Source organism: Mesorhizobium sp. M8A.F.Ca.ET.208.01.1.1 (assembly GCF_004791315.1).
Classification (GTDB): Bacteria; Pseudomonadota; Alphaproteobacteria; order Rhizobiales; family Rhizobiaceae; genus Mesorhizobium.
In genome coordinates this window covers 630754-687084 of record NZ_SRUT01000001.1, presented here as the reverse complement: position 1 = coordinate 687084, position 56331 = coordinate 630754, and the positions used below count along the sequence as shown (strand labels likewise).

60 protein-coding genes and 2 pseudogenes (2 of these 62 cut by a window edge) are annotated in these 56331 nt (G+C 62.0%); 48 read left to right on the top strand and 14 right to left on the bottom strand.

Annotation, left to right across the window (positions count from 1 at the left end; translation table 11 throughout):
- Together EN851_RS03365 and EN851_RS03360 are read right to left on the bottom strand one after the other, a co-directional pair.
- Positions 1-366 carry the 5' portion of a hypothetical protein gene (locus EN851_RS03365; protein ID WP_135928565.1) on the bottom strand. Its footprint begins 204 nt before the window's first position, so the window shows 366 of its 570 coding nt (coding positions 1-366); its start codon is at positions 364-366; its stop codon lies beyond the left edge, outside the window.
- A 99-nt stretch (positions 367-465) separates the two neighbouring features.
- Complete coding sequence (locus EN851_RS03360; RefSeq protein ID WP_245520680.1) at positions 466-615, bottom strand: hypothetical protein; 150 nt, start codon at positions 613-615, stop codon at positions 466-468.
- Between the two features lie 183 nt (positions 616-798).
- Between EN851_RS03360 and EN851_RS03355 the strand changes: the two genes are divergently transcribed.
- From EN851_RS03355 to EN851_RS03275, 16 genes and pseudogenes are all read left to right on the top strand, one after another.
- Positions 799-1044, top strand: coding sequence for a hypothetical protein (locus EN851_RS03355; RefSeq protein ID WP_135928563.1), 246 nt, complete (start codon positions 799-801; stop codon positions 1042-1044).
- Positions 1045-1369: 325 nt separating this feature from the next.
- Entirely contained in the window at positions 1370-2587 is a 1218-nt protein-coding gene (locus EN851_RS03345; RefSeq protein ID WP_135928561.1) for a site-specific integrase, read from the top strand.
- Between the two features lie 80 nt (positions 2588-2667).
- Positions 2668-2865: pseudogene (locus tag EN851_RS03340) on the top strand (JAB domain-containing protein); the annotation flags it as partial.
- A gap of 156 nt (positions 2866-3021) precedes the next feature.
- Positions 3022-4263, top strand: a complete 1242-nt coding sequence (locus EN851_RS03335) for a site-specific integrase (RefSeq protein ID WP_135928560.1) — start codon at positions 3022-3024, stop codon at positions 4261-4263.
- An 85-nt stretch (positions 4264-4348) separates the two neighbouring features.
- Positions 4349-4768 (top strand): nuclease, encoded by a 420-nt coding sequence (locus EN851_RS03330; protein WP_135928559.1) that lies wholly within the window; start codon positions 4349-4351, stop codon positions 4766-4768.
- A gap of 41 nt (positions 4769-4809) precedes the next feature.
- Entirely contained in the window at positions 4810-5175 is a 366-nt protein-coding gene (locus EN851_RS03325) for a type II toxin-antitoxin system RelE/ParE family toxin (RefSeq protein WP_135928558.1), read from the top strand.
- A 4-nt stretch (positions 5176-5179) separates the two neighbouring features.
- Positions 5180-5557: an XRE family transcriptional regulator gene (locus EN851_RS03320; protein ID WP_135928557.1), complete on the top strand. Its 378-nt coding sequence runs from the start codon at positions 5180-5182 to the stop codon at positions 5555-5557.
- On the top strand, positions 5557-6405 hold the full coding sequence (locus EN851_RS03315) for a hypothetical protein (RefSeq protein WP_135928556.1): 849 nt from the start codon (positions 5557-5559) through the stop codon (positions 6403-6405). The genes EN851_RS03320 and EN851_RS03315 overlap by 1 nt, the downstream gene beginning before the upstream one ends.
- 105 nt (positions 6406-6510) lie before the next feature.
- A complete protein-coding gene (locus tag EN851_RS03310) occupies positions 6511-7356 on the top strand; it encodes a hypothetical protein (RefSeq protein WP_245520679.1) in 846 nt (281 codons plus the stop codon).
- A gap of 69 nt (positions 7357-7425) precedes the next feature.
- Positions 7426-8199, top strand: coding sequence for a hypothetical protein (locus EN851_RS03305; RefSeq protein ID WP_135928554.1), 774 nt, complete (start codon positions 7426-7428; stop codon positions 8197-8199).
- Positions 8200-8262: 63 nt separating this feature from the next.
- Entirely contained in the window at positions 8263-9402 is a 1140-nt protein-coding gene (locus tag EN851_RS03300; protein ID WP_135928553.1) for a hypothetical protein, read from the top strand.
- Positions 9403-9630: 228 nt separating this feature from the next.
- Positions 9631-9729: pseudogene (locus tag EN851_RS36985) on the top strand (VapC toxin family PIN domain ribonuclease); the annotation flags it as partial.
- Between the two features lie 36 nt (positions 9730-9765).
- Entirely contained in the window at positions 9766-10554 is a 789-nt protein-coding gene (locus EN851_RS03290; RefSeq protein WP_135928552.1) for a DUF5131 family protein, read from the top strand.
- Positions 10555-10584: 30 nt separating this feature from the next.
- A complete protein-coding gene (locus EN851_RS03285; RefSeq protein WP_135928551.1) occupies positions 10585-11850 on the top strand; it encodes a three-Cys-motif partner protein TcmP in 1266 nt (421 codons plus the stop codon).
- Positions 11847-12584 (top strand): restriction endonuclease, encoded by a 738-nt coding sequence (locus EN851_RS03280; protein WP_245520678.1) that lies wholly within the window; start codon positions 11847-11849, stop codon positions 12582-12584. Before EN851_RS03285 ends, EN851_RS03280 begins: the two co-directional genes overlap by 4 nt.
- Before the next feature lie 177 nt (positions 12585-12761).
- Entirely contained in the window at positions 12762-13436 is a 675-nt protein-coding gene (locus EN851_RS03275; RefSeq protein ID WP_210212167.1) for a hypothetical protein, read from the top strand.
- Positions 13437-13609: 173 nt separating this feature from the next.
- On the opposite strand, the gene EN851_RS03270 is transcribed toward EN851_RS03275, so the two are convergent.
- From EN851_RS03270 to EN851_RS03250, 5 genes are read right to left on the bottom strand one after another with little or no spacing between them, the layout of a single operon-like run.
- Positions 13610-14254 (bottom strand): hypothetical protein, encoded by a 645-nt coding sequence (locus EN851_RS03270; RefSeq protein WP_210234918.1) that lies wholly within the window; start codon positions 14252-14254, stop codon positions 13610-13612.
- Positions 14233-15135, bottom strand: a complete 903-nt coding sequence (locus EN851_RS03265) for a hypothetical protein (RefSeq protein WP_135928550.1) — start codon at positions 15133-15135, stop codon at positions 14233-14235. The genes EN851_RS03270 and EN851_RS03265 overlap by 22 nt, the downstream gene beginning before the upstream one ends.
- 41 nt (positions 15136-15176) lie before the next feature.
- Complete coding sequence (locus EN851_RS03260; RefSeq protein ID WP_135928549.1) at positions 15177-15809, bottom strand: hypothetical protein; 633 nt, start codon at positions 15807-15809, stop codon at positions 15177-15179.
- A gap of 19 nt (positions 15810-15828) precedes the next feature.
- Positions 15829-16752 carry an ImmA/IrrE family metallo-endopeptidase gene (locus EN851_RS03255; protein WP_135928548.1) on the bottom strand — a complete coding sequence of 308 codons (924 nt, stop codon included), beginning with the start codon at positions 16750-16752 and terminating at the stop codon, positions 15829-15831.
- Entirely contained in the window at positions 16749-17069 is a 321-nt protein-coding gene (locus EN851_RS03250) for a helix-turn-helix transcriptional regulator (protein WP_128222382.1), read from the bottom strand. The genes EN851_RS03255 and EN851_RS03250 overlap by 4 nt, the downstream gene beginning before the upstream one ends.
- 185 nt (positions 17070-17254) lie before the next feature.
- Between EN851_RS03250 and EN851_RS03245 the strand changes: the two genes are divergently transcribed.
- From EN851_RS03245 to EN851_RS03235, 3 genes are read left to right on the top strand one after another with little or no spacing between them, the layout of a single operon-like run.
- Positions 17255-18502, top strand: a complete 1248-nt coding sequence (locus EN851_RS03245) for a nucleotidyltransferase (protein WP_135928547.1) — start codon at positions 17255-17257, stop codon at positions 18500-18502.
- The gene (locus EN851_RS03240; protein ID WP_245458736.1) at positions 18502-18954 is read left to right on the top strand and encodes a hypothetical protein; all 453 of its coding nucleotides are present in this window, start codon (positions 18502-18504) and stop codon (positions 18952-18954) included. The genes EN851_RS03245 and EN851_RS03240 overlap by 1 nt, the downstream gene beginning before the upstream one ends.
- The gene (locus EN851_RS03235; protein WP_135928546.1) at positions 18951-19985 is read left to right on the top strand and encodes a CBASS cGAMP-activated phospholipase; all 1035 of its coding nucleotides are present in this window, start codon (positions 18951-18953) and stop codon (positions 19983-19985) included. The genes EN851_RS03240 and EN851_RS03235 overlap by 4 nt, the downstream gene beginning before the upstream one ends.
- A 22-nt stretch (positions 19986-20007) precedes the next feature.
- Here the strand turns inward: EN851_RS03235 and EN851_RS03230 are convergent, their stop codons facing one another.
- Both EN851_RS03230 and EN851_RS03225 read right to left on the bottom strand, forming a co-directional pair.
- Positions 20008-20445 carry a hypothetical protein gene (locus EN851_RS03230; protein ID WP_135928545.1) on the bottom strand — a complete coding sequence of 146 codons (438 nt, stop codon included), beginning with the start codon at positions 20443-20445 and terminating at the stop codon, positions 20008-20010.
- A gap of 40 nt (positions 20446-20485) precedes the next feature.
- Positions 20486-20794, bottom strand: a complete 309-nt coding sequence (locus tag EN851_RS03225; protein WP_135928544.1) for a hypothetical protein — start codon at positions 20792-20794, stop codon at positions 20486-20488.
- Positions 20795-20896: 102 nt separating this feature from the next.
- Between EN851_RS03225 and EN851_RS03220 the strand changes: the two genes are divergently transcribed.
- The gene (locus tag EN851_RS03220) at positions 20897-22906 is read left to right on the top strand and encodes an AAA family ATPase (RefSeq protein ID WP_135928543.1); all 2010 of its coding nucleotides are present in this window, start codon (positions 20897-20899) and stop codon (positions 22904-22906) included.
- The gene (locus EN851_RS03215) at positions 22903-24633 is read left to right on the top strand and encodes an ATP-dependent helicase (RefSeq protein ID WP_135928542.1); all 1731 of its coding nucleotides are present in this window, start codon (positions 22903-22905) and stop codon (positions 24631-24633) included. Before EN851_RS03220 ends, EN851_RS03215 begins: the two co-directional genes overlap by 4 nt.
- 14 nt (positions 24634-24647) lie before the next feature.
- On the opposite strand, the gene EN851_RS03210 is transcribed toward EN851_RS03215, so the two are convergent.
- Positions 24648-26237 (bottom strand): caspase family protein, encoded by a 1590-nt coding sequence (locus EN851_RS03210; protein WP_245458734.1) that lies wholly within the window; start codon positions 26235-26237, stop codon positions 24648-24650.
- Between the two features lie 537 nt (positions 26238-26774).
- Here EN851_RS03210 and EN851_RS03205 point away from each other — a divergent pair.
- From EN851_RS03205 to EN851_RS03195, 3 genes are read left to right on the top strand one after another with little or no spacing between them, the layout of a single operon-like run.
- Positions 26775-27527 carry an ImuA family protein gene (locus EN851_RS03205; protein WP_135928540.1) on the top strand — a complete coding sequence of 251 codons (753 nt, stop codon included), beginning with the start codon at positions 26775-26777 and terminating at the stop codon, positions 27525-27527.
- Positions 27442-28965 (top strand): DNA polymerase Y family protein, encoded by a 1524-nt coding sequence (locus EN851_RS03200; protein ID WP_135928539.1) that lies wholly within the window; start codon positions 27442-27444, stop codon positions 28963-28965. The genes EN851_RS03205 and EN851_RS03200 overlap by 86 nt, the downstream gene beginning before the upstream one ends.
- Positions 28962-32228, top strand: coding sequence for an error-prone DNA polymerase (locus EN851_RS03195; protein ID WP_135928538.1), 3267 nt, complete (start codon positions 28962-28964; stop codon positions 32226-32228). The genes EN851_RS03200 and EN851_RS03195 overlap by 4 nt, the downstream gene beginning before the upstream one ends.
- A 57-nt stretch (positions 32229-32285) precedes the next feature.
- On the opposite strand, the gene EN851_RS03190 is transcribed toward EN851_RS03195, so the two are convergent.
- From EN851_RS03190 to EN851_RS03180, 3 genes are read right to left on the bottom strand one after another with little or no spacing between them, the layout of a single operon-like run.
- Positions 32286-33344 (bottom strand): serine protease, encoded by a 1059-nt coding sequence (locus EN851_RS03190; protein WP_135928537.1) that lies wholly within the window; start codon positions 33342-33344, stop codon positions 32286-32288.
- Entirely contained in the window at positions 33344-34660 is a 1317-nt protein-coding gene (locus EN851_RS03185) for a HEPN/Toprim-associated domain-containing protein (RefSeq protein WP_135928536.1), read from the bottom strand. Before EN851_RS03185 ends, EN851_RS03190 begins: the two co-directional genes overlap by 1 nt.
- 56 nt (positions 34661-34716) lie before the next feature.
- Positions 34717-35307, bottom strand: a complete 591-nt coding sequence (locus tag EN851_RS03180) for an SOS response-associated peptidase (RefSeq protein ID WP_135928535.1) — start codon at positions 35305-35307, stop codon at positions 34717-34719.
- Positions 35308-35363: 56 nt separating this feature from the next.
- On the opposite strand from EN851_RS03180, the gene EN851_RS03175 reads away from it, so the two are divergent.
- The 9 genes from EN851_RS03175 to EN851_RS03135 all read left to right on the top strand — a co-directional run bounded on the left by EN851_RS03175 (position 35364) and on the right by EN851_RS03135 (position 48329).
- The gene (locus EN851_RS03175; RefSeq protein ID WP_189521808.1) at positions 35364-35873 is read left to right on the top strand and encodes an SOS response-associated peptidase; all 510 of its coding nucleotides are present in this window, start codon (positions 35364-35366) and stop codon (positions 35871-35873) included.
- Between the two features lie 200 nt (positions 35874-36073).
- Positions 36074-37015 (top strand): zincin-like metallopeptidase domain-containing protein, encoded by a 942-nt coding sequence (locus EN851_RS03170; protein WP_135928533.1) that lies wholly within the window; start codon positions 36074-36076, stop codon positions 37013-37015.
- 80 nt (positions 37016-37095) lie between these two features.
- Positions 37096-37689: a ComF family protein gene (locus tag EN851_RS03165; protein ID WP_210212165.1), complete on the top strand. Its 594-nt coding sequence runs from the start codon at positions 37096-37098 to the stop codon at positions 37687-37689.
- Complete coding sequence (locus tag EN851_RS03160; RefSeq protein WP_135928532.1) at positions 37686-38660, top strand: addiction module antidote protein; 975 nt, start codon at positions 37686-37688, stop codon at positions 38658-38660. The genes EN851_RS03165 and EN851_RS03160 overlap by 4 nt, the downstream gene beginning before the upstream one ends.
- Before the next feature lie 82 nt (positions 38661-38742).
- Positions 38743-40878, top strand: coding sequence for a ParB/RepB/Spo0J family partition protein (locus EN851_RS03155; protein WP_135928531.1), 2136 nt, complete (start codon positions 38743-38745; stop codon positions 40876-40878).
- Between the two features lie 137 nt (positions 40879-41015).
- Positions 41016-41573, top strand: coding sequence for a hypothetical protein (locus tag EN851_RS03150; protein WP_245458733.1), 558 nt, complete (start codon positions 41016-41018; stop codon positions 41571-41573).
- A 178-nt stretch (positions 41574-41751) separates the two neighbouring features.
- On the top strand, positions 41752-46074 hold the full coding sequence (locus EN851_RS03145; RefSeq protein ID WP_135928530.1) for a strawberry notch family protein: 4323 nt from the start codon (positions 41752-41754) through the stop codon (positions 46072-46074).
- Positions 46074-47111, top strand: coding sequence for a toprim domain-containing protein (locus EN851_RS03140; RefSeq protein WP_135928529.1), 1038 nt, complete (start codon positions 46074-46076; stop codon positions 47109-47111). Before EN851_RS03145 ends, EN851_RS03140 begins: the two co-directional genes overlap by 1 nt.
- 294 nt (positions 47112-47405) lie before the next feature.
- Positions 47406-48329: a DUF2493 domain-containing protein gene (locus EN851_RS03135; protein ID WP_135929144.1), complete on the top strand. Its 924-nt coding sequence runs from the start codon at positions 47406-47408 to the stop codon at positions 48327-48329.
- A 7-nt stretch (positions 48330-48336) separates the two neighbouring features.
- Here EN851_RS03135 and EN851_RS03130 read toward each other — a convergent pair whose 3' ends face one another.
- Entirely contained in the window at positions 48337-49092 is a 756-nt protein-coding gene (locus EN851_RS03130; RefSeq protein ID WP_245458731.1) for a hypothetical protein, read from the bottom strand.
- Positions 49093-49384: 292 nt separating this feature from the next.
- On the opposite strand from EN851_RS03130, the gene EN851_RS36150 reads away from it, so the two are divergent.
- The 15 genes from EN851_RS36150 to EN851_RS03060 all read left to right on the top strand — a co-directional run.
- On the top strand, positions 49385-49549 hold the full coding sequence (locus EN851_RS36150; protein WP_189521753.1) for a hypothetical protein: 165 nt from the start codon (positions 49385-49387) through the stop codon (positions 49547-49549).
- 137 nt (positions 49550-49686) lie between these two features.
- The gene (locus EN851_RS03125) at positions 49687-50127 is read left to right on the top strand and encodes a hypothetical protein (RefSeq protein ID WP_135928528.1); all 441 of its coding nucleotides are present in this window, start codon (positions 49687-49689) and stop codon (positions 50125-50127) included.
- A gap of 195 nt (positions 50128-50322) precedes the next feature.
- Positions 50323-50622, top strand: a complete 300-nt coding sequence (locus tag EN851_RS36145) for a hypothetical protein (protein ID WP_189521752.1) — start codon at positions 50323-50325, stop codon at positions 50620-50622.
- A gap of 102 nt (positions 50623-50724) precedes the next feature.
- Positions 50725-51054, top strand: a complete 330-nt coding sequence (locus tag EN851_RS03115; protein WP_135928527.1) for a DUF736 domain-containing protein — start codon at positions 50725-50727, stop codon at positions 51052-51054.
- 193 nt (positions 51055-51247) lie between these two features.
- Positions 51248-51493 (top strand): hypothetical protein, encoded by a 246-nt coding sequence (locus EN851_RS03110; protein ID WP_135928526.1) that lies wholly within the window; start codon positions 51248-51250, stop codon positions 51491-51493.
- 129 nt (positions 51494-51622) lie between these two features.
- Complete coding sequence (locus tag EN851_RS03105; protein WP_135928525.1) at positions 51623-51889, top strand: DUF2285 domain-containing protein; 267 nt, start codon at positions 51623-51625, stop codon at positions 51887-51889.
- A 119-nt stretch (positions 51890-52008) separates the two neighbouring features.
- Positions 52009-52314 (top strand): DUF6499 domain-containing protein, encoded by a 306-nt coding sequence (locus tag EN851_RS36980; protein ID WP_245458730.1) that lies wholly within the window; start codon positions 52009-52011, stop codon positions 52312-52314.
- A gap of 133 nt (positions 52315-52447) precedes the next feature.
- Entirely contained in the window at positions 52448-52783 is a 336-nt protein-coding gene (locus tag EN851_RS36975) for a DUF2285 domain-containing protein (protein ID WP_245458729.1), read from the top strand.
- Positions 52784-52924: 141 nt separating this feature from the next.
- Positions 52925-53206, top strand: coding sequence for a helix-turn-helix domain-containing protein (locus tag EN851_RS03090; RefSeq protein ID WP_135928523.1), 282 nt, complete (start codon positions 52925-52927; stop codon positions 53204-53206).
- Between the two features lie 20 nt (positions 53207-53226).
- A complete protein-coding gene (locus EN851_RS03085; protein ID WP_210234917.1) occupies positions 53227-54306 on the top strand; it encodes a replication initiator protein A in 1080 nt (359 codons plus the stop codon).
- The gene (parA, locus tag EN851_RS03080; RefSeq protein ID WP_135928522.1) at positions 54303-54941 is read left to right on the top strand and encodes a ParA family partition ATPase; all 639 of its coding nucleotides are present in this window, start codon (positions 54303-54305) and stop codon (positions 54939-54941) included. Before EN851_RS03085 ends, parA begins: the two co-directional genes overlap by 4 nt.
- Complete coding sequence (locus EN851_RS03075) at positions 54938-55192, top strand: hypothetical protein (protein WP_135928521.1); 255 nt, start codon at positions 54938-54940, stop codon at positions 55190-55192. The genes parA and EN851_RS03075 overlap by 4 nt, the downstream gene beginning before the upstream one ends.
- A complete protein-coding gene (locus EN851_RS03070; protein WP_135928520.1) occupies positions 55189-55707 on the top strand; it encodes a DUF2840 domain-containing protein in 519 nt (172 codons plus the stop codon). Before EN851_RS03075 ends, EN851_RS03070 begins: the two co-directional genes overlap by 4 nt.
- Positions 55704-56249: a S26 family signal peptidase gene (locus EN851_RS03065; RefSeq protein ID WP_135928519.1), complete on the top strand. Its 546-nt coding sequence runs from the start codon at positions 55704-55706 to the stop codon at positions 56247-56249. The genes EN851_RS03070 and EN851_RS03065 overlap by 4 nt, the downstream gene beginning before the upstream one ends.
- A gap of 47 nt (positions 56250-56296) precedes the next feature.
- A protein-coding gene (locus tag EN851_RS03060; protein WP_135928518.1) for a DUF736 domain-containing protein crosses the window boundary here: on the top strand, positions 56297-56331 show its 5' end (the start). It continues 301 nt past the right edge of the window; only the first 35 of its 336 coding nucleotides appear in the window; the start codon lies at positions 56297-56299; the stop codon falls past the right edge of the window.

Below are 56331 nucleotides of genomic sequence, written 5' to 3'. Positions count from 1 at the left end.
CGCCTGGCGCTTCTCTTCGAGTCGCTTCTCGCGAGTCTCAGCCTCTTGCGCTTTCCGAAACCGTCTGCGCTCGTCTTTCTTCGCTTGCTCTTTCCGAAGAAGGTCGCGGAAGAAGACGTCTGTCGAATAGGACGAAAGTGCACGGGCAGTGGCCAGCTTGCTCTCCGTAGCCGGCGCTCGCATGATTTGCCAGATGTCGACAAGGTCCTGCTCGGAAAACAGCACCGTTCGACCTCCGTGCACGGAGCAGCATCCGTACCGCTTGCCGAGTGTGATGACGCCTCTTTGCGTCATTTTAAGACGAGCCGCAGCCTCCTTCGCGGTGTAGATGGTGCCAAGGTGAGTTGGTGCGGGGATATCAGTCATAACGCATGAATTCCGCAAAAACGCTACGGAGTCAACATACTGTTTTTGCAGTATTTTTTACCGCTTTACCGGCTTAACGGCGAGATAGAAGCGGTAGCATTATCGTACCTGCAATTTAACGCCCGTTCCATTGATGAACTCGATGCCTGCGGCAGTGAGCGCCGCTTCAATCTTGGCGATGGTGGTTCCTGTGGCCGCTAGCAAAGGGCCATCCATCTTTTCCAGGCGTTTGATCGTTTCGACCGACACCGCAGCCTCACTAGCGAGGCGGATTTGATCCCAGCGGATTAAAGCTCGCGCGGCACGTATCTGTTCGGCGGATAGCAAATTGCACCTCAAGTGTAAAATTATGCACGTCAGATGTTGACACCTTGCGGGTCACGGATTACCCATAAAGTGTAATTCGATTCAACGCAACACGGAGTCGCCCAAATGCTTAATGTCCAACCCGGCCAGGTCGTGCAGTACGGAACGACCAAGGCGTTCGTAATCGCACCGGCACACTTCAGCGGTTTTTGGCAGGTCGAAAACGTATACGACGATGAGGGTGCGTTCGCCATTGTCGCCGAAAAGGATCTACAGCCAGCCGAACTGGACGAGGACGAGCGGTATATCTGCGGCATCACAGACAGCAGGGCCCGGCTCACAAGTTTACCCGTTTGTCAATCCACTCATTGACATTCCGATGGTAAAGCGGTCCTATTTGGTGCGCCTGCCGAATCCATCGGCGGGCGCTATGTGTTTCAGGAGGGGGAATGAAGGCGGATAACGACAACTCACCTCTCTACCTGTCAGAGGAGGCTATCGCGCAACGGGTGCTCGGGACGCGAGCCAAGGCGCGATGGACGGCGATTGCTGCCGTGTGGGAACGTGAGGGTCTTCCGCGAATAGACCCGGTAATAGGATATCGCTACTGGCCAGCGGTCAGGTCTTTCCTCGACCGCCGCCACGGCCTTCATCAAACCCACCTACCCTCAGCCGCTGACGGCTTGGAGAATTGGAATTGACCGATTTCCCAGGGCTCAAGCGCAAGCGCAACAAGGACGGCACAGTACGCGAGTATTGGGAAGCTCGCGGCGATTTAGCCGCACGGGGTTTCCGCCCCTCGTCCATCCGCCTGCATTATCCAAACTCCCCAGAGGGGCGCCAAGAGTTGTCCGCCCGCTGCAAGATTTTGCAGGCCGAAATGCTTGCTTGGGCGACGCGGGACGGAAACGCCGCGCCAACCTATGACGGAACGCTGAAAAGCCTGTCCCGCCTGTTCCAGACGAATGAGGATTCCCCTTATCTCTCGATGAAATGGAATAGCCGGGAGAACGTCACCAAGTGCTTGGCAATTATCGAGCACACTGTAGGCGCCCGCCAGATCAGCAAACTGCTCGGCCCCGACTTCAAAGGCTGGCACAGTAAATGGGGCGCACCGAAAGAGCCGACCGAGAAAGTACCGAATCCCCCTGCCCGTCCATGGCGCGCAAAGCACTGCATGGACGCCGTTCGCCAATTGATCGGCTATGGAGTGACGCTTGGTTACGATGACTGTTTTCGTGCCGATACCATCCTTTCCAAGATCCGCTTTAAGACGCCTCCGGCACGCAAATCGATCATGACAGCAGAGCACGTCGAGGCAGTTCGGAAGACGGCGCACGTACAAGGCTGGCCGTCCATTGCTCTGGCAACGGTTTTGCAGTTCGAACTCGCGATGCGTCAGAAGGACGTCATCGGCGAATGGGAGCCAACTGCAGGCGCCAAGGGCGGTATCATCCATCGAGAGACAAGGTGGGCGAACGGCATGGTGTGGTCGGATATCGATTCGAACATGGTCTTACGGAAGGTCCACACCAAGACCGGATTTGAGGTTGAGCACGATCTGAAACTGCATCCTATGGTGCTTGAAGAAATTGCTCTGGTGCCGCTGGAGAAACGTGTGGGTCCGATGATATTGGCCGAAACGACCGGCGAGCCGTACAAGCACCGGAAGTTCACGGAGCGGTGGCGAAAGATCGCCGACAAGGCTGGTGTACCCTCAAACGTGTGGAACATGGACGCGCGGGCCGGCGCCATCACAGAGGCTTACGACCTCGGTGCGACGGAAACCGACGTGATGAAATCTGCCGGTCACAAGAACCGACAGACGAGCGCCCGATACAACCGCGGCACGATCGAGCAGACGAGTCGCGTCGCACAACTTCGCATGGCGAAACGCAACACGAACAAACCATAAGGGACGCGCTGGGGACGTTTAAGGGACGTCTCCCGTAAGCGGTTGTAAATCCGATAAAAATTTGAGGAGGGAAACACATCCGCATCCTGTTCCTCGACAAGAAGAACGCGCTGATATCAGACGAAGTGCAGCAGACCGGCACGGTCGACCACACGCCCGTCTATCCCAGGGAAGTGGTCAAGCGCGCGCTCGAACTGTCCGCCACGGCGATCATCCTGGTGCACAACCACCCCACTACCCCCGTTTCGATCACGCTGGATCACGCTCGATACCACTGAATCATCAATAGCTTCGGCGGTTTTTTGCGGATTGCGTACTGGGGGCGGTTATGGCAAATTGGGCGCGGTTGAAGGGATAGAAAACGGCTTTCCGCTCCCAGAAAACGATCCCCGTTTCTCCTCGACCGATCCCAGTTGCGGAACAGGAAAAACGCAATGCCAAGCCTAACCGATACCGCGATCCGACATGCATTGAAGCGGGTCGAAGTGAGCCAGAAGCAAGAAAACCTCGCCGATGGCGAAGGCCGTGGCACGGGACGTCTCGTCCTTGTCCTCAAGCCCATGCCGAAGCGCGTGACGGCCGACTGGATGGCGCAGCAGTGGCGCGACGGAAAGCGCACCAAGAAGAAGCTCGGGGCCTATCCGTCAATGACGCTCGGCCAGGCCCGCGAAATCTTCAAGCGCGACTTCGCCGACGTCATCCAAAAAGGTCGCAGCATAAAGATCGCCACCGACACGCGCCCCGGCACCGTCGCCGATCTTTTCGAGGGTTACGTCGCATCGTTGAAGGCCGCGAACAAACCCTCCTGGAAGGAAACCGAGAAGGGTCTCAACAAGATTGCCGACACGCTCGGGCGCAACCGTCTCGCCCGCGAGATCGAGTCCGAGGAAATCATCGAACTGATCCGCCCGATCTATGACCGCGGCGCCAGGTCGATGGCCGATCACGTACGATCCTATATCCACGCCGCTTTTAGCTGGGGCATGAAGTCCGACAACGATTATCGGCAGCAATCCGCTCGGCGCTTCCGCATCCCGTTCAATCCAGCAGCAGGCATCCCGACCGAGCCCAAGGTCCAGGGCACGCGCTGGCTCGATGAGGACGAGTGGATCCAGCTCTATCGCTGGTTGGAGTGCCCCGATACGCCTGTCCATCCTCCCTATACGCGTGCGGTCCGAATCCTCATGCTGACCGGTCAGCGGGTCGAGGAGATCGCGAACCTTCACATCGAGCAATGGGACGCTAAGGAGAAGATTATCGACTGGTCCAAGACCAAGAACGACCAGCCCCATGCCGTTCCGGTGCCGGATCTGGCCGCAGAGCTAATCTCGTCAATCAACGTCAACGAGTACGGCTGGTTCTTCCCGTCGGCCAAGGATCCCTCCAAGCCCGTCAGCCATGGCACGCTCTATTCGTTCATGTGGCGCCAGCGTGATCGTGGCGTGATTCCCTACGTGACGAACCGCGATCTGCGTCGAACCTTCAAGACACTGGCCGGCAAAGCAGGTGTGCCGAAGGAGATCCGCGACCGCCTGCAGAACCACGCCTTGCAGGACGTCAGCTCAAAGCACTACGACCGCTGGAACTACATGGTGGAGAAGCGTGCCGGCATGGCGAAATGGGACAAATTCGTCCGCGCCATGCTTGCGAAGAAGCGCATGAAGGCGGCGGCATGAGCCAGCCCGACGCCGAATTTGCGCAACGGGTCGTTGCACAATTGCGCTCGGGCCATAGCGTCTGCAGCGCGTTGGAGGCTGCCGCGTGAGCCACCGCCCTCTCCTTCTTGCCTGCATGCTTGTTTTCCTCTGCCCGGTCATCCCCGCCTATGCAGATCCGTGCAAAGCACCGCTGCCAGCCCAAGCTGGCGTGCGGTTCTCTGGCACGGTTCGCTATGTCGGTGATGGCGACAGCCTTTGCGTAGGCAAGACGGCCGACCCCAACGCCTGGATCGAGGTCAGGCTTGCCGACTTCGACGCCCCCGAGCTCCACGAAGACCGCGGGGCTCAAGGAAAGGTCGTGCTCGAACGCATTGCGCTTCACCGTGAGGTGACGTGCACAACGGAGCGTGGCCGCAGCAGACGCGTGATCTCATTCGACCGCGTCATTGCCCGCTGCCGTGTCGGCTCTCAGCCCATTGGTGACATGCTGCGCCAAGCCGGAGCGCCCGAGGGCGGCAACTGATGCGGGCCTCCACCATTGACTTAACATAGCCTGGAAGCTATATGAATTGGGACGTCAGACTGCACGATGCCTTCGAGGCGGAGTTTCAGGCTTTCGCGAACGAGGTGCAGATCGAAATGCTCGCCCTCGCAAAGCTGCTGGCCGAATTCGGGCCGCAACTTGGTCGACCTTACGTCGATACGTTGAAGGGCTCGAAGCATGCCAACATGAAGGAAATGCGCTTTTCAGCGGCCGATGGCGAGTGGCGAACCGCCTTTGCCTTCGACCCGGAGCGAAACGCAATCCTGCTTGTAGCAGGTGACAAGTCGGGCGGAAGTCAGAAGCGCTTTTACAAGCAGCTTATCGCAAAGGCGGACAAGCGGTTTTCCGACCATCTGGAAAACCTGAAATCCGTAAAGAAGGGATAGCCCGATGGTACGCAGCATCACGGACGTCATCGCTTCGCTGCCCCGCGACCAGCAGGAGCAGGTCGAGGCCCGCTACAAGGAGCTTCGGCAGGAGGTCGAGGGTCTGCGCGAGCTGCGGCAGATCGCCGGGAAGGCACAGGAAGATGTCGCCGGTGCGTTGAACATTAAACAGCCCTCGGTCTCGAAGATCGAAAAGCAGGCGGATATGTATCTATCGACGTTGCGCAGCTACGTCGAGGCGATCGGCGGCAAGCTTGAACTCACCGTGAAGCTGCCGTCGCATCCGCCCCTCAAGCTTCACAGCCTGGGCGACGTGATTGCATCGAATACGCCCACGCGCGGCCCCGCCCGCGTGCGGAAGGCCGCCAGAGCCCGCTCTTGATGCTTCAGTTCGACGGCAATTGGCGGTTCGACAGTCCCGGCGCGATAGAGCCCGCCGTACAAGAGGGCTTTCGCGACCTTATCAACCGCATCAGCGGACAAGGGCAACGGAAGGCCATTTTCGAGCATTTCAAAGCGCGATTCTGTGCGGCTGCCAGCGCCGAGTATTGGCCGAGCTCCAACGAGCGGTTCGCCTCCGAAGATCTCGACCGAGACATGGAACGCGCCGGTGAGAACGCTCCGGTCTTCATCGAAGCGTTCTGGAACGCATGCCAGGAACTTTGGGCTCGCAATCCGGCGATGGTGATACCGGAAGCGGGAAGGATCAATCGCATCCTCGCCGACGCCAACGCCGGCTATCAGCTCAATCCTCCGATGCTGGTCGCCACCCGCGTCCACATTCCGATCACCGTTCCGGACGCGCCCCCGTCCCTCGATCTCCAGGCGCGAGCCCTCATCCACGAGTCCCTCGACGCGTCTCAGCGGTTCCTGAGCGAGGGCAACGGCCGTCAGGCGGTCCAGGAAGTACTCTGGCTGCTGGAAACCATCGCAACCGCCTTTCGGAGCCTCGACGTTGCCGAGGGAAGCATCCAGGGCCGCTACTTCAACAAGATCATCCTCGAATTGCGCCAGCGCGGCCGAGGGCACCAAGAGCAGATCCTGAACTGGATGATGACGCTGCATGGATACCTTTCGTCGCCCACGGGCGGCGGGGTGCGTCATGGCGTCGATCTTAAAGAGGGCCTCGCTCTCGGCATCGACGAGGCGCGTCTTTATTGCAACCTCATCCGCAGCTACCTGACGTTTCTGATCGCGGAGCACGAACGCGTCAGCCGAGGCGTAGTGTAAAACTCAAAAGAGACGACTGTGACCCGCATTTTCGACTTCGATGGACCAAACCTTGATCGTGGCTTCGTCAACCTCAGGACTGCTGACCATCCAGTCGAGAGGGAATTGCACGACCTCATCGAGCGAATGTGGGAGCGCTACGAGCCGTATGCCGATCCGGATTTCCGCCATGGCTTTGCGCGCGACGTCGACGGCCGTTTCTGGGAAATGTATCTTGGCTGCACCCTCCTCGACGCCGGCCGCAGTCTGCTGCCGGTTTCCGAACGCCTGCGCGAGGGCGGTCAACCCGACCTCTGCGTTCTGACCGACGAAGGCCGAATCTGGATCGAAGCCATCGCGCCGGACGAAGGCGACGCTGGCCCGGATCAGGTTATCCGGCCTGTGCCGATGAACCAGGGCGGCGGCCTCAGCGCCGCCCCAATCCGTCAGGCGCAACTTCGCACCACCAGCGCCTTCTGGACCAAATTCCAACGAGTTCAGGACTACCTGCGAGAAGGTGTCATCGGCGAGAATGACGTTCGCATCATTGCGATCAGCGCGAGCCGGTTTGGGGTTTATGTATCCGAGCGCCCACCGCTGATTATGACCTCCCTGTTCCCAATCGGCGACGCCTACATCACCATCGATCGCGAGACGGACGAAGTGGTGGATCAAGGTTTTCACGCCGCGCCGGAGATCGCGCGTCAGGGCGGGCCGATCCCGCGCACCGCCTTCCTCGATCCGGCTTTTGCCGATGTCTCCGGCGTTCTGTGGTCTCGCGTCAGCCTGGGCAATCTGTCCCGCGGAACCAGGCCGCTGACCTATGTCCACAATCCTCTCGCTACGCATCCGTTGCCGGTCCGCTGGGGTGTCTGGGACCGAGAATTCGTGACCGTCGTCGATGGCGAGGATTGGGAAGCCACCGACATCCTCGCACCGCAGCCTGAAACCGAACCATCGGCGGCCGAATGAGCACGACGCCGATTGACGTCCGGAATATCGGGACGGCCTTTCTCGCCGAAATCAGGGATTTGAGCGCCGATGGCTGATACACTCGACGAGGACGCCATCGAGCGCCACAAGGAGGCGCTGATCGAGCCGGCTGCCACCCTGTATGCCGTCCAGAAGGTTTTCGGAGATCAAGCCAAGGCCAAGTCGATGGCCACATACGGACGGCTAATCGACGCCCACATGCTGGTGACCGGCGTCCTCGCAAGCGGCATTTTGCGTATCAATGGCGCCGTCGTTGAGGGCGATCAGACCACCTTCGAGCGCGACGCGCTGTTCGCCGCCTTCATCATCGGCCTTGATCCCTGCGAGCGCGCCATCGCCGAGGCCCGCTACCTACAGGCCCACGCGCTGCTGCGCCAGGAGCTCGAGATCCTCGCCCAGCTCAAGGCGGTTGGTGCAAACCGGCGAAAGCCCAACGGCGCTCCCTACGTCGCAGCTCTCGAACAGTCGCTAGGCCGTCTCTATGGTGGGCTTTCCGCAGCCGCCCATGTGTCCAGGCACGACATCGTCCAAAGCGCGACCGCGTGGGACGGCAAACTGGACGGCCTGCCCGGCCCGACAAACATGACCCGCTATTTCCCGGAGACCGACGAAGGGCTCGCAAGACGATCCTACGCCCTCCACATTTACATGATCATCCGCCTCGTTGAGGAATTGAGCGTTGATCTTAGCGCTCGGCATAAATCAGCAGCGTTTACCGACGCAGAAAACGAGGCGCTGAATCTTGCAATAGACTTGATGGCGGCAGAAGGAATGCTTGAAATCGTCACTGGCGCCGATTCGAATAGCAATACTGATAATTAGTGGATTGCCGCGTCGTTCGATCGCTCGTCCGACGCATGACGATCAATACGCTTAGGGGAGCAAATGCCAGCAACTGCATTTTCCGTGAGGTTCGAGCGCGAACTCGACGTCGACCAACTCGCGATCCTGATGACCGGCACAAAGCCGACGCAGGACCGCGATGGGGCCGAACTTCTCAGCGTATACGGCGATGCGATCCGCGCAGACGTTCAATGCTCATCCTGCGGTAAATTCGGCGCTCACATCGTACGGCCCGCAAAGTCGCGAGCATCTAAGGCAGTCCTCCGGCAAGCCCACTTCAGATTTGTCGATCCGAACGGCGGCGACGCCCACCATCCATTTTGCGAATTCCACGGGAACGACGAAACTCGTTCGACCCAAGACAGCCTCCTCGACTTCGGATCGGAAAAAAGCGCTGAAACAAGAGCCATACGGCTCCTGGTATGCAAGGGCATCGAACAAAGCATATTTGACCAACGTCGTATCCGAGACATGCGGCAGTGGTTCTTCGATCTCAAATCCGCCTCCCGCTTAACCGTTTCGATGCCGTTGGAGGCTATCTCTTGGGCCTATGCACTTCAGCGCCATCCCCACCACCAGCGCTGGCAGTTCCACCCATCCCAGGCGGAGATGCCCGCCTTCGACTGGAAAGCCGCCGCAAAAAAGCAGTTCACCGAAGAGCATTTTCATCTGTTCGAACTGGTGAAGGGCCGATTGCTACCGTTCGAGGACGCGACGTGGCGACAAGCGAGCGAACTCGCCCAGAAAAATCATGGGCGCGAGGTGTTCGACGTCACCAAGCTCCAGCCGTACTACGAGGCCGCGATCTCGCTTTGCACCTTCGTCACCGCGAACGGCGGCATCGATTTCGGCAAGCGGCAGCCCGAAATTTATCGATGGAAAGGCGCGCCAACGGCATTGCTTGCCCTATGCGCGCTGATGTTGTTCGTCTCCGATTGGGACATGAACGCTGCGATCGCAGCCTTCGCCAAGCTGTTGTCCGCGCCGGAACCTAGCGACCTTGCGCTCGGCAACGTCATCGGACTCAATCCCTTTCACGAGTACGGCGCGTGGCGCCTCATTATCGCGTCAGCCGAAGTCGCCACCAAGAGCCCGAACGGACTGGATTACAGTGCCCGACTCGCCGCAATCGAGGCTGCACTGCGCGAGCAACACCGGCAGTGGAAGGAACACCAGACCTAAGATCGGCGCAGAAACATCGAAGCCGACGGAACCGCTCAGGCGGTTAGTTCTATCTCGCCAGCTTCAAAGCATCCCACTCGATTGTTTACTGCGGCCATAAGGCGTTGTTTTTCCGATGAATAATATTTTTCATTCTTCGATATACCGTCACGTAGACGGTCAAAAAACAGCGCTGTTGAAATCATTGGCTTTTTTTGACCATTTGTAAAAATCGTGCTTTTGCCATTTGCTGCTGTCGCCGGTGCAAACGACTGCGTGGTAGTAACTGACAATGAAAACGATTTTGTCGGAGTTGAGATCGTCAATCCTATGCGCGGAGCGATCTAATGCAGCGCCGGCTCAACGAATGCGTGGGGGGATCTAATGGCTGAAACTCAAATCGAGTGGACGGATTCCACCTGGAATCCCGTGGCAGGATGTTCAATCATCACCGCCGGCTGCACACACTGCTATGCGATGGAAATGGCCAAACGCCTTGAGGCCATGGGTATCGAAAAGTATGCAGGACTGACCCGAAAGACGGGCAACCGCACGGTGTGGAACGGCGTCGTGCGGGAGGATCATCAGGCCCTTTCCATTCCCTACAGCTGGAAGAAGCCGCGGAAGATTTTCGTCAACTCGATGAGCGATCTGTTCCACGAGGGTGTCAGCGACGAATTCATCCTCCGAGTTTGGAGGGTCATGCGCGAGACCCCGCGTCACAATTATCAAATCCTAACCAAGCGGCCCGAACGAATGGCGGCACTCGTCGCTTCCCGGATGGGTGACGTCCTTCCTAACGTCTGGCTCGGCACCAGCATTGAAAACGCAGATGTGGTGAGCCGTGCCGACAATCTCCGCCAAGCGCCTGCGGCCATCCGGTTCATCTCCTTCGAACCTCTGATTGGATCGGTTGGCACCGTCGACCTCCGCGATATCCATTGGGCGATCGTCGGCGGCGAAAGCGGCAAATCGGCTCGGCCGATCAAAGAAGAATGGATCGACGAGATCCACGGCCAATGCCTGACGGCGAGAACCGCCTTCTTCTTCAAACAGTGGGGGACATGGGGCAAGGACAACAAAAAACGCTCCAAGAAAGCCAACGGACGTGAGTATCGCGGCCGCACTTGGGACGAGATGCCAGTCGCCCCAGCGGAAGCGACTGTAATGTAAGAAACAATACTTGTTGGGTGGGGGCGCAAGGTGGTCGAGAAAAGATACGAATGGGCCGACGGCGCAAAGCTTGAGGAGCATTCACGCCGCAAACACAAAATTCTACGTGAGTATGTCTTCGACTATCTCACCGTCCGCTGCAGGCTCCCTCAGCAGGAGCGGTTTCGCCTCGCAATTGTCGATGGTTTTGCCGGCGGTGGACGATATCAATGTGGCTCGCCGGGATCGCCTCTGATTTTCATTGAAGAATTGAAGCGAGCCGTCGACGCCGTGAACACACAACGCGCCGTCCAAGGACTTGGCGCCGTCGAAGTCGAATGCCTCCTCATATTCAACGATGCCAGTCGCGATGCGATCGAGCTTCTGAAGACGCATGTCGCACCGATGCAAGCAAGGGCCAGCCAGAGCTGCCCAAAGCTGCATTTGCGGGTCGAATATCTGAACGAGTTCTTCGAAGCTGCTTATCCTGATATCAAGCGCCTATTAGGGCAAGGCCGCTATCGGAGCGTCATCTTCAACCTCGATCAATGTGGTCATAGCCATGTCGAGCGGAACACTATCCTCGACATCATGCACTCTTATCCCGCGGCTGAGATTTTCTACACCTTCGTCATCAGTTCACTGCTCGCATTCCTTCAAAAGGACCAGCCGGAGCGGCTTCGCGCCCAGCTCGATCATCTCGGACTGACGAGCAACGATATCCAGGCGCTCGATGCGCTAATGAGCCAAAAGGACTGGCTCGGCACAGCCGAGAAAATCGTCTTCGACGCTTTCCGATTGTGCGCCCCTTATGTCAGCCCGTTCTCGATCAATAATCCCGGCGGATGGCGGTACTGGCTGATCCACTTTGCGAATGCCTATCGGGCAAGGCAGGTCTACAATAACATTCTTCACGACAACGCCAGCTTACAGGCACACTTCGGTCGATCCGGCCTCAACATGCTCTCCTACGATCCAAAGCATGATGAAGGCATGCTCTACCTCTTCGATATCAGCGGCCGAGCGTCGGCGAAGAACCAGCTTCTCGGGGACATTCCGCGCCTGATCATGGAATCCGGTGATGCCATGCCTGTCATGGATTTCTACGAAAGCATATACAATATTACCCCTGCGCACGCCGACGATGTCCATGCAGCGATCATCGAAAACCCAGACCTTGAGGTAATAACCCCCACAGGCGGGGAGCGACGAAAGGCCAATACGATTGGCGTTGATGACGTCATCAAAATGAAGAAGCAGATCAGCTTCTTCCCTATGTTCCTGAATGCCGGGACAGGAGGCGGTCCAAAAGAATGACCTCGCACCGACGTCGGGATCCCGAATGGCGCGAATTCGAACGCCTGATTGCGCGGATCGAGGCCGACGCGGGCCCCCGAGGGCTGGTCGTCAAGTCACCGGATCGTCTGCGCTGCAAGGTCACAGGCCGGCTCAGGGAAGTGGATGCCAGCATTCGTGCCAAAGTCGGCACGACTGAAATGCTTGTCACGATCCAATGTCGATGCAGATCAAAGCTTCAGGACGTCACCTGGATCGAGCAGCTAGCCACGAAGAAGTCTTCGATTGGAGCAGATCGCACCATTGCCGTCAGTGCGTCCGGCTTCTCCGCCGCAGCTCAGATTGCAGCATCTCACGCAGGCATTTCGCTTCGCAACATCTCCGATCTAACGGTCGCGGACATTAATCCAATCCTCGGCCTCGACCTGGTTATGTTCTGGCATAAGGCATGTGCCATCGGCAGGGTCGGCATTCGCGCGTATCGAGCCGTGGACGATAAAGTTCCTGAGCCCGACGAGGTGGAGTACATACTTCCGCCTGATACAGACTTGTTTGCCCCGATCTTTCACGACACCGAAGACGGCTCGAGTTGGACGCTGAATGACGTTTGGCGGAAGGTCCAGGAAACCTTAAACCCGTATGCCGAAATTGCGAAGGGCCAACCCCCTATCACGCGGACAGCGCGTATTCCCAACCCGGAACGGTCTCCATCGACACTCCACATGGGCCGTGGACACTCGGCCATGTCTTCTTGAGCATGGCGATGTGGATCGAGCCGGAGATGGTCCCGATCGAGGAGGCGCTTAAGGTGTCGTACTCGGATCCCGATGGTAGTTCTGTTCATCGGGTAGAGTTTTCGTCTCAGCGGACGCAAGACTGGCGCATATCTTTGCAAGCACAATCAGACGCCCAAGGCGTCAATGAGATTCGAGTTGGCAGTAATTGGCCTCAAACCAAAGAAAAATAAGAATTACTGTGACGCTCCGAAAAGCAATATTGAACTCTCGTTTGGAAGGCCGATTGCCGTGGTTTGCTTTAGTCACTTTAGAACGCTCGATCCGGAGACAGCGGATCTTGCGCGCGAGCTCATTGACGCCTCCAACGTCCAACGATCCGCCTTCTCCTCTTTCGTAAACCTATGGATGGGCTTCAACGGGTGGATGGAATGTGTGACGGATGCCGCGACCGACGCGGAGATGATCACCGCACTGGCCAACCACCAGCGTCTCACGGAGGCTTATAACGAGCTGGTGAGGAATTCGCCTGACTTTCGCGAGAAGGTCGAGGATTTCGCGACGATGTGGCCGGTACTCAATGTCCGCGACGTGCGCCGAAAACTCCGGCGCGACGCATTCTGGCGATTTTCTCGTGGAGAGCTTATGTCCGAAGTCTTACGTCAGGGTGTCAAGCTTCAGCCAGTCGGTTGGACAGCCGGCGACACACCGACCTGGCCTCAGCTCCTTCGAACCGTTTATACCATCCGATGTAATCTCTTTCACGGTTCCAAATCGCCGGAGAATTTCCGCGATCATGAGCTTGTCGTAGCCAGCGATCACATCCTTCGGATGTTTATCGCGCGCAGCGCCTGCTTTGAATGGAATGACTGATTGTCGTGTTGAGACGGACGGACCTCAATCACTAGTGGAAGCCTTCACGCCGTCCGAAGGCTGAATGCGGCCGAGAAGGAGCAGTAGCTTGCTGTTCTTAAGGTTCCAGCTCCCAAGCTGATCATACAGTCTTCATCGATATGGTCGTCTTCTAAGCATTCGCCCCCGCACGTTCAAGACAGCCAGTATGGCGGATCGGTTACCGCCATCGGCAAAGGGTCCGCCCGGCCCCAGAACCTCGTCGTCGCCCTGATATAGCGGACGAGGTCGTTCCTTCTGATCCTGAGATTCTCGCTTGGCAGCCGGGGCCCGGGCATCAGGTCGACATAGTCGCTAGCGGTGTCGGACCACAGCGCCGGTGCCATCGCGCGAAGCCGCTCGCAGGACGCTCCTTCGCCATGGCGCACGACATTGGCTACCGTGAAAATCTCAGTCAGCTCAGTGCCGAGATCGCCGATCGCCAGATCGATACTCGCAAGGTTTGCACAGGCAAGCAAATGCTCCTGGAAGCCGCGGAGCTTTGCCAAGTCGACCAGTCCCATGGCCCTCGCCCAACTGCTGAGCTGCCGCTCGAAGACTGCGGCCAGCGTCAGCACGAAGGATTTGGCGGCCTCGTTTGACGTATAATTATCGACCTGGGCCCCTGCGCGGTCCAGAAATTCGTCCATCGATCTTGCCTCGCCGTCTTCGAGGATGGGATGGACCACCAGGCCATCCATCGCGGGCTCGATGATGCGCTCGTAGAGCCGGGCCAGGTTCGCCTGAAATATCCGAGGGAGTTGCTCACTTAAGACCATCATGGCGTTCCCCACCTGCACAGCGGAAACCAGAACCGTTTCCAGCAGAGTGCGGCGAGATCCATGACGGTGATTGAGCGGAGGGCGAACACACCCTGGGCATCGGTCGCGTGCTGTGCCCCGAAGATGGAATTCGAGACGAGCTTGCCCTGGTCGTCAGTGCAAAGCAGGTCGTATCCATAAGAATAATGCACCGCGCCGATGTCGAAATCCGCCCAATCGGCCATAAGCTTGCGCAATACCTTCAGGAAAGACGCTTGCGTCGCGTGATTGCGTGGACTGGCTGCCTCGGCGCCGATCCCTTCACGCCAGAGATAGCGATCGAGCGTGATGTTGTTCAGTGCCGCCGCCTGCGCGTATTGCTGATTCGACGCGGCAAGACCGTGGGCGGCCGAGAGCTGCTCGCCGAAACTCTGCAGGGCGCGCAACGGATATTCGCCGAAATGCCGGATGAAGGCGCTCATGCGGTCCTGCCGCTCGCCGATCGCGTAGCGCGTGTCAGAAGCCCAGTCGGCCGGGCCGAACGTTGGCAGCGCGCCATAGCCAATACGCGGACCACGCATGATCCGGAAGCCGGTCGCGAGTGCGGCAGCGATGATCTCCTGCCGCGTCGGCGGAATGGCTGGCGGCTGCGTTTTCGTGCCGACCGTCAGCAGGAGGTCTACGCGGTCGGAGTTCCTGAGGCTCTCGGCGGCGAAGGCCGCTTCGGGAATGCCGGCGTGGATGCGGCCCTTGCGGATGCAGCGCTGGATGTACCACCAGGCGATCCGCCGCTTCTTCGACTCCCAGCGGTCCCTATCGAGCGGCCACCACTTTTCCAGGAGACGGGCGATCTTCGGATCGGCGATCGTGCTGTATGTGTTGGTGTCGAAGGTGACCGCGATCGGTTTCCTCATGGCCATAGAGGGCGATCGGCGGCGTTCGGATAGGCCAAAATCATTCCCTACCCCTTGCGCGTAATGAAGGCGAAGTCAGTGGCGCCTGCTTTCGCGGACAACTCCAGCCAGTGCTCGTTGAAGTTGGGCAGATTGGTATGCTCGAGCGCCGCGGCGGCCACCGCAGCGCAATAGGCGATCCCGACATGCACGGTCGACCCCAAGAAATTGAGAAATCGGGTCAAGTCCGGCGGGTAAGCCAGGTCGGTATCGCTTTCGAAGATACGGTGCCGTTCGCCATCCACGAAGGTGTTGATCGCGCTCTCCAACACCGCGTAACCCAGAAACGCCTCGGCCGGCGCACCGGGTTGCGTCAGAACGACGTTGAGTTCGGGGCGCCATTCGAGAGTCTTCTGGCTGAGCGCTGGGTTGACATGACCAACCGCGATGTTCCGGATGTATTTCGCGAATTCGAAGTTCCGCCAATGCGGCGTGATGATCTCCGAAATGGCCGGATGGTCCTTGTAAAGAGCACGACAAATTAGCTCGAGATCAGTCACGTTTGCACAAGATACCAGAAGCTGTTTCACCAGGATGAGTCTGACGCCATCATCGCTGGGGTCGGTCTCAAGGGCAGCGTCGGCGGCGACGAGATCGCCGTGGGCCAGGCGGGCAGAAATGGCTATATGAACAAAATCCATGGAGTGATCCGTCTGTGCGCTAGCGATCCGAAACCTGTCCGTTCCGAACAAAATGGTCGAAGACGTCACTCTCCTCTTCCTCCTCCTGAAAGCGTGGGCCTTCCGCTTCAAATTGCAGCACCGTGATTTCCTGATCGTAGCGGTCGGAGCGGAGGCACATCTCGTGCACCGGCTCGGGAAACCAGACGCCAGCTTGCTGCGTGACGCCGGCAAGCGCCGCATCGGAATAATCGCGTCGTGCCGCAAAGGCCTGCAGGGGGAGTTCGAATACGGTGTCTCTCGTGCGGATGTAGCGTCCCGATTTAAGCGCCGCCTTGCTGGGTTTCGCCCAATGGGCAAACCCCTCATTCGACACCACCATGATTGCCCGCGTCTCGGTGTATTCGAGCCAGCGCAAGATCGCCGCAGTCAGCGAGACGCCGTAGCGCTTTGCCACTCGACCGAGCGCGTCGAAATCGGCGCTAGCCTTGGCTGGCAGCTGGCGACGGGCGTCATGAAACGGCATGAGCAACGCGGCGGCAAACTCGTCGGCTTCCTGCTCAATACCGGACCCGTCGCGACGAACTACCGCGTTCTCGTCGCAATAGATCCCGCCGTCGAAACGCCCGTCCTCCTCGATTAACTCGCGGTGCAGGACGTAGTGGGCAAACTCGTGCCCCACGGTGAACGAGCGGCGCCCCGCAGACTGGCCGAGATGGTACATAATCGCCCATTGGCGCGGCCGCGCCTCGCCATAGACCAAGGCCCCAACGCAGCCTGGGATGTTGCGCTCGACGACTTCGTGGATGGGACTCTGGGGCGCGACCTTTCGGGAATACTCCAGCGCAAGACCGATCACGTCGACGGGCGCGCGATCAAACCGATCCGCTCCGAGGACCAAGTCGAGCATCTGGGTAATTCGCGCTGCCTCCTTCAGCGGCTGGGGACGGCTCGGATCGCTCATTTGCGGGTCTTTGTATCGAGGATGCGGGCCATTTCTCGAAGCTGCCGACGCGTCTCCTCTGGCAGACCGCTATATTGTCGAAAGAAGGCGGTGTCCTCAGCCTCGCTGAGCGTTTGCGTGTCGGCCCCGAATAGATAGTCGACGGTAACCCCCAGCGCGGCTGCGATCGCGGATAGCTTCTCGGCCGACGGCCGGGGCGGATTCTTGTTTTCGAGCTCCCAAATATAGCTCTTCGACGAGCCGGTCTCCTGCGCAAGCTGATCGAGCGTTAAGCCCTTCTGCGTTCGTAAGTCTTTGATCCGCTCACCAAATTTCATAGCTGGCCCTTCCACTCGATCCGCCCGACCCGCGTTCGGAGTAGCTATATTGTAGGTCCCTTGACAGACGCATTCAAGCTCCCCATCTTGTTCGGAGTAGACGCACTTATATTTGCATCACCCCGAACACTGCGCGGGCGGTGGCGAGATGCACAGATACAGCCCAGCCCGCCGTGGAGATAGATGTGAATATCCAGCTTGCGCCGACCGGCCTCAATCCTTTCGACGACCCTCTCGACCGCATCCTCGCCGAGATTGCGCTCAGCGTTCAGCTGCCGCCCTCGCTCCATGACAAGGCGAAGTCGCGTTATGAGGCGGTGCGGCGCCATCTAGAGGCCACCACCGCCTTCTTCGACCAGATCGAGCACTTCTACCCGCAGGGCTCCATGGCGATTGATGCGACGATTTCGACGCGCGGCACCGACGACGAGTATGATCTCGACATCGTCTCGCAGCTCGGCGGCCGCTTTCGCGGTATGGCGCCTCTTGAAATCCTGACCGAGCTGGAATCCGCGCTCAGTGACTATCCCGTGCAGCGTGTGTTGCGGCAGACGCGCTGCGTCACTCTGTTCTACGCCGACAAGATGCATCTCGACGTCACGCCGTCGCTGCGCGTCTACAGCAGGCTCGATCGCGAAAGCCGGATCACCCATGCCAAGGGTCCGAGGCGTTCGGACGACGACCGCCTGGTCGACATGAATGCCTATGGGTTCGCGCAGTGGTATGCGAACAGGACGCCGCTCGAACTGCGGATGGCGAAGGAGTTCCACCGGCGGTGGCTTGACCATGCGGGCCTTGCGGCTCGCGCCGACGCCGATGTGGACGATGTTCCAGATCAGTGCGACTTCATCGTCAAGAACACGGCGACGCTCGCCCTCCAGCTCCTCAAGCGCGTCCGGAACATTCGCTACGCCAACTCTGCCGGGCGTATTCCGCCGTCGGTGATGCTCTCCTACTACGCCGGGCTCGCCGCGCAGCCGAACATGTCGCTCAGCGCCATGCTCGTTCGCCTCGCGAGTTGGATCATCCGCGAAGTCGAGCAGGCCTCGCTCTACGGGCGGCTCCTACATGTCGCCAATCCGGTCTGCGCGACCGATGTCTTCACCGACCGCTGGCCGGAATCCATTGCTCAGCAGGATGAGTTCGCCGAACACCTGCACGAGCTCGTCCGTTCGCTCGAGGCGATGCGCAAGGGCGAAATGTTCCCCAACGCGATGATGGACACGTTGCGCGACGACTTCGGCGAACGGGTCGTGACCCGTGCCGCAGACCAGATCGCCATCGAGGTTGGTGGCGGGATCCAGCAGTCCCGTCAGCTCTACACGCGACGCGGCGGCGTCCTGTTTCCTACTGCCGCCGCGGTCGCGGCGTCGACCGTCAACCCGGCGGTCTCGGCGGCGCGGCCCCACACTTTCTTCGGGCGCAAGATCTGATGCGGGCGGCGCCCCTCTCCATCGACCAGCAGATCGCCGCGATGAAGGCGACCTGGCCACAGTTCGCTGCGCGCCGCATCGACCGCCGCACGCAGTCCGCTCGGTGGGTGGGAAGCCTGAGGCCGCAATATTCAAGCTACTCACTGGAAATCCGTTATGAGCTCGGGACGTTCCCCGGGGTGCGGGTGCTCTCACCCGAGCTGGTTCGGTTGCCCGGCAATTCCGAGGGGCAACTGCCCCATGTCTATCCGCCTGCCGAGGATCCGACTCTTTGCCTGTTCGATCCTCGCGAGAGGGAATGGTCATCGACGATGACTATCGCCAACACGACCATCCCTTGGGCGCTCGACTGGCTCGCCTGCTACGAACTTTGGTTGATGACCGGGCGCTGGACCGGCGGCGGGCGGCACGCCGGATCAGAATTCGCCGAGGTAACGGAGGCTAGCCAATGAACTATATTCCGCCGCGCCGGTCTGACGGCACGATCCAACATGCTCGACTAAAGCAGTCATGGCCGCAGGGCCGCCCGTTGCGCATCCTGTCGATCGACGGTGGCGGAATTCGCGGCGTGTTTCCTGCGGCGGTCCTGGCCGAACTCGAAAGCCGCTTCCTGGGCGGCGCTTCCATCGCCAATCACTTCGACATGATTGCCGGCACCTCAACGGGCGGCATCATCGCGCTCGCCCTTGCCCACGGGATGACGGCCGGACAGGCCTTGAACATCTATCTCGAGCGCGGCGAGCGCATCTTTCCGCCGGCGGCGGGGCTCCGCAAGATGTCGAGGGCGCTGCGCTGGCTGTTCAAGCCAAAGCACGACCAGGCAGCCCTCAAGGAGGAGCTGCTGCGGATTTTTGGCGACAAGGTGCTGGACGATGCCGTCACCCGGCTGGTCATCCCGAGCTTCGAAGGGCGCCACGGAGAGCCGTTCCTCTACAAGACGCCGCACCACCCGGACTACCAGAAGGACCGCCATAAGAAGTTTGCGCATGTGGCGCTCCACACGACGGCGGCCCCGTCCTATTACCCCGGTGTCGAGGACGACGGCTACGTCATGATCGATGGCGGCATTTGGGCCAACAATCCGGTCATGAACGCGCTGATCGACGCCCTCGCCTGCTTCGACATCGCGCGCGAGGACGTGCGTATCCTGAGCCTGGGAACGGGTGAGTCCATTTTCACTGTCGATGAGCGGGCGCGCACCGGCGGCATCAAGGATTGGGCGTTCATGCGCTCTTTCACTGCGGCCGCCCGCGCGCAATCCCGCAATGCCCTGGGACAAGCCTATCTGCTGGTCGGCAAGAACAACGTCACAAGGATCGATGTGCCGGAAAGCGACGCGCCGATCGCGATGGATGACGTTCAGCGCTCGATCCGGGAGCTGCCGATGGTGGCACGCAGTCTTGTCGAAGGCGCCGGGCATCACATCGAGCGAGTGTTTCTCGACGGCACAGTCGAGAGATTCATCCGGTGTCCGATGACGTAAGCGTCTGATCGGGCACTCGTCTCTACCGGGCCGTGAGTAGACGACACGCGAGCTCGCGCTCGCCCCAGCGGGTCGAGAAGGTGTCGGAAACCTCGAACCAGCTTCCGTCATTGCCGACGCCATGGTTGGCGCCCATGCAAGAACACTGGCATTCGTGACCCTGCGCTTCCTGGCACGCCCGCGCGCAGATCTCCTGCTCGCGGTAGGGCTGGATGATGTAGACCTTGCTGAAGCGCAGAAGCGCCCGATCAACGAAGTCGTTGAACCAGGACTTCGGCAATTCCCAATATTTCTTGCCCGCGATCCAAGCCGGCGACGTTCGCCTTCCATTTTGAAGCCACTGGCGGTTTGTCTCCACATACGGAAGACGAACACGTAAAAGCTGACCTTTACCCGTTCGCCGCAGCACGACCGGTATGACCTCCTGCCCCCAGACGTAGTTCAAACTCAGCCCGTTCATGTTCGTTCACAGCCCTCTCGTGTGAACATAAACCAAATTCTCAGTCTTCATATCGCTTCTCAGTACTTCGAAGAAGCCCGTCAGCCTCTCGAAGCTCCAAGGAGAGGATATTCATGTCAGGTTGGATCGAGAAAGCCTTCGACTGGTCGTACCAACGCCACTGAAACCGCAGAGTCTTTCCTCCCTCACTCCTCTCCCAGACATGTAATTGGGAAGGCTTTCCATCTCCCTGCTCAAGCAACCCATGACGCTCTGCTTCCGCAGAGGCGGTTGAAGCCGAACAGTCCCCAGCGGCATGTTTCATCGCCTCTGCGATCGCTTCAAATGCGTTCTCTAATTCCGTGAACATCGCTCCTCCTTCAAACCCCTGTGCAATGTGGGCACTCGGGATCTGCCTCTATCGAGAAATCCCTGCCGTTGCTCTATGCTTCCTGATTCTGCGAGGGGTTCAATGTATCTCAGGAATATAAAGCTCAACAGCTTTCGCTCTTTCGACGAAGGAGAGATCGAACTCCAAAAAGACTTGACGGTCTTCGTGGGTGAAAACAACGGCGGCAAAAGCAACGCGATCGACGCAGTTCGCCTGCTTACGACCCCTCTCGGTGGACGACGGGAAATATATTGCGAGTCGACGGACGTTCGCTTTCAAAGCGCGACCAGCTACTTCGAGCTGGAGGGGTGCTTCGCAGAGCTTTCGACGGGGCAGCAAGGCCGCTTCATTTCGGCTGCGACGGATGCGTCGCTGACCCAAGCGCGCTTCGGCTTGCGTTTCGATGGCACGCGAGCCGGCGTCAAACCGGTGCTCTGGGCCGGCAAAGAAGGAAACTCTCCAGAACCAGGCTGCCACGACATGGTCCGGCACGTCTATCTACCGCCGCTGCGCGATGCGAAGCGTTCTTTGGCGTCCGGAAACCCAACGCGGATCATGGCGCTATTAAATCATTTTCTCGAGGGGACCACTCCAGCGCAACTCGCGAAAGAACTCGCGAGGACCCACTCGCATGATATCCTCGTCAAGGTAGACGGTGCAGTCGAGAAGGGTCTATCAGCCCTGACGTCCGGGGTTCGCCGACAAACGGCTTCACTCGGGTTCGCTACCGAGGAAGCTTTAGTCGATATCGCCCGAGACCTGCGTTTCAAGCTCGCCGACCACGGCGTTGATCCCGAAGACCTTCGGTATTCTGGGCACGGATACGCAAATCTCCTGTTCATGGCGATCATCGCCGTTGAGCTTGAGAAGGTCCGATCAGCCGACCTCACGCTTTTCCTCGTTGAGGAACCAGAGGCCCATCTCCATCCCCAGCTTCAGGCGGCCGTCCTCTCCTTCTTGAGAGACCAGGCCGAGCAATCACGCAAAGACGCGCCCGCCGACCACGCTCCATCTGGCGAGCTCCAAGTGATAGTCGCCACGCATTCGCCGAACCTTTCTGCATGGGTCAGCAGCGACCGTTTGGTGGTGTTCAAATCCGTCGTCGCGAGCACCAAACAAGCGCAGGCCGGCGAACCAGGTATCGAGCCGACTTTGGCGGATGCAGCGGTCATTGGAGGCGGGTTAGGCACTGACCACGCCAAGACCGACGTGGCAGGTACCGATGCACTCACCGCCACCATGACAGCGGCGGCACTTCGCAGGTCTACCCGCTGCATTCCCTTGTCGCTGATGCCGCTTGATTCGCTGGAGCGGCGCAAGGTCGATCGCTATCTCGATGTGACGAAGGCGGCGCTACTATTCGGCGGACGAGTCTTGCTCGTCGAAGGAATTGCAGAAGCGCTTCTCCTCCCGGCCATCGCAAAGCATCACACGCTGAAGGATCATCCCGACCAACTTCGTCTGTTCAAATCAACGGTGTTTGTGCCCATCGATGGCGTCGATTTCAGTCCCTACGCGACGCTGTTGCTGACGACGGTCAATGGTGCTCGCATAGCGGACCGCGTCGTCATCCTGACGGACGGAGACAAAGGGACCGGCGACAGCGACGATGACGAGGATGATGACGAGGAACTGCCAAGCGACGCCTCGGACGGAGTCCCCGCCAGCCCCGCATCGGAGCAAGACGTACCCCTGGTCTCCGACGAGGATGATGAGGCCGTCCCAGAGGAGCCATCTATTCCAGGTGAGATGCGCAAGGCTGCATTGATGAGCCTGGCTAGCTCACTCGGCGCGAGCGAGCATCTTGCGGCGGTCACGAGCATCTACTCGCTGGAGACCGAGCTGCTGGAGGCGGGCAATTCCGCTATCCTTCGCAAGGCCTACCTGACGCTTCACCCAAGATCGAAGAAGAAGTGGGACAACGCCGTTGCGCTCAGCGGCGACGAGCGCGCGAAGAAAATCCACGAGATATTCAAGAAGACCCGCAAGGGCGATTTCGCTCAGATTCTCGCGCGGCTGATCGAGGATGGCGACACGTTCGTAGTCCCCGCCTACATCGCAAAGGCCATCGAAGAGGTCGTCGTCCCGTGACCCTCTCCTCGTATGTTCCGACCCAAGAGCAGCAGGACGTTATCGATCACGTCGGCACGGCGTTCGTAACGGCTTGCCCTGGCGCGGGTAAGACCAGGACGATGGTCGAGCGCGCCCGTCAATTGCTAAATCATCCCGACGACCGACGCGGCGTCGCGTTCCTGTCGTTCACAAACGCCGCGGTCGATGAGCTGGAGGCACGCCTCCGCACCTTCGGTGTGCTGCCGGCGCCAGTGTTTCCCAGTTTCATCGGAACGTTCGATCGATTCCTTTGGCAGTTCTTGATCGCACCCTTCGGCATTCCGGACTGCCACCAACTGCCGAGGCTTGTCCCCGACAAAAGCAATTGGGAGGTGAAGCCGCCCTACGACGGCGCGCAGGCGCTCCGGTTGCGATGCTTTGACCGAGCAACGGGCAAGGTTATTCCCGCGCTCGCAAAGGACGAGGGCTTCGACGTCGACAAGCGCCAGATCGCGGCGCATGAGACCACCGCGCTCTCCACGATCAGACGTGCGCGAAGCCAAGGCCAAATCGACTTCGAAGATGTCCGCGTCTGTGTCCGTGAAAGGCTGACCGACCTGGCCTTCGCCAAGCGTCTCGGTGCTGCGCTCGCGGCCCGATTTCGGGAGATCATTGTCGATGAAGCCCAGGACTGTAACCCTGCTGATCTCGAGATTGTCGACTGGCTGCGGGCATCCGGGATCAGAGTGAAGGTCATCTGCGACCCCCACCAGTCGATTTACGAATTCCGGGGCGGCGTGACCGACGAACTTCAACGGTTCGCCGCGACGTTCGAGGCAACGGATCGTTTGCCGATGAGCGGCAATTTCAGATCCAGCCCAGCAATCTGTGCCGCGATCGTGACGCTTCGACCACCGTCCTCGCGCTCCGATCCGGACAAACCGTTGGGTCCGCATCGCGCCGATACGACGCCGGTCCACATCCTGTCGTATGGCGGAAGCGCCGTCTCGCCGGCCATCGGTTCAACCTTCCGGGGCCTGGTCGAGGGACTGAGCATCCCCTTACATCTCGCGCCGGTTCTAGCCTCCACGCGGGCCAGTGCTTCAAAAGCCATCGGTCAGCCGACGATCGAGCCGACCGCCCACATGACGTTCCTTCTGGCGGAAGCGGCCATGAACTATCATTTCGCGTTCGCCGTTGGAAATCGTCGTGACGCACTCGTCAACCTGCACCGCGTTGTCCTGCTGGTTCAAGGCCGCCTCGGTGCGCTGGGAGGCTATCATAGCTACCTGCTGAGCGAGGCACTTGAGGACGGCCGTTGGCGACCGGAGATCATCGCGCTCGCCAATGGCCTCCGTTTCGGTCAAGGCGACACCGTTGATGAATGGCTGGCCAGGGCGCGCAATCTTCTCGTCGCTGGTCTCGTCGCAAACTCCACCATCAACCAGCGCCTGAAAGCGCACGCAGACCTGACGACGGCGCTTGCCCGCGCCCCCACAAACTCTCCGCCGGCCCGCACGATCCACTCCGTAAAGGGCCAGGAGTTTCCTGCGGTGTGCGTGGTCATGACGACGAAGACCGCCGGCGCGATCATTGACCTCCTCGAAGGCCAACCGTCGGACGCCGACGAAGAGGCCCGTAAGATTTACGTCGGAGCCTCGCGGGCCGAGCGCCTGCTCGCGATTGCTGTCCCGAAAAGCCGGGCCGCACGGCTCCAGACACTTCTCACCAATGGTGGGTGTGAGGTCCGTCTCCATCAAATCTGATCGGCTCGGCGGATTTACCGACCTCGTGCATCGCGGCGAACGGGTGCAGGTGAAGATGCAGACACGGCTTGCCTGGTCGGCGCCGCCAGCATTGGGCTTGCTCGGCTCGTGCCTAGTTGGAATTTTTGCGCAGCATCGACGAGTTCGAGCGTGCCCGATCGACCGAACGAAATTTCTAGACGTCGCTTACTCAGATCGAAAGTAAACGTCACGCCGTCTCTGTCGTACGTCGCTCGTTTGGTCCGATCGTCGTCGTGGACCTCACCACCCTGGCTTTCCTGGATGTCTTCAAGCTTTTCAACCAATGCGTCGAACGTGTCGTCCATCCGCTCGAACTCTATTACCAAGCGGTCGAACTCATTGCCGAATATTTCGTCGATCGCGGCGCGATGCGCGTCCCAGCCATCGCGCAGCTCCAGTCGACGCCGGATGATATACTCTGCGGGGTCATCAGGGTTCTGGCCCGTCTCGATCGAATAACGGAAGGCCGCCGTGTCCAGGTCACCGCCACCACCATCGCCGGCCTTCTGGACGTCCTTCCGCCGCGCGTTGAGCGCCTTGCGCGCGGACTCGTAGAGCTCCTGTAACTCTTCCGCGACGCGCTCGGTGAGCAGACGCTGGCACCACGATTCCACTGACTCGCTTATTTCGGTCGGCACGGTGTGCTTTTTGGTTCGCGTAAACCCAGGAAGCCGGCGGATCTCTCCCGTTTCCGTGCCTTCCAGAAACTCGCTGTTGTTGCGCAGCGAGATGCCCGCCAACGCCGCATCGGCCGGCACGGTGGGCGGTTTCGGAATATGGCGAATCTGGAAGCTGCTGCTTCCCGAGAGAATCGCTTGAGGCGTTTGAGTACCTCGCACCTGCATTTGGCGCGTGATGAACCCCGGAACTTCCTTTTGAAGATAATCGCGCAATCCGAAGTCGGTCAGCCAGCGATCGCGCGTCAAGGCTTTCGGCGCCCGACCTTCCATCGCTTCAAGCAGGAAGTGCGTCCAAATGCCGTGTTTTAGCGTTGCCGCGGGATATGACTTTTCGCCCGGCGAGCATGACAAGAAGACGCCGAGGTACCACCCGCTGTCGAGAAACTCCCTGACCTCATCAGCATCGAGATTGGTGATAACATCGCGCGATCTGACGACACCGCTGAATCTCTCTGCGCACGCATCGACAAACACCAGCGCCTGACGGCACTCGCTATCCATCAGCGGTTCCAGAAGATCGTCGCGCATCGACAGCGACGTATCCTCGACGGTGTGGCGGTTGGTATCGTAGGTACTGAGGCGGTTGCCGCCAGCACCGTGAAACCCATGTCCAGCATAGTAGAAGATGAAGAGCTCATCATCAGCGAGAGTCTTGATCGTGTACTTCAGATCGTCTCGCAAAGCCGTCAGACTGGCATCGGTGTCCTTAAGGACATGTACCGACACGTCCTCGTCCGGTAGATCGGCATAGATTCTCTTGATAACGTCAGCGAAGGCGTCCCCGTCGGCATGTGCGAAATCGACGGATGGCAACGGCTCGCCCTTGGGCGGCTTTCGATAGTTCTCGATCGCGACAACAAGGGCGGTTACTCGCGTAAACCTCCGCTCAGGTCGCGCGTCCACCTCAGTCGGCTGAGCTCCCGAGACTCCCCTCTTAGGCATCATCGTCCTCGTCAAGAAATTCGTTCTCTAGCCTCCGCGCGTCAGCGCGCAGGCGATCAAGGTCGTGACCAGATCGGTGAAGCACGAGTAAGACGAACAGCAACCGACGAGCCGTCGGGCTCATCGCCCTTTTCCGCCCCTCGCTCGCTCCGGCCGCTCCCCAGGAGCGAACAGTTACGGCGCTCGATCCGGTCAACCGGGCAAGCCGGGCGCTGCGGCCACTGGCTTCACCGTCGTTGAGTTCCTGCGCGATGCGCCTGACTGCTGCGGATTGATCCACGTATATCCTATCACTCTGTCACAGTGACAGCGTAACACTGTGCGATCCCGCAAAACAAGGCACCGATCGCGGGCACGGCGTTCCCACGCCTCCGCGAAGTCCACGTTTTGCGAGAGTTCAGGTAAGCACGCATCGAGATCCACCTTGACTCTGGCTGTCGAAAGAAGAACAAATAGCGAACATGATGTTGAACCCGTCCCTGGAGGTCGACAAAGAAGTTGCGGCCCGAGCCCGCCATAGAGTTGTTGCGCGCTCAGATCGAAAAGATCAAAGGCCGAAGCCGGCGCGCAAAATCGGTGCTCCCATTCGGAATCGCCGAGGTCGACTCGCGCCTGCCAGGCGGTGGCCTAGCACTCGGCGCGCTGCACGAAATCGCAGGCGGCGGTAACGGCGCTATCGACGGCGCTGCCGCCGCCCTGTTTGCAGCCGGCGTTGCCGCCCGCACCAAGGGCAAGGTGCTCTGGGTTATCACTCGCCCGGACCTGTTCGCACCAGCGCTGGCCCAGGCAGGCCTGCCCCCCGACCGGGTCATCTACGTCGAGGCCGGCAACGACAAGACCGTGCTCGCCTGCATTGAGGAAGGTTTGCGGCATGGCGGCCTCGGAGCCGTGGTCGGCGAAGTCGCAAGGCTCGACATGACCGCGTCCCGGCGGCTTCAGCTTTGCGCCGAAGAAAGTGGCACGATCGGCCTCGCCCTACGGCGCTGGCGGCGACAAACCGAAGCAGCCGATTTCGGCCAGCCCACGGCCGCTTCAACGCGATGGCGCGTCTCGGTCATGCCGTCGGCAGTGCTGCCGGTGCCAGGCGTCGGCCGACACCGTTGGCTGCTGGAACTGATTCGGGCCCGCGCGGGCGAAAGCGGAGATTTTGAAGTGGAGGCATGTGATGACTCGGGTCGTCTCGCTGTTCCTGCCGAGCTGGTCCGTCGACCGGCACAGGCGGAAGGCTGGCGGCGCGGCGCCTCCGGCTGAGGCACCGCTCGCTCTGATAGGCCGTGACGGGAGAAAGCAGGTGGTGCTGGCGGCGGACGCTGCGGCCCATCGAGCCGGCGTGCGCGTAGGAATGCCCGCCACGCAGGCGCGTGTCATCGTGCCCGACCTTATCGTTCATGATCATGACGCGGCCGGCGATGCAGATGCTCTCGACCGGCTCGCGCTCTGGGTGCTTCAGCGGTATGCGCCGATCGTCGCTGCCGACGCCGGCGACGGGCTCGTGATCGATTCCACCGGCGCAGACCATCTCCATGGCGGCGAAGAGGTCATGCTCGCGGGCTTGATCGACAGGCTCGCGGCATCAGGCGTGCGCGCCCGGGCCGCGATCGCCGACACTTGGGGTGCGGCTCACGCCTTGGCGCGCTTTGATGCCCGGCCGGTCCTGGTGGCCCCCATCGGCCACGGCGCATCCGTCCTCGCAGGGCTGCCGCTCGCAGCCCTGCGACTGCCGACCGAAACCGTCTCCGGGCTGCAGATCCTCGGCTTCGAGCGGATTGGAGATCTCCTCGCGCAACCGCGCGCGCCGTTTACGCTGCGCTTCGGCCCGCAGCTCGGCCGTCGCATCGATCAGGCGCTCGGTATGCTCAGTGAGCCCATCGAGCCCGTGCGGCCAGACGAGTTGATCGAGGTGAAACGGAATTTCGCTGAGCCGATCAGCGCGGCTGAAACCATCGCTCGCTACATCGGCAAACTGGTCGTCCAGCTCTGCGCTGAGCTTGAGGCAAAAGGTCTCGGGGCCAAACGGCTCGACTTCATCTGCCATCGCGTCGACAAGCTGAAACAGGCCATCCGCGTCGGAACGGCGCTGCCCGTGCGCGACGTCAAACGCCTGTCCCGGCTGCTTACCGACAAGATCGAAACCATTGAGCCAGGCTTCGGCATCGAGACCCTCAGCCTGACCGCGACTCTGGCCGAACCTCTCGCCGAGAAGCAGACCCTGACCGTTATGGTCGATGAAGGGGTTCCGGATGTCTCTGACCTGGTCGACACCCTTATCAACCGCGTGGGCGAGCGAAGCCTCTATCGTGCTGCGCCCGTCGCAACCGAGGTGCCGGAGCGCTCGGTCTGCCGGATTGCGCCGATGGCTCCGGAAACAGGAGCGACCTGGCCAAGCCGCTGGCCGCGGCCCTCGCGGCTGCTGGCGCCTCCCGAGTTGATCGACACCGTCGCGCTTCTCCCAGACCACCCGCCCGTTTCCTTCACCTGGCGCGGTATCCGTCGCCGCGTCCGACGCGCCGATGGCCCCGAGCGCATCCGCGGCGAATGGTGGCGGCGCGACGCCGAGCTGGCCGCAGTTCGCGACTATTTCAGGGTCGAGGACGATGCGGGCGAGCGCTACTGGATTTTCCGCTCAGGCGACGGCGAGGACCCCAACACCGGCTCGCAGCGCTGGTTCATGCATGGGGTGTTCGGATGACCGCGCAGCGCTATGCCGAGCTGCAGGCGACGTCGCATTTCTCTTTCTTGAGGGGCGCGTCCTCTTGCGACGAATTATTCGCGCAGGCCGCTGCGCAAGGCATCGAAGCGCTGGCCATCGTCGACCGCAACTCGCTTGCCGGCATCGTACGCGCCTTCGAGGCCGCCAAGGCGACCGGCGTGCGGCTGATCGTCGGCTGTCGCCTCGATCTCGCCGATGGCATGTCGATCATGGTCTATCCAACCGACCGCTCGGCCTATGGACGGCTCTGCCGGCTGCTTTCCCTCGGCAAGAAGCGCGGCGGCAAGGCCAAGTGCATTCTCACCTGGGAGGATGTTGTCGCTTACGGCGACGGGCTGATCGCCATTCTCGTGCCGGACGAGGCCGACGAAACCTGCGGCCTCCATTTGCGACGCCTCCGGGACGCTTTCGGTGACCGGGCCTACATGGCGCTGACCCTTCGCCGTCGGCCGAACGATCAGCTGCGCGTTCACGAGTTATCGAACATGGCGACGCAGATGCGGGTGCCAGCCGTCGTTACCAACGACGTGCTCTACCACGAGCCGGCACGGCGCATTCTCCAGGATGTGGTGACGTGCATCCGCCACGGCATAACCATCGACGAGCTCGGTGATCGCCGTGAATTTGGCGACCGCTACCTCAAGCCGCCGGAGGAAATGTACCGGCTCTTCCCCCGCAATCCCGAGGCGGTCGCTCGCTCGATCGAGATCGCCGCGCGTTGCCGCTTCGATTTGAAGGAGTTGGCCTATCAGTATCCTGAGGAACGCGACGACCCGACGCTCACCCCACAGGAGACGCTGGAAAAACTGACCAGGGAGGGCGCGGAGGCGCGTTATCCTGAAGGGTTGCCTGACAGCGTACGGGCTTCGCTCGAACACGAGCTTCGCCTCATCGCGAAGCTTGAGTATGCGCCCTACTTCCTGACCGTAAACAGCATCGTCCGCTTTGCGAGATCCAAAGACATCCTGTGTCAGGGACGCGGATCGGCAGCCAATTCGGCCGTGTGCTACGTCCTCGGCATCACCTCCATCGATCCCGGTCGCAACGACCTGCTGTTCGAAAGGTTCGTCAGCGAAGAGCGTCGCGAACCGCCGGACATCGACGTCGACTTTGAGCATGCCAGGCGCGAAATTGTCATGCAGTGGGTGTTCGAGACCTATGGCCGCGACCACGCCGCGCTGTGCTCGACCGTCATCCGCTACGGAACCAAGGGCGCGATGCGCGATGTCGGCAAGGCGCTCGGCCTCACCGACGACCTTATCAAGACGCTATCGAGCCAGGTTTGGGGCTGGTCGGAAGGGGTCGAAGCCAAGCACGTCGAAGCTCTCAACCTCAATCTTGGCGACCGCCGCCTGCGCCTGGCGCTAGATCTCGCGCGGCAGCTCATGGGCGCGCCCCGTCATCTGTCACAGCATCCCGGCGGCTTCGTCCTGACCCATGACCGCCTGGACGAGTTGGTCCCGATCGAGCCCGCGGCGATGGCCGACAGGCAAGTGATCGAATGGGACAAGGACGACATCGACTCGCTCCGCTTCATGAAGGTCGATGTTCTGGCCCTGGGAATGCTCACCTGCATGAAGCTCGGCTTCGACATGCTTGCCGATCACAAAGGGATCAATCTCGACCTCGCTTCCATCCCGGCCGAGGACCCGCGCACCTACGCGATGATCAGAAAGGCCGACACTCTAGGGACCTTCCAGATCGAAAGCAGAGCGCAGATGTCGATGCTGCCGCGGCTGAAGCCCCGAACCTATTACGACCTCGTGGTTCAAGTCGCGATCGTCAGACCCGGCCCAATCCAGGGCGACATGGTCCATCCGTATCTGCGCCGCCGCGAAGGTTTGGAGCCCGTCGTCTATCCCAAGCCGGAGCTGGAAAAGGTGCTCGGAAAAACCCTCGGCGTTCCGCTCTTTCAGGAGCAGGCCATGAGGGTGGCGATCGAGTGCGCCGGCTTCACGCCTGGCGAAGCCGATTTGCTGCGCAAGTCGATGGCGACATTCAAATTCACGGGCGGTGTCTCATCGTTCAAGGCCAAGCTGATCGACGGCATGGTCGCTAACGGGTACGAGCGCGATTTCGCCGAGGCGACCTTCAAGCAACTCGAAGGCTTTGGAAGTTACGGATTTCCGGAATCGCACGCAGCCTCTTTTGCGCTGATCGCCTACGCCAGCGCCTGGCTGAAATGCTGGCATCCCGACATCTTCTGCGCAGCGCTCCTCAACGCCCAGCCGATGGGCTTCTATGCGACTGCCCAGATCGTGCGCGACGCGATCGAGCACGGCGTCAAGGTCCGTCCCGTTTGCGCCAATGCGTCAAGATGGGATTGCACGCTGGAGCCGACCGAGGACGATAGCCGCTTTGCCGTCCGTCTCGGACTGCGCATGGTCAAGAACCTTGCCAATGCCCATGGTGCGGCGATGGTTGCGGCGCGCGCCGACCAGCCGTTCGCGTCGATCGATGATCTCTGGCGCCGCGCCGGCGTTCCGTCCGCAGCCCTTGTGCAACTCGCGGAGGCTGACGGATTTCGGCCTTCCTTCGGGCTCGCCCGCCGCGAGGCGTTATGGGCGATCAAGGCCTTGCGGGATGAACCGTTGCCGCTTTTTGCAGCCGCCGCCGCTTGTGAGAATGAAATCGTGCCCGAGGTAAACGAGCCCTCCGTTGCGCTGCGGCCAATGACCGCCGGCAGCGAGGTGGTCGAGGATTACGGCCATGTCGGGCTGACCTTGCGTGATCATCCGCTTTTATTCCTCCGCGAGGACCTGCGGCGCCGCCGCATCGTGACGTGCGCCGACGCCATGGCAACGCGCGACGGCCGCTGGCTCGAGGCCGCCGGCATCGTCCTCGTCCGTCAGCGGCCGGGCAGCGCCAAAGGCGTCATGTTCATCACGCTGGAGGATGAGACCGGCATCGCCAATCTCGTTGTCTGGGCCAAGGTCTTCGAGGCCAATCGGCGTGCCGTCCTATCGGCCAGCATGATGGCGGTACGGGGGCGTATTCAGCGTGAGGGCGACGTCGTTCATCTGGTTGCTCAACGCATCATGGACCTCTCGGCCGATCTCGCCAGCGTCGGCAGCCGCGATGCGGCCTTTCCTCTTCCCCACGGTCGCGGCGACCAGGTCCGCAATGGAGGTTCCGCTCCAGATCCGCGCGAGCTGCCTCCAAAGGGGCTGCGCACGCGCGACATCTATATTCCCGACCTGCACATCGACACGATCAGGGTGAAGAGCCGCAACTTCCACTGACGCCCAAGGACGGACGAGGCGCTGAGCACGGCAACCGCCTCAGAGCGTCGATGCCCTCTACGCATTGTTCTTGAGCTGCCATTGGCTGCGTTCCGACGCCATGCGCCGATAGCCGGACCGCTCGAGCAGCGCGGCGACAGCTTCCCCAGCCTCGAGCAGCAGCGTCGCCGGGGGATTTTCATTGGGGATGTAGAGGACATATCCGTCGTCAACGTCGTTTCGAGTCACCGGCGTGATCGCATGGAAGGTCGCGATCGCCTCGGCAAGCAGCGCTTCGTCCGTGCAATTGATTTCAACGAATAGGTCACGATCGTCATCATAGACGTACAGGCTTGCGTCGTAGATGAATGAACTGAGTGAGTCGCTCGACGGATTCGAGAATTTCGCCGCGAACAGCGTGTCGCTGTAGCGGCCGGGGTAGGCGCCGTGAGTGCTGAACCCGAACTTCTCCGCAGCGAGATCCACTGCCGGCTCGATCGACAACAGACTCATATAGCCGGTCTCCACGGGCATATCGCCCTGGCCCAGGCTCTCGGTCACCAGCGCCAGCGCGGTGCCGGACTGATCGAGCGCCGCTCCTCCGCTGAATCCACCGCGCGCCATAGCCGATGCGATGAAATGCAGGACCGGAGAATGACGCACGCGCACCACGGCATTGATCTGTCCAAGCGTGACGACCTGGCTCGGAATCGTTGTGAACGGGATCGGCGGATAGCCGATCACGAGAATATCGGACAGCACGAGGTCATTCTCTCCCAGCGACGCGTCCGTGTGTTGGCTGACAGCGATCGCCGGCAGCGGCGTATCGCCAAGATCGACGCGGAAAACCGCGACATCAAGGCCGTCAGGACCAAAATAGGGTCCATCGACAATTTCCAGCCGACGTGGCGGGGCCGTCTTGCCACCAGCTTCTTCGCTCAGATGCGCCGACTTTGTGGTCGCAATCTCCTTGATCGTGGCCCCTTCGATCACATGCCGGGCCGTGACGAAAATGCCCTTGCCGATGTGGAACGCCGACCCGATCCCCTCGTCCCCCTTTCCATCAATGATGGTGACGAACGCTACGGCTCCTGCCGCGCGCATATATGTCTCTTGAAACGCGCTTTTTTCAGTCATCAGTAGGTATCTCTCAATTCAACCTCGGCCGGATCCCACTGATCGACAGCCATAGCCGTACATTCGGCAATAAGCAGATTAAGGACTGCCTCGATCTTGCGAACGTCATATGAGCCATCGCTCAATGTCTCAGGGGTTTGTTTCAAGAACTCCTTGACGTAGGACTCCTTGAATTCCAACGCCCCCTGATAGATGCCGAGGCCCTTCTTGTAGTTGGTCCAGAGCACCTTGGCTGGCGGGTGACCGCCGACCTCAAGATCGAGATAGCATTCGATCGCTGCAGCACGACGATTGATGTCCGAACTGTGCAGGCCCTCCGGCCCCTCAGCCGGAAACGCGCGAAACGCGTCGAGCTCGGGCAGCATGATCCGGCGCATATTGGCAGGAAGGGTGAGAGCCGAAAGCTTCTGATGAGCGTCGAGCCCCTCGGCATCGTTATCGAAAACAAAGACAACCTGGTTCTGGACGTCGATTTTCGCGAGGCCTTCGGCAAACTTCACCAGATTGCCGGTGCCGGAAAACGGATGGCTCTCGCTTACGTCGATAAACCGAAAGAAGTCCGCGACGCCTGGGCGCAAGAGCGCGAGGGCGTGCTTCAAGATATGCACGTCCGAACTGCCTTCTGTCGCGATCAGGAACGTCTCGGTCCGCCGGGCGTGCGGCACGAACTCGCGCTCCGGCGCATAGCCGCCTTCGACCAACGGCCCATACTGCCAGACGACCGGCGCATCACCGTTCGCCTCCGCCAGTATTCGCAGGACCGAATACGGGTGCAGGATATCGACTAAACCGCCGAAAAAGGTCCGCTCCGAATAAGCTTGGCTGCCGTGAGGTCGATAAAGGGGAAGCCGCTCAAGCTGCATCTCGGCAAACCGACCCCGAATCTTCGCTTCGCTTGCGTCGTCGGAACCTAAGACGAATGTGTCGTCGAGACGATCGAGGGGATGCGCGTTCACAAACTCCGCGAACTCCACAAAGCTCATCGCATCTGGAGCTGGTCCATCCTCCTCGTCCTGAAAAGACTGCCTCTCCTCCAGCCAGTTTTGTACGACGGCGTCGTATTCGCGCCGTACCCGCTCCAAATCAAAGCCCAGGAGTTCTAGTCGGGGAACGACATCTCTGAGCTGCCGCGTGAACGCCATTTCAGAAGGCGTGGGATCCTCGCCTTCCGTCTCGTACCAATCATAGTTGAGTTGATCACTCTTGATCGCCTTCCGATCTTGCTCCTGGAAAATAGATCCGTGATCAATTCCGCGGTGGTTCTTGCTGTACGTAACCGACACCCCGGCGACGTCGAGTGTAATCTCAGTTCCCAATCTCTATTCCCCCCGGACCATCCCATCGCGCTAGTCGATGCTACCACGTCGCACCATTAGCCTACCTGCTCGACCTTGAGCGATCCTGGCCGTAAGGGCTTGATAAGGTCGCGTGCTGAAACGGACGGATCGAGCCAGTCAGACCAAGCCTCGCGCTCGAGAACAACAATCTGCCGATCATGATATGGCGCGATATCGGGCCCGGGCTCCATGGTCAGCATGGTAAAGGCTTCGCCGACATCCTTGGTCTCGCGCCAGATGCCCGCGATGCACATCAGGCGCTCGTCGCTTTTCGTGAAAAGCCACTTGTCCTTGCGTTTCTTCCCCTTCTCGGTGGGATCGGTGAATTCATAGAAACCGTCGGTGACGATCAGGCAGCGGTTCGAGGTGAACTCCCGGCCCTCCGATCGAAAATTATAGACGGGCCGCTTGTTCTGGCCCGGCCAACTCCATCGCCGCTGCACAAGGTCGCCTTCACCGCGTGCGCCGTCGACGGTCCGGATGATCGGCCCGATATCAGTAATCTTGATGTCGTCGCGCGCCTCGATGTTCGGTGCGCCTTCGCCAAAGCGGATTTTGATCTTCAGGTCGGCGAAGTCCTCGACGATCGAGGCAATGTCCACCTTCAGTCGATAATCATTGCACATGGGTCCTCCGTTTCCGTCGCGCTTGCCGTGCGACCATGTTCTTGGTATGTTCGCAGATCATGAGCGCAACTGTATTCGACTCCGATGCATCGCTCGACGAACGCCGTATCATCATAAGGCGCGACGACGGCGATGTTGAGATGGTGGAGCTGCCCTGGGGACTTCAACCCCGCGAAGCTGAGGGCCGCCCCTTCTCTGTCGTGCGCGCAGAAGGCAGAACGTTTCCCAGTCATCGCTGCCTGATACCGGCTTCCGAATTCCGCCATCGTAGTCACGGCAAACACTATTGCCTCTCCCTCTCCAACGGTGACTGGTTCTACTTCGCGGGGATCTGGCAGCCTGCAACACGTCAATGGCCAGAGGCCTATGCGATCCTTACGACGACGGCGAATGACGATGTCTCCCCGTACCATGATCGGCAAATGGCGGTCTTGCGGCGAGACCAGCGAATGGATTGGCTCGATCTCACCGTGCCCGAGAATGAACTCCTGCGACCGCTGCCTGCCGGAAGCTTCAAGGTCGCACGCCTGCAAGAGCACTACGCCCAGGACGCACTCGCGTTCTGAAATCCGGATGTCCGCTTTTACGGTTCTACGGTTTTGCGGGGGAAAGCCTTCCCCTGCGCCCGAGCCCCGCGGTCTCGGTCGACCCCTTCTGCGGGGCCGGCTGCCCCGCAACGCCCCGCAGAGTGAGAGTGCGGACGGGTTTGCCGTGACGGGTTGAGGGCTGGGAGAGAGGCTTCCGGCGCCCGTCGCGGAGACCCGCGATGACCAAGCATCAGCGCCAGGCGGCCCCAGATCGGGCGAGCCTCTACGACGACATCACGACCAAGATCATCGGCGAACTCGAAGCCGGCCGGCTTCCGTGGGTTCAGCCTTGGGGCACAGCGGCCGCCAAAGCGCCGCTCGCGCTGCCGCGGAACGCCTCGACCGGAAGGGCATATTCCGGCATCAACGTCCTGATCCTTTGGGGCGCGGTCATCGACCGCGGCTATCCGAGCCAGACCTGGCTCACCTTCCGCCAGGCGCTCTCGCTTGGCGCCAACGTCCGAAAGGGCGAACGCGGCACAACGGTTGTCTACGCCGACCGTTTCGTGCCGGACGGCGAGAAGCGGCGCGCCCGCGAAACCGGTGAGGATGCCCAGGCGATCCCGTTCCTGAAGCGCTTTACCGTCTTCAACACAGCCCAATGCGACGGGCTTCCCGACGAACTCACGACACAGGCGGCGGCGCCGACGCCCGACCTCATCGAGCCTCGTGTGGAAGCGCTTATCAAAGCGACCGGGATCGAATTCCGGATTGGTGGCAATCGCGCATTCTATGCGCCCGGTCCCGACTTCGTGCAGGTCCCCCCACCGCAGGCCTATTTCGAGCCCATTAACTGGCACCGCACGGCGCTTCACGAACTCGGCCATGCTACCGGCCACGCATCCCGCGTCGGGCGCGATCTCTCGGGCTCGTTCGGCACCAAGAAGTACGCCTTCGAGGAGTTGGTCGCCGAGATCAACGCAGCCTTCTGCTGCGCCTCGATCGGCATCGTGCCGACCGTCAGGCATGCCGATTATGTCGGCTCCTGGCTTGAGGTCCTGCGCGAGGACAACCGCGCCATCGTGCGCGCCGCCAGCCAGGCCAGCAAGGCGGCCGACTATCTGCTGAGCTTCCTCCCCCCGGAGGACGAGGCCTCAGCCGCGTTTTCCCGAGCAGCCTGACTTTCCACAGGCTTGAATCGCGACCGGACCTTGCCCATCTGTAGCCCATAGGTTACAACGGGGGAGGCTCGGGAGCGCGGATGGCTATAGTCAAAATCAATCCGATCAAAATCGAGGGCCGCTGGCACTCGGGAATTGCGCTGGATCTTCATACGACCAGCAGCACCCCGACCGGGCCAAATGAATTCGGACATATGCAGTTCGATACTGTGCGGCCGGAAATTGCGGAACTGCTGTTCCGCTTGAAGAACCGCGCGGACAAGGACGCCGCTGGACCCATCATCGAAAGCACCGCGAACTTCCTCGCGCAATATCGCGACAAGTTCGATTGCATCGTTCCGGTCCCACCGTCGCATCAGCGCGCTTTGCAGCCGGTCATTGTCCTCGCCGAGGGGATCGGAGCGGCACTTGGCGTTCCGGTGCTGTCCTGCATCACCACGACACGCTCGACGTCCCAGCTGAAGAATGTGACTGATCCCGAGGAGCGAAAGAAGCAGGTCGAGGGTCTCTATCAGGTCGACGCAACGCAGACCCAGGGGCGCAGTATCCTGCTCTTCGACGATCTCTTTCGGTCCGGAACCACGATGAACGCCATCACGGATGAGCTGCTCGGCCCAGGCAAGGCCGCGTCGGTCCGTGCCCTCACCATCACAAAAACACGGAGCAACCATTGAACACGATCTTCATAGGCGGCTCGCGACACGTTTCCCGGCTTCCCCCCGAGGTTAAGAAGCGGCTCGACAATGTCGTCGCGAGCGGCCACCGCGTCATCGTCGGAGACGCCAACGGCGCCGACAAAGCGGTTCAGAAGCACTTCCTCGACAAGCACTATGACAAGGTCACGGTGTTCTGCTCGGGTAGCGCGCCACGCAACAATCTCGGACCGTGGGTCATCCATCAGGTCGATGCGCCCAAGAGCGCCAAAGGCTTCCAGTTCTACGCGGCCAAGGACCGGGAGATGGCGCGCGAAGCCGACTTCGGCCTGATGATCTGGGATGGCAAGAGCCCGGGCACCGTCCTCAACGTCCTTCGCCTCGCACTCGCCGGAAAGATCGCCGTCCTCTTCAACGTTCCCGACAAGGATGTCTTGAATATCAAGTCCGTGGATGCGTGGAAGAACTTCATCGCGCAGTGCAGCGACGATCTGCGCAAGGATGTGAAGGAGCGCGCGACCCCCGATGAGTGGCGGCTGGTCGAAACCAGCAATCAGCCCACTTTCCTGTCCTCCATGGAGGAAGCACCTACGGCTGAAGCGGAGGGAGCCCCCCTGGCCGAAGCACCTAAGGACATCGCGGCCGAGGCCGGCCCGGCCTCGCTTCCTCAAGGGCCCTCACTCGACGATGTCGTGAAGGCGCTCAATGACGCGCTCGCTCGCGCGGATACGAGCGCGATCAAGGAGACGCTCGGCCAATTCGCACGCGATCGGGGCATGAGCCAGGTCGCGCGTGAAACCGGCCTCGCTCGCGAGAGCCTCTATCGATCGCTCGATTCCAAGGGAAATCCCGAATTCACCACGATCCTGAAGGTGCTGTCCTCGGTCGGACTTCGTCTTGAAGTGAAGCCCGACGAAGGGAAGACGGAAACCCAACCGGCCGAATCCGACGCCGAGCCGCAGCGCGCCCGAACAGGCGTCGCCGCGCGATAGAGGGAGAGGAGTGACGGGATTTTCGTGACGGGTTGGAGGTCGAGAGAGAGTCTCCCGACCGCCCGTCGCGGAGTAAATCCCGATGGCTACTGCTGTTCAGAAGATCGTCCTGTCGTCCTCGCGCGACATTCCCTTCAACAAGCTCATTCTCTCCCAGACCAACGTTCGGACCAGAAAAGACGGCATCTCGATCGAGGACCTGGCGGCGTCGATCGCCCGTCGTGGACTGATCCAGAGCATTCACGTGCGCCCAGTTCTCGACGCCGATGGCGCCGAGACCGGCATGTTCGACGTCCCCGCCGGGGGCCGTCGCTACCGCGCTCTCGACCTTCTGGTGAAGCAGAAGCGACTCGCCAAGACCGCGCCGGTCCCATGTGTTGTCGGCGACGCCAAGAGCCCGATCCTGGCAGAAGAGGTTTCCCTCGCCGAAAATATCGAACGGCTGCCGCTGACACCTCTCGAGCAGTTCCGCGCATTCGCCGCGATGCTGTCGAAGGGCATGTCGGAAGAAGAGATCGCTTCGGCCTTCCTAGTTCAGGTGCCGGTGGTCAAGCAGCGTCTCCGGCTCCTCACTGTCTCGCCGGCGCTGTTGGAGGTCTACGAGGCCGACGACATGACGCTCGAACAGCTTATGGCTTTCACCGTCTCCAGCGATCACGCCCGACAGGAGCAGGTCTGGGACGCCATCAAGAACGCTTGGTCAAAGGAGCCATACCAGATCCGGCGCATGCTGACCGAGCAAACCGCGCGCGCTTCCGACAAGCGGGCCGTGTTCGTCGGCCTCGATGCTTACGAGGCCGCCGGCGGCGCGATCATGCGGGATTTGTTCGAGGACGATGACGGCGGCTGGCTGCAGGATGTCTCGCTTCTCGATCAGCTTGTCACCGAGAACCTCAAGGTCGCAGGCGAGGAGATCGCGCGCGAGGGCTGGAAGTGGGTCGCGGTCGCCGTCAGCTTTCCCTATGGCGCCGCGAACGGCCTGCGTGAGCTGGTCGGCCACCCCACCGATCTGACTGTCGATGAACAGGTGGCGATCGAGGCCCTGAAGGCGGAATACGACAAGCTCGAAGCCGAGTTTGAAGGGGCCGACGAGTTGCCCGACGAGGTCGACCAGCGCCTTGGCGAGATCAAGACGTCCCTTGCGACCTTCGACAACCGCCCCACCCTCTACGACGCGACCGAGGTCGTGCGCGCCGGCGTCTTCGTCAGCATAGACGCCAACGGCACGCTCGATATCGACCGAGGTTATATCCGACCCGAGGACGAAGCGCCCGCAGAGCCCGTAGGAGAGCCCGTCGAGCCCGGCACGGAGACCGGAGCCGCCGAGACCACGGTCCGACGCGCCGTCATCACCATGGGCGGTGCGCCCGTTGAGCAGGAGGAAGACGATGACGATGTCATCAAGCCGCTCCCCGAGCGTCTGGTGACCGAACTCACCGCCTATCGAACCCTCGCGCTCCGTGACGCAGTCGCCGGCAATCCGCACGTCGCCATGACGGCGCTGTTCCACAAGCTCGTAACCGACACCTTCCTTCGAACGTCTGCGAGCGGCGCCTGCCTAGAAGCGTCGGTCCGCCACGTTTTCTTTCCCGCCCAGCCGGACGACCTCAAGGACAGCCCGTCCGCCAAGTCGGTCGCCGAGCGCCATGAGGCTTGGAAGGCCGACGTGCCGACCGACGATGACGCGCTATGGGACTGGATCGCGGGCCTCGACGACACCAGTAGGATGGCGCTGCTTGCGCACTGCGTCAGCTATGGCGTCAACGCGCTGGTCGAGAAGGTCGATCGGTACGGCGGCGCCGGCCTGTCGCAGCATAACCTGGATCGCCGCGTCGGCCAGGCCGACAGGCTTGCGCAGGCAGTGGGTCTCGACATGGTCGACGCCGGCTGGCGCCCAACCTCCGGCAATTACCTCGGCCGCGTCACCAAGATCCGCATTCTCGAAGCAGTTCGCGAAGGCGCCGGCGCGCAGGCCGCCCAGCTCATCGACCACCTGAAGAAGGGTGATATGGCCAAGGAGGCCGAGCGCCTGCTGGCCGACACCGGATGGCTGCCGGAGCCCCTGCGGCTGGTCGTCGACGAGCCGAGCGCTGCTCAGCTCTCTACGGGCGAGGCCGGCGCGGCAGTCGAGCTGCCGCAATTCCTCTCCTCCAATGAGGAGGACTCGGAGATGGCCGACGCCGAGGACGATCCGGTCGCCTTAGTCGCCGCGGAGTGACGTTCGCGGGGCGGCTTCGGCCGCCCCGTCCACTCTTCTCGAATCGCGCCCTTGACAAATTCAGATTAACGTACCACCTTATTTCGTACCACCATACGACGTACCACCCTATGATGTCTAGATCGCGAGGAGCGCCCATGACCGACAAGAAGCCACTCTCCCGTGTCCAGAAGCAACGCGAGATCCGCGTCGCCGCCGGATGGCAGGAGGTGAAGGTGTGGGTCCCCACTGAAAAGGACGCCGAAGATATCCGTAACCTGGCCGAGGAGCGTCGAAAAAAAGCCGAAGCGCTCGAAGGCCTCCACCACGAGGTGAAAACAGTGACACTAGAAACCCAGACCCGCATCGCCCATGCGATTGCCGAGCACGGCTCGGCCGCCTACACTCACTCTTCCGGGGCAGTCCTCGATCTGATGACGAAGCTCGCCGACGAGGACGATCTCCAGAGCTTCTCGCGTGCCTTCATCATCCTGGCGCGCGCAAAGCCGACTAATGCCGCATCGGTCGCGAGCTTCATACCGGCGAAGATCAGCAACTTTCTCGTCAAACATCGGGGCGTCGACGCGCGTATGATGATGAACTGGACCCACACTCATCCCGAATGGACCGACCGCCTCAAGGAGGCGGTTCGCGATCCGGAACGGTTCGAGCTGGTCGTCGAGGCCATGGCGCAGGAAATGAAGCGCCCTCACTGACTGCTTCACACCCCCAAAGGAGGCCCGGCGAAAGCCGGGCTTTTTTAATGCCCGCGTCGGGCGCTGCCCAACGCGGGAAGTTCGAGAGCAAGAGGACGGCCGGGACGGGTTTGAGCCCGTCCGGTCGAGAGAGAGCGCCGGGCCCGCTCACCGTGTCCTGCTCTCCGAGGTTTCCTCCATGCCTTACTCCCTGCTCCCCGCGGTCGAGCCCGCGACCCCGCCTCAGCCCGCACTCAAAGCGCCTCCAGCCTCCGCCATCCTTGCTGCTGTCGGCCACCTCCTCCCTCATCTGGAAAAGGGCCGCCCCGTCGACGCCGCGGTCCTTCGCTCCGCCATGGAACAGGCCTTCGGTGCGTCCGACGCCAGCGGCGCCTGGGACTGGAAGACGGCTTACGACGCCTGTGAGGCAGCCACCGTCCTGTTCCTGCACAAATACGGAAAGCCGCTTTTCCGCAAAGCCGCGTCTCCGGCTGCACGTCTCTCCGCGCTCACCAAGATCGCGAGCCTGCTACCGACCCATACGCGCCGGTCTGAGGAAGCTCAGGCTTTCCAGCAGTTCTCGACGCCGATCCCTCTCGGCCTGGCGGCATTGACCGCCACGTCGCTTACACCCTCAGATCGGGTGCTGGAGCCCTCGGCCGGCACCGGCCTAATCGCGATCCTGGCGGAGGTCGCCGGCTCCGATCTCATCCTCAACGAGCTGGCCGAGGCTCGCGCCGATCTGCTCGCAGCCCTCTTTCCGGCCGTTTCGGTCACGCGCTTCGACGCAGTCCAGATCCACGATCACCTCGATCGCGCCGCCATCCCCAGCGTCGTCATCATGAACCCGCCATTCTCCGTCATGGCGAACGTCTCCGGGCGTGTGGCGGACGCCGCCTATCGCCACATCGCCTCGGCGCTTGCGCGGCTCGCTCCGGGCGGTCGGTTGGTCGCGATCACCGGCGCCAATCTCTCGCCCGAGCTGCCGGCCTGGCGAGACAGATTCGTCCGGCTGCAGGAGCGCAGCCGCGTCGTGTTCACCGCGGCGATCGCGGGCTCGGTCTATGCCAAGCACGGCACGAGCATCGAAACGCGCCTGACCGTCATCGACAAAGCGCCGGCCAAGGATGCGGCTCGCTTTCCCGAATCCCCTGGTGTTGCAGCGGACGTGGCGACGCTGCTCGCCTGGATCGAGCGGGACGTCCCACCACGGCTCGCCGTCACGCTGCCGAAGGCAAGGCCCGACGCCGCACCGCGCACCGTTCGCGGCTATCTCGCCCGGGCGGCAGCCGCAGCGCCCGCCCGGCGCACGGCTGAGATCGAGGGCGTGCCGCTCGACTATGAGACCGTGGACTGGACGCCGCCCGAGGGTGGCCGCCTGTCGGACTCGATCTACGAGGTCTATACGCTCCAGTCGATCCGCATCCCGGGCGCGCAGCCGCATCCCACCAAACTGGTGCAATCGGCCGCCATGGCGTCAATCGCGCCTCCGAAGCCGAGCTACCGTCCGACGCTTCCGGTGGCTATCGTCACCGACGGCGTGCTGTCCGACGCTCAGCTCGAAACGATCATCTATGTTGGCGAAGCCCACGGCGAATTTCTCAGCGGCGCCTGGACCGTGGACGAGACCGGCGATCTCGTCACCGCTGCGCCGGATGATGCGCCGAACGTCATCCGCTTCCGCCGGGGCTTCATGCTCGGCGACGGCACGGGCGCCGGCAAGGGCCGCCAGTCCGCCGGCATCATTCTCGACAATTGGCTCCAGGGGCGCCGCAAGGCCGTCTGGATTTCCAAGTCCGACAAGTTGCTCGAAGACGCCCAGCGCGATTGGTCAGCCCTCGGCATGGAGCGCCTGCTAGTCACGCCGCTGTCGCGCTTCCCGCAAGGGACTTCCATCCGGCTGCACGAAGGCGTCCTATTCACCACCTATGCTACGCTACGGTCCGATGACCGCGGGGAGAAGCTTTCGCGCGTCAAGCAGATCGTCGAATGGTTGGGCTCCGACTTCGACGGAGCGATCATTTTCGACGAGTCCCACGCGATGCAGAATGCCGGCGGCGGCAAGGGAGAACGGGGCGACGTGGCCCCGTCGCAGCAGGGCCGTGCCGGGCTCCGGCTCCAGCACGCGCTCCCCAACGCCCGCATCGTCTACGTCTCGGCGACCGGCGCCACCACCGTCCACAATCTCGCTTATGCCCAGCGGCTCGGTCTCTGGGGCGGCGACGACTTCCCCTTCGCCAATCGCGCCGAGTTCGTCGAGGCGGTGGAGAATGGCGGCGTCGCGGCCATGGAGGTGCTCGCCCGCGATCTGCGCTCGCTCGGGCTCCACACGGCCCGGTCGCTTTCCTATGACGGCATCGAATACGAGTTGGTCGAGCATCAGCTCACGCCCGAGCAGACCCGCATCTACGACGCCTATGCCGGCGCCTTCGCCATCATCCACAATCATCTCGATGCGGCGATGCAGGCCGCCAACATCACCGGCGACAGCGGCACACTGAACCGACAGGCGAAGTCGGCGGCGCGCTCGGCCTTCGAGAGCGCCAAGCAGCGCTTCTTCGGCCATCTGCTGACAAGCATGAAGACCCCGACGCTCGTCCGCTCCATTGAGCAGGACCTAGCCGACGGGCACACCGCCGTCATCCAGATTGTCTCCACCGGCGAAGCGCTGATGGAACGACGCCTCGCCGAGATCCCCACCGAGGAATGGAACGACGTGCGCGTCGACATCACGCCGCGCGAATATGTCCTCGACTACCTCGCCCATTCCTTCCCGGTGCAGCTCTACGAACCGTTCTCCGACAGCGAGGGCAATCTGTCGTCGCGGCCGGTCTACCGGGACGGCCAACCCGTCGAGAGCCGGGAAGCCGTCGCCCGCCGCGACAAGCTGATCGAGCGGCTCGCCTCTCTGGAGCCTGTTCCCGGCGCCCTCGACCAGATCGTCCAGCGCTTCGGCACCGATGTCGTCGCCGAGGTGACCGGCCGTTCGCGGCGCGTGGTGCGCAAGGGCGAGCGCCTTGTCGTCGAGAACCGGGCAGCGTCGGCCAATCTCGGCGAGGCGGCCGCTTTCATGGATGACCAGAAGCGCGTTCTCGTTTTCTCGGACGCCGGCGGCACCGGCCGCAGCTATCACGCGGACCTTGCCGCCAGGAACCAGCGCCTGCGCATCCACTATCTACTGGAGGCCGGCTGGAAGGCCGACGCCGCGATCCAGGGCCTCGGCCGCACCAACCGAACCAACCAGGCGCAGCCGCCGCTCTTCCGGCCGATCGCCACCGACGTGAAGGCCGAGAAGCGCTTCCTCTCGACGATCGCGCGCCGGCTTGACACGCTCGGCGCTATCACGCGCGGCCAACGCCAGACCGGCGGCCAGGGCCTGTTCCGGCCCGAGGACAATCTCGAAAGTCCGTATGCCCGCGATGCGCTGCGCCAGCTCTACCTACTGCTCGTCCGCGGCAAGGTCGAGGGCTGCTCGCTCGACCGCTTCGAGTCCGCCACCGGGCTGAAGCTAATGGACGACAACGGCATCAAGGACGAACTGCCACCGATCACCACCTTCCTCAATCGCCTGCTGGCCCTCACCATCGACCTGCAGGGCGTGCTCTTCACCGCCTTCGAGCAGCTCCTTACCGCCAAGGTCGAGGGCGCGATCCGCAGCGGCGTCTATGACATCGGGCTCGAGACATTGCATGCCGAGAGCTTCGTCGTCACCGACAGCCAGATGATCCACACGCATGCCGGCACCGGCGCGGAGACGCGGCTGCTCACCATCACGCGCCGGCAGTGCAATCGGCCGACGACGCTAGCAGACGCGCTCGACCTTCTCTCCGATCCACGGGCGCAGCTCTTGGTCAACGGCCGCTCCGGCCGCGCCGCCGTGCAGATCCCCGCCCCATCAATGATGCTCGACGATGGCGAGATCGAGCGGCGCGTCTGCCTGGTCCGGCCTATGGAACAGCAATATGCCCCGCTGCGCATGATGGACGAGAGCCACTGGGAGGAAGCCGATCACGGCACCTTCGCGGCAGCGTGGTGTGCGGAACTGAACGAGGTGCCGGAGTTCTCCGACAGCACGATCCATATCGTCGCCGGCCTGCTGTTGCCGATCTGGAAGCGTCTGCCGCACGAGTCGACGCGGGTCTATCGGCTCCAGACCGATGCAGGCGAGCGCATCATCGGCCGCCGCGTCTCGCCCGCCTGGGCGGCGAACGCCGTGACGACGGACGCCGCGTCGCTGACCCCGGAGCAGGCTTTCGCCGCCTTGATGGACGGCACGACGATCCTCGATCTCGCCGATGGGCTCCAGCTCCGCCGCGCTCGGGTCATGAGCGCCCACCGACTGGAACTGACCAATTTCGCCGAGGCCATGCGGGATCGTCTGCGGGCCTATGGCCTGTTCAGCGAGATCATCTCGTGGAAGCTCCGCTTCTTCGTGCCGGTCGACGCGACCGGGCCTGGCGTCCTCGCCAAGTTGCTCGAAACCTTCCCGGTGGCGCGCATCTCCGAGCGGGAGGCTGCGTGATGGCACGTCAGGACCCTTCCGATCTTGCCCATCGTCTCGGCCGGCAGGCCGAGGCGGTGTGCCGGCACTACCTCCCCAGCGGTCGCCGCGAGGGCGGCTACTGGCTGGTGGGCGACGTGCGCAACACGCCGGGCCGGTCGATGTACGTGCGGCTGAAGGACTCGCCGAAGGGCCTCGCCGGCAAATGGACCGATGCCGCGACCGGCGAGCATGGCGATCTCCTCGACGTCATCCGCGAGAGTTGCGGCCTCATCGATTTCAAGGACGTCGCGGACGAGGCCCGGACCTTTCTCAGCATGCCCACACCCGAGCGGGGACCTCGCGAACCGCAGGTGCAGACCACGACGCCGCACGGCTCGCCCGAAGCGGCCCGACGGCTGATCCGCATGTCGCAAGCGATCCACGGCACGCTCGTACAGGCGTATCTCCGGGAACGCGGCATTACGGATTTACGCGGAACCGGAAGCCTGCATTACCACCCGCGCTGCTATTATCGCCCCGACGAGCATTCGCCGACCGAAACCTGGCCGGCAATGATCGCGGCCGTCACCGACCTCGACGGCAAGATCACCGGGGCGCATCGCACCTGGCTCGATCCGCGCCGTCGCGACAAGGCTCCGATCGACACGCCAAGGCGGGCGATGGGTGATCTTCTCAGGCATGCGGTCCGCTTCGGCATCGGTGGCGAGGTGATGGCGGCCGGCGAAGGCATCGAGACCGTGCTGTCGCTCCGGCAAGTCCTTCCCGACATGCCGATGTTGGCGGCGCTCTCGGCAGCCCATCTCGCCGCCATCCTGTTCCCCGACACACTGCGGCGGCTCTACATCGTCCGCGATAACGATCCCGCCGGTGACGGGGCGCGCGACAGCCTGATCGAACGGGCCAATGCGGCGGGGATCGAGGCGATCGTCATCTCGCCCGAACTGGGCGACTTCAACGAGGATCTCCGCACCCTCGGCCTGGATGCGCTGCGGATGGGAACCCGATTGCAGGTCGCACCGCAGGACGTGGCTCGCTTCATGGCGTTGGCGGCATAGCCGGCAGGAGAACGGGAGTGCGGGACGCCGCCGTGCTCGGCGGACGCGTCAATCCGTCGAAGGCGGACCGCGCCTCGGCCTTCTAGGGGGCGATCGGCCCACAAGCCGGCCAGCCGGGCAATGGCGGCGGCCGACTATTTTCCGGCGGCCCTGCGGGCCTTTCCATCGCGAGACAAAATAGCCGGCCTTAGCCATCGAGCCCTCCGCTCGCACTCCGGGTGCCCGGCCGTCCGGCCCGTGGGCTTCGTCGCCATGAAGGCCGCGACGGTCGCGGTCCAACCGACAGAGCATCCCATGCGCGAGCACGACGACTACGAACCGCATCACGAACCCTCACCCACAGACCCTGTCCTCAACGAACTCCAGCTCTACGGCTATCGCCCCTTCACCGACGAGCCCGACCAGCGGCTTCTGCCCGATGGCAACCAGGTCGCGGGCGCCGTCGCCGACATCTTCGACGCCCTGATTAGCACCCTGGAGGACACGCGCCTCGAACCCGACCTCGGCGATCTCCTCTGGTCGACCGTCAACGTCTTCCACCGCGCCACCGACCGGATCAGCCGGGAACTGGACGATAACGAGCAGGCCCAGAAGCGGGCGCAGCGGGAACAGGACGGCAGCGAGGTGAAGTCGGTCGAGCTGGAGCGCCTGACCGCCGAGGGCATGACGCTGATCGAGCGCCAGAACGCCTTCGAACTGATGCGCGACCAGGCAGCCGAACATTACGAACGCCACGTCGGCAAGACCTGGCTTCCGCGCAGCGGATCAAGGGTCAGCCACCGCAATCTCACCTCGGCGATGATCGACAGCCGCGACTTCCTGGCAGCGAAACGGCGCGCCGAGCAGACGATCCTTCTTCCCCCTGGTCCGAAAATCCTTGTCACCGGCGGGCTCGACTTCAACGACTACCGGCTGATCTGGGCCAAGCTCGACCAGGTCCACGAAAAGCACCCGGACATGGTGCTGATGCACGGCAAGTCGCCGAAGGGCGCCGAGAAGATCGCATCCTTTTGGGCGACGAACCGGAACGTGCCGCAGATCGGTTTCGCACCGGACTGGACGAAGCACGGCCGCGCAGCGCCCTTCAAGCGCAACGACGAGATGCTGGAAATCCTGCCGAAGGGCGTGATGCACTTCCCCGGCACCGGCATCAACGACAACCTCGCCGACAAGGCCAAGAAGCTCGGAATCCCGGTGTGGAAGTTCGGCGGCGCGTGAGCGCCGGCTAGCCCAGATCCACCTTCCAGAACTTCAGCACACTTTCGACCTCGGCCTTAGGGTAGTGCAGAAAATCGGCGTTGACGAGATCGGATCGGATCTTCGATTTTCGCTTGGCGATCTCGCCCTCGATACGCGATGTGAACGGCGCTGTTCCTGGTGGCAGGACGCCACGCCGTTCCGCACTAGGCCAACTCTTTGGGTAGTCGGGCGGGGTCCAACCGGATCGCACCTGCTCCGCCTGCGCCGCAACCGACTGGTGCTCACACGCCCATCCGTACAGATGGAAAGAGCATACGCGCAACATCGCCTTGATCTCAGGGAGGGTGTCGGTGAACCCCTTCAGCGGGGTCGGCAACCACACCATGTTAGCGACGCAGGAGAAGAAGCGCGGATCCTGCACGACGCTGCTTTGCTGCGCGAATGACGGATCGTCGTAACCCCAGATGTGACAGACAGTCCAATTCTTCGGCTTTGGCGACGCGCCACCCAGAGCGGCAACCAGAGCGTTGAGCGCGGCGACATTTCCCTCGAACTTTTCGGCCGTGATCTTCGTCGCCTTGCGCGTGTTCGTATAGCGACGCGACCATGCTGCATCGTAGAGCGCTCGACCGCGCGCAGTATGTGGCGCCCAGATCGGCAGACGGCGGAAAGTCTCTGGGTTGACCCATCGGGCTGTCCGCTCGATCAGCTCGACCACCGCCGGGATATCATCCCGCAGAGCCTCGTTACCGTCTGGAATGTGAAATCCGGCTTCCATCATTCGCCCCCGTGTCCTCCGACGCGGACGACCAGGACACGGCTCGAATCCAACGCAGCGAGGCTGTTGAGGAGCGACCCTAGCTCCGGTCAAAGCGAGACACCATCTCCCGCTTCCATCGCGCTCGTCCTTGGTCCGGCCGAGGGCCTGACGCCATCAACCCGTGAAGGGTCGGCTATGCACGCATGCCGCCGCTGCGGCTTTGCCTCCGCGGTGATTGCGGCCCTCGGCCAGACACATCGGGCGCCTGTCGCGCGGGAGATGGTCTCCCGCCTCCAAGACAGGAGCCGGAACGATGTCCCTCAACGATGCACACGCATACGCTTTCAGCCTCGCCGCCACCCTCATGGTCGCCATCGTCATCTTCAAGGCCGGCGACGGCACGCATTCGGTCACGCCCATCACCGAGTTCGACGGCGACGCCGAGGTCGTGGCGGAGATCGATCCCTTCGCCCCCTAACGGGCGTTGCTCTGGCGAGGCGGAGATCCTGCTGGATTTCCGCTCCCGCCGCCGCACTTCTTCATTTATACTCAAGATCGCGCTGTGGTGGTGGTGGAAGGCGCGACCGTCAGACCTTTCTCGCGGAGACAACCACCATGATCTTCATCGGCATTCTCTTCAGCATCGCGGCCATCGGCTTCCTCTGCTGGTTGCTGTTCACGCTCGCCATCTTCGCTTTGCCCTTCTTCGCGGGCGTCACCGCCGGAATGTGGGCCTATGACACCGGCGCCGGGTGGCTCGGCGCCATCCTCGTCGGCGCGCTCGCAGCCGGGCTCACCTTCGGCATCGGCCAACTCCTGCTCGTTTTCGTCCGGCCGATCTGGGCACGCATAGCAATCGCGCTCGCATTCGTCGCTCCCGCCGCGCTCGCCGGCTACCACGCCACACATGGCATCGTGAAACACACCATGCCGTCAGAGGGTTGGCAGATCGCCTTTTCCGTTGTTGGCGCGGTCGCGGTTGGCGTGACGGCGCTGATGCGAATGGCTGCAATGGCGACGCCCGGTTCGACCGGACAGGGCCTAGCGCAGGGTTGAACGCACCGAAGCGGCGGGGGTAGACTAGGCGCTGGGCGGGACCCTTCCGCCTGGATCGTCACGAGCGTTGGGGGACGCAGCGAGGGCACGAACAGGCAGCTCGGACCGATCACCGCCTGTCGCCTCATTGGAGCGATGATTGAGATCCAGTGGCGCACGCTTCTCGGCTGACGAAGGTCTGTTGCTGTCCGTGTCTTGAACTCGGTGTTTGGCAACAATTTCCGAATCCCCGAAGGCCTGGGCGACGGAAGCATCGACACCGGCGGACGTCATAGCCAGATCTCCGCGGGACGCGGTGTCGCCACGTTCTCCGTTGATGCATCTCTATCAGGTCGACCGCTCCAAAACGGCCTCTTCAATGGGCTGATCTGGCCGAAGGTCGGCTGCGCCTCGATCGCCTATGCCGCAATGGCGCCGATCGACTTTCTTCCCCTGCCGGCTGCGCCGACATTCCTCGCGAAACAAGAAACTCGCCTGGCTGCCATCCTCCGCTGACGCTGCGGTCGCAAGCGATGCCGCGTCGATCGCCTCCGGCCCACCGATCGCCATCGAGGCCGCAATGGTGCGGGCTCGGAACAGAGTTCAAGGAGAACTACCATGGCGACTATCGGCACCTTCAAGAAGACCGGCAACAACGAGTTCACCGGCGAAATCGTCACCCTCAGCCTGCAGACCAAGAACGTCCGCGTCGTGCCCGAGGCCAACCGCTCCGGCGACAACGCCCCCAGCCACCGCGTCTTCGTCGGCCGGGTCGAAATCGGCGCCGCCTGGTCGAAGCGCTCCAATGAGGGTCGCGACTATCTGGGCCTGAAGCTGGACGATCCGAGCTTCACCGCTCCAATCTACGCCAACCTCTTCGACGACGAGGAAGGCGAAGGTTACAGCCTCATCTGGTCCCGCCCCAACGGCCGCCGCAACGGGGAGTGAGACCCCCGACCATGGCCCCGCCCGGATCGAACCGGGCGGGGCCTTCCGCTTTGTGGGCGACCGAATCAGTTGACACCCGAATGGCTGCCGCGCCAACTATCTAAGGCAGTATCGGCTAGCGCCGACCACGCAGAACGACTATAATAGTCGTAGTTCTAGCGTGTTGGTTGGTGTTGGTGGGAGGTGATCATGCATGATCACCGCCCGACAATCACGGGCCGCACGCGCGTTGCTCGGATGGAACCAGGAGACGCTCGCTGACAAGGCCCAGGTATCACTGACCGCGCTGAAGCGCCTCGAATCCGCGAGCGGGCTCGATGTGTATGAGACCACGCGCGATCAGGTCCGGCGGGCACTTGAAGGCCATGGCATCCTCCTCCTGACCACCGACCAAGGCGAAGGCGTGATGGTGGTCCGTGGGAAGATCGACAAACGATAGAGCCGAATCTGCAAGCTTCAGGCCTTGGTCGGGACGTTGCCGTCAACGACGCAGGTTTTGCTGCGCGGCAACCGGCGTATGGTTAACAATTCGCTCCGGAATGGATAAGAATAATTCCAGGGGAGAACTGTGACCAAGGTAGATTTTCTAGACGAGCCGCCGGCTAGCGTGGTGCTCACGTCCTATGATCGTGAGCACATGAAGCTCTATCTGCGCCTGCTCGACGCGGAGACGGACGGCGCCGATTGGCGCGAGGCCGTCCGTATTCTCTTCGGCCTTGATCCAGACCGAGACCCCGAGCGTGCCCGGCGGGTCTATGGCACCCATCTCGCCCGTGCCCGCTGGATGACGACCCACGGCTATCGCGAGCTTGTCCGCGAAGGCTATCGTCACTGAGCCGTGGTGATGCCGCGGCGGCAACACCTGTTGCCGGGCCAGGGACTTCCTTCTCATCGCTCAACCGGGAATTGTAGCCAGCTCGAAACGCGTGAATATTGCGAGCTAGGAGGATTTCCATGTCGCACGACAGATCCCGGTGGCGATCGTCATCAAGCTACGATTACGTCGATCAGCTCACTGCCCCCGATATCGGTTGGGAATGGTTGCGACGAAACGATGAGTATCAGCGCGATTATGCCGAATTCAGCAGCGCTTCGACAGATTCACCACCACTGATCGAACGCGTTGGCCGACGGTGGGGTTTGCGATTTCCTTGTCGCCCCTGCTCGGAAATCCACCGAAACGCGAGTGTTCTGGCTTCCGGAAGAAGACACCGGCTCGGTGATACTGACACCGGCGCCAGCGTCCTTCGCTGCGGATAGGACGCCCCTCCCGCAGCCGGGACACGTAGGCGATCAGGCATCAGAATACGGCCCCCACGTCCTGCACGATTTGAGCAATGGGCAACGTCTGCACCTTGCGTTTCCCGCTGACGGATCGGCCGGCGCGCCACTCGTGGCCGTGATCCCGCTTGGTATCGAGGGCTTCGATCGCATGGAGGCGGTCGCGCGACTTCTCGCGTCCCTCCATGGCCGCGCCATTCCACCAGACACGCGCCTCACCCGTCAGCAACTGGCCCGCGCGCGGCGCATGTTGCAGGCCGTTGACGGACATCGTTACGGCGCGAGCCAGCTTGAGATCGCGCAAGTGATCTTCCGGCTCAAGCCCATCCGTCGCGACGACTGGCAAAACGCGCCGGAACGCTACGCGACCATGGACCTGATCAAGGACGGCCTCGCCATGATCGCGGGCGGCTATCGCAAGCTGCTTCGTCATCGTCGCCGACCCTAGCCGGATCATACGTGGCCAGCGGTGTGGGAACTTAGCACCCACCAACTCCCCACTGCATCTACGCGGTTTCCCTTCGCCATCGTGGCCTTCGTCAGCCGCTGAACGCCAGCGGCCTCAACGAACACCACGGAGGCCCTATCCATGAGACCTGATCTCGCTGTTTTGCCGCCGCGCTTTCTACGCACCAAGGAAGCCGCCGAATTCCTCAGTCTCTCCGCTCGCACCCTCGAAAAGCACCGCACCTACGGAACTGGCCCCTCCTATCGCAAGCTCGGTGGCCGTGTCGTCTACGCTGTCGACGACCTGCAGGCCTGGACCGAACGCGGCGCCGTTACCTCGACCTCTGATCCGCGCGGCACAGTGCTTCCCGCCAAGCGCCAAGACACCGCGCCGCCCGCGCATGCCAGCCGCCACGCGCGCTGACCGCTTCGGGTTCCCTCTCAATGACGGCTCGACATCGCCCACTCTCGGAGCGCGGACAACTCGATCTGTTCCACGCACTTCCCGGCGACTTCGCGCCTCGCGACACGCAGGATCTCATGGCCTATCCGTTTTTCTCCCTCTCCAAATCACATCGCACCGCGCCGATCGACTTCGTCGCCGGCGACGTGTCGATCCGTGTCGAGGCGGTGCCCGATCACGGCATGGCGACCATCTGGGATGCTGACATCCTGATCTGGGCGGCGAGCCAGATCGTCGAGGCACGCGACGCGGGTCTGCGCACATCGCGCCTGATGGCGGCGACGCCCTATGAGATTTTGAACTTCATCGGCCGCGGCGTCGGCCTGCGTGACTACCAGCGGCTGAAGGCCGCCCTCGACAGGCTTCAGTCGACCACCGTCGCCACCTCGATCCGCCAGCCGGCGGAAGGTCGCCGGCATCGATTTTCCTGGATCAACGAATGGCAGGAGCGCATCGACCGCAACGGTAGGCCGGCCGGCATCGAGTTGATCGTCCCCGACTGGTTCTATCGCGCCGTCCTCGATGACGCGCTCGTGCTCACGATCGACCGGGCGTATTTCGATCTCACCGGCGGGCTCGACCGCTGGCTCTATCGCCTAGTGCGCAAGCACGGCGGCAAGCAACGCAACGGCTGGCGCTTCGACTTCCGTCACCTCCATCAGAAATCCGGAAGCCTCTCCCCTTTCAAACGCTTCGCCTTCGAGCTGCGCGACATCATCCGCCGTCAGCCGCTCCCAGGCTACACGCTGTTCATCGAAGTCGAAATCGGCGGCCGAGTGCTGCTCGCCTTCGAACCGTCGGCCCCCTGTGGACAAGCTGTGGACGGCCTCGTGCTATCGGGAACCGGGACTATCGTGCCATCGGGAACCGCAGGCTCGTGCTATCGGGAACCCAAACAGGGCATAAGTCACGGAAAACAAACCCGGAATGGCGCCCTTAACTTAGAGTCTAACCAAGAATCTAACTTTAGAAGACGCGCGCGCGATGTGGAAAACATCGCCGGCCGGCCCGAAAACGCGACCTCCCTGCCTCTCGATCCAGCATCGGGAGAGGCGAAATGATCGTCGCGCTCCTCAATCAGAAAGGTGGCGTCGGCAAGACGACGCTGGCCCTGCATCTCGCCGGCGAATGGGCCGCCGGGGGAAAGCGCGTCACGCTGATCGACGCGGACCCACAAGGCTCCGCTCTCGACTGGTCGCAGCAGCGCGCTCGCGAAGCGCTCCCGAGGCTTTTCGGCATCGTTGGTCTGGCGCGCGACACGCTGCATCGCGAGGCTCCGGAGCTGGCGCGAGACGCCGATCACATTGTTATCGACGGCCCGCCGCGTGTCGCCGGGCTGATGCGCTCGGCGCTGCTCGCTGCCGATTTGGTGTTGATCCCGGTGCAGCCTTCTCCGTTCGACGGTTGGGCCTCGGCCGAGATGCTATCGCTGCTCAGCGAGGCGCGCATCTATAGGCCGCAGCTCGCCGCCCGCTTCGTGCTGAACCGCTGTGGTGCGCGCACTGTCATCGCCCGCGCGACGGCCGAGACGCTTGCCGATCACGATCCGCCGGTGCTGAGCGCCACCATCGGCCAGCGCGTCGCCTTCGCTGACGCTGCGCAATCCGGCCGCCTAGTTTCCGAACTGGATGAAGACAGCCCCGCTGCCCGTGAGATCGCCGCGCTCTGCGCCGAGATCGGGAGGGTCGCGCTATGAGCGAGCGATCCCCGAAGCGCAGTTTCGCCACGCGCCCCGCCGATCCCGAGGGCTGGGTCAAGGCATCCGCTGCGTCCGCAACGCGCGGGATGGCCGATGGCGGCTTCACCGCCCGGCTGACCATCGACGTCACCCCGGACCTGCGCGGGCGCATCAAGATCGCCGCCTTCCAGCGCGGCGTCACTGTCGCCGACATGCTGCGCGAGTTGCTCGCGCGCGAATTTCCGAGCACCGAGGGAGAGCCATCATGACCGGCACTGCGGCTCCCCGCGTGCGCGGCGGCCCCGCGCCGGCCGGCCCGCCCCCGTTCACAACGCTGGTTGAACTAACGTGGATCGAGAAGAAAACCGAAAACTGGATCCGCTTCGGCCACGACACCTACGAGCAGATCATCGATCGCTGCCGCCGTGTCATGGGCTTTGCGCCGAACAGCGCCTTCGCCTTCGTCCGCTGGGCGGCGAACGAGTTCGGAACGGTCATCTCGCGCATCGACATCGTGCGCGCGGTTGGCGCCGGTGCGCCGTTCCAGACGCTGCCCTTCGTGCGGCCTGGTGGCGACATCCTGTTGAAGATCGAAGGCTGGCCAAAGGTCGAGCGCGTGCTGCAGGCGATCGACGCCATCGAGGCGATCGGCGTGGATCCGGTCGACGTTTCGCCCGATCACTGGCGCCACGTCCACAATCGCCTGACCGCGGGCGAGACACCCCGCGCCTACAGCGCCGATCAGCATCAAGCCTTCCTTCTGCGCCGGAGGGCCGAGCCATGAGCCGCTTCGGTTACGTCATGGCGACGTATTTCGCGACAATGGGTGTCGCCATCGCGGCCTTCCTTCCGTTGCCGCTCAAATTCATCTGGAACGCCTCCGCGAGTGCCCCGCTTGGGCTCTACGCGATCGACTCCGACGAACTGCCCCAGACCGCGGACCTCCTCGCCGTCGATGCCCCCGAACCGCTCGCGACCTTCCTGGCCGAGCGCGGTTACCTGCCGCACGGCGTGCCTTTGATGAAGCGCGTCGCCGGCGTTGCCGGGCAGCGCGTCTGTCGCGCGGGCCGCACGATTTCGGTCGATGGCATCGACATGGCCGAGGCGCTCGATCGCGACCGATTGGGCCGAGCCCTGCCGAGTTGGCAAGGCTGCCGCGTCATCGCCGTGGGCGAGATCTTTCTGATGAACTGGCAGGTCCGCGACAGCCTCGACGGCCGCTACTTCGGCCCCGTTTCGACCGACACGATCATCGGCCGGGCGACGCCTCTCTACACCGATGAAGGGGGCAACGGCCGCTTCGAATGGCGCGCGCCAACGCGGTGACACGCACGTCCATCCCGTCCTCCACCGCATAGCAAAGGAGCCTTCCCATGCCCCAGATCGGAGAATTCACCCACACGAAATC

Excerpts from the sequence above, each read along its gene's own strand:
- EN851_RS03355 (WP_135928563.1), top strand. The coding sequence starts at position 799 with ATGCTTAATGTCCAACCCGGCCAGGTCGTGCAGTACGGAACGACCAAG.
- EN851_RS03335 (WP_135928560.1), top strand. The coding sequence starts at position 3,022 with ATGCCAAGCCTAACCGATACCGCGATCCGACATGCATTGAAGCGGGTC.
- EN851_RS03325 (WP_135928558.1), top strand. The coding sequence starts at position 4,810 with ATGAATTGGGACGTCAGACTGCACGATGCCTTCGAGGCGGAGTTTCAG.
- EN851_RS03320 (WP_135928557.1), top strand. The coding sequence starts at position 5,180 with ATGGTACGCAGCATCACGGACGTCATCGCTTCGCTGCCCCGCGACCAG.
- EN851_RS03315 (WP_135928556.1), top strand. The coding sequence starts at position 5,557 with ATGCTTCAGTTCGACGGCAATTGGCGGTTCGACAGTCCCGGCGCGATA.
- EN851_RS03305 (WP_135928554.1), top strand. The coding sequence starts at position 7,426 with ATGGCTGATACACTCGACGAGGACGCCATCGAGCGCCACAAGGAGGCG.
- EN851_RS03300 (WP_135928553.1), top strand. The coding sequence starts at position 8,263 with ATGCCAGCAACTGCATTTTCCGTGAGGTTCGAGCGCGAACTCGACGTC.
- EN851_RS03290 (WP_135928552.1), top strand. The coding sequence starts at position 9,766 with ATGGCTGAAACTCAAATCGAGTGGACGGATTCCACCTGGAATCCCGTG.
- EN851_RS03280 (WP_245520678.1), top strand. The coding sequence starts at position 11,847 with ATGACCTCGCACCGACGTCGGGATCCCGAATGGCGCGAATTCGAACGC.
- EN851_RS03265 (WP_135928550.1), bottom strand. The coding sequence starts at position 15,135 with ATGGCCATGAGGAAACCGATCGCGGTCACCTTCGACACCAACACATAC.
- EN851_RS03260 (WP_135928549.1), bottom strand. The coding sequence starts at position 15,809 with ATGGATTTTGTTCATATAGCCATTTCTGCCCGCCTGGCCCACGGCGAT.
- EN851_RS03255 (WP_135928548.1), bottom strand. The coding sequence starts at position 16,752 with ATGAGCGATCCGAGCCGTCCCCAGCCGCTGAAGGAGGCAGCGCGAATT.
- EN851_RS03250 (WP_128222382.1), bottom strand. The coding sequence starts at position 17,069 with ATGAAATTTGGTGAGCGGATCAAAGACTTACGAACGCAGAAGGGCTTA.
- EN851_RS03240 (WP_245458736.1), top strand. The coding sequence starts at position 18,502 with ATGCGGGCGGCGCCCCTCTCCATCGACCAGCAGATCGCCGCGATGAAG.
- EN851_RS03235 (WP_135928546.1), top strand. The coding sequence starts at position 18,951 with ATGAACTATATTCCGCCGCGCCGGTCTGACGGCACGATCCAACATGCT.
- EN851_RS03230 (WP_135928545.1), bottom strand. The coding sequence starts at position 20,445 with ATGAACGGGCTGAGTTTGAACTACGTCTGGGGGCAGGAGGTCATACCG.
- EN851_RS03225 (WP_135928544.1), bottom strand. The coding sequence starts at position 20,794 with ATGTTCACGGAATTAGAGAACGCATTTGAAGCGATCGCAGAGGCGATG.
- EN851_RS03220 (WP_135928543.1), top strand. The coding sequence starts at position 20,897 with ATGTATCTCAGGAATATAAAGCTCAACAGCTTTCGCTCTTTCGACGAA.
- EN851_RS03200 (WP_135928539.1), top strand. The coding sequence starts at position 27,442 with ATGACTCGGGTCGTCTCGCTGTTCCTGCCGAGCTGGTCCGTCGACCGG.
- EN851_RS03195 (WP_135928538.1), top strand. The coding sequence starts at position 28,962 with ATGACCGCGCAGCGCTATGCCGAGCTGCAGGCGACGTCGCATTTCTCT.
- EN851_RS03190 (WP_135928537.1), bottom strand. The coding sequence starts at position 33,344 with ATGACTGAAAAAAGCGCGTTTCAAGAGACATATATGCGCGCGGCAGGA.
- EN851_RS03180 (WP_135928535.1), bottom strand. The coding sequence starts at position 35,307 with ATGTGCAATGATTATCGACTGAAGGTGGACATTGCCTCGATCGTCGAG.
- EN851_RS03170 (WP_135928533.1), top strand. The coding sequence starts at position 36,074 with ATGACCAAGCATCAGCGCCAGGCGGCCCCAGATCGGGCGAGCCTCTAC.
- EN851_RS03165 (WP_210212165.1), top strand. The coding sequence starts at position 37,096 with ATGGCTATAGTCAAAATCAATCCGATCAAAATCGAGGGCCGCTGGCAC.
- EN851_RS03155 (WP_135928531.1), top strand. The coding sequence starts at position 38,743 with ATGGCTACTGCTGTTCAGAAGATCGTCCTGTCGTCCTCGCGCGACATT.
- EN851_RS03150 (WP_245458733.1), top strand. The coding sequence starts at position 41,016 with ATGACCGACAAGAAGCCACTCTCCCGTGTCCAGAAGCAACGCGAGATC.
- EN851_RS03145 (WP_135928530.1), top strand. The coding sequence starts at position 41,752 with ATGCCTTACTCCCTGCTCCCCGCGGTCGAGCCCGCGACCCCGCCTCAG.
- EN851_RS03140 (WP_135928529.1), top strand. The coding sequence starts at position 46,074 with ATGGCACGTCAGGACCCTTCCGATCTTGCCCATCGTCTCGGCCGGCAG.
- EN851_RS03135 (WP_135929144.1), top strand. The coding sequence starts at position 47,406 with ATGCGCGAGCACGACGACTACGAACCGCATCACGAACCCTCACCCACA.
- EN851_RS03130 (WP_245458731.1), bottom strand. The coding sequence starts at position 49,092 with ATGATGGAAGCCGGATTTCACATTCCAGACGGTAACGAGGCTCTGCGG.
- EN851_RS36150 (WP_189521753.1), top strand. The coding sequence starts at position 49,385 with ATGTCCCTCAACGATGCACACGCATACGCTTTCAGCCTCGCCGCCACC.
- EN851_RS03125 (WP_135928528.1), top strand. The coding sequence starts at position 49,687 with ATGATCTTCATCGGCATTCTCTTCAGCATCGCGGCCATCGGCTTCCTC.
- EN851_RS03115 (WP_135928527.1), top strand. The coding sequence starts at position 50,725 with ATGGCGACTATCGGCACCTTCAAGAAGACCGGCAACAACGAGTTCACC.
- EN851_RS03110 (WP_135928526.1), top strand. The coding sequence starts at position 51,248 with ATGATCACCGCCCGACAATCACGGGCCGCACGCGCGTTGCTCGGATGG.
- EN851_RS36980 (WP_245458730.1), top strand. The coding sequence starts at position 52,009 with ATGTCGCACGACAGATCCCGGTGGCGATCGTCATCAAGCTACGATTAC.
- EN851_RS03090 (WP_135928523.1), top strand. The coding sequence starts at position 52,925 with ATGAGACCTGATCTCGCTGTTTTGCCGCCGCGCTTTCTACGCACCAAG.
- EN851_RS03085 (WP_210234917.1), top strand. The coding sequence starts at position 53,227 with ATGACGGCTCGACATCGCCCACTCTCGGAGCGCGGACAACTCGATCTG.
- parA (WP_135928522.1), top strand. The coding sequence starts at position 54,303 with ATGATCGTCGCGCTCCTCAATCAGAAAGGTGGCGTCGGCAAGACGACG.
- EN851_RS03075 (WP_135928521.1), top strand. The coding sequence starts at position 54,938 with ATGAGCGAGCGATCCCCGAAGCGCAGTTTCGCCACGCGCCCCGCCGAT.
- EN851_RS03070 (WP_135928520.1), top strand. The coding sequence starts at position 55,189 with ATGACCGGCACTGCGGCTCCCCGCGTGCGCGGCGGCCCCGCGCCGGCC.
- EN851_RS03065 (WP_135928519.1), top strand. The coding sequence starts at position 55,704 with ATGAGCCGCTTCGGTTACGTCATGGCGACGTATTTCGCGACAATGGGT.